Source organism: Sphingomonas sp. UNC305MFCol5.2 (assembly GCF_000712135.1).
In the GTDB taxonomy this organism is placed as follows: domain Bacteria; phylum Pseudomonadota; class Alphaproteobacteria; order Sphingomonadales; family Sphingomonadaceae; genus Sphingomonas.
This window is the reverse complement of sequence record NZ_JOOE01000003.1, coordinates 560,625-615,899: the sequence shown is the minus strand read 5'-3', so window position 1 is coordinate 615,899 and position 55,275 is coordinate 560,625. Positions and strand designations below refer to the sequence as shown.

Annotated in this window: 55 protein-coding genes, 1 tRNA gene and 3 pseudogenes (3 of these 59 only partly in view); 44 read left to right on the top strand and 15 right to left on the bottom strand. The window is 65.8% G+C overall.

Annotated elements, in window-relative coordinates:
* Both flgC and BR78_RS0114675 read right to left on the bottom strand, forming a co-directional pair.
* Positions 1-286, bottom strand: partial view of a flagellar basal body rod protein FlgC gene (gene flgC / locus BR78_RS0114680; RefSeq protein ID WP_029936841.1) — the 5' portion only. It extends 122 nt beyond the left edge of the window; only the first 286 of its 408 coding nucleotides appear in the window; the start codon lies at positions 284-286; its stop codon lies beyond the left edge, outside the window.
* 2 nt (positions 287-288) lie between these two features.
* Complete coding sequence (locus tag BR78_RS0114675) at positions 289-642, bottom strand: flagellar basal body rod protein FlgB (RefSeq protein WP_029936840.1); 354 nt, start codon at positions 640-642, stop codon at positions 289-291.
* A 305-nt stretch (positions 643-947) separates the two neighbouring features.
* On the opposite strand from BR78_RS0114675, the gene BR78_RS0114670 reads away from it, so the two are divergent.
* From BR78_RS0114670 to BR78_RS0114635, 8 genes are all read left to right on the top strand, one after another.
* Positions 948-1,601, top strand: a complete 654-nt coding sequence (locus BR78_RS0114670; protein ID WP_029936839.1) for a motility protein A — start codon at positions 948-950, stop codon at positions 1,599-1,601.
* Positions 1,598-2,092, top strand: coding sequence for an OmpA family protein (locus tag BR78_RS0114665; RefSeq protein ID WP_029936838.1), 495 nt, complete (start codon positions 1,598-1,600; stop codon positions 2,090-2,092). Before BR78_RS0114670 ends, BR78_RS0114665 begins: the two co-directional genes overlap by 4 nt.
* Before the next feature lie 50 nt (positions 2,093-2,142).
* Positions 2,143-2,664: a flagella basal body P-ring formation protein FlgA gene (locus BR78_RS0114660; protein ID WP_029936837.1), complete on the top strand. Its 522-nt coding sequence runs from the start codon at positions 2,143-2,145 to the stop codon at positions 2,662-2,664.
* Between the two features lie 70 nt (positions 2,665-2,734).
* Entirely contained in the window at positions 2,735-3,025 is a 291-nt protein-coding gene (gene flgM / locus BR78_RS0114655) for a flagellar biosynthesis anti-sigma factor FlgM (protein ID WP_029936836.1), read from the top strand.
* Complete coding sequence (locus BR78_RS0114650; protein WP_029936835.1) at positions 3,012-3,323, top strand: flagellar protein FlgN; 312 nt, start codon at positions 3,012-3,014, stop codon at positions 3,321-3,323. The genes flgM and BR78_RS0114650 overlap by 14 nt, the downstream gene beginning before the upstream one ends.
* Before the next feature lie 62 nt (positions 3,324-3,385).
* The gene (locus BR78_RS0114645; protein ID WP_029936834.1) at positions 3,386-4,282 is read left to right on the top strand and encodes a hypothetical protein; all 897 of its coding nucleotides are present in this window, start codon (positions 3,386-3,388) and stop codon (positions 4,280-4,282) included.
* A 35-nt stretch (positions 4,283-4,317) separates the two neighbouring features.
* Positions 4,318-6,366, top strand: coding sequence for a flagellar biosynthesis protein FlhA (gene flhA, locus BR78_RS0114640; RefSeq protein WP_029936833.1), 2,049 nt, complete (start codon positions 4,318-4,320; stop codon positions 6,364-6,366).
* Positions 6,367-6,395: 29 nt separating this feature from the next.
* Positions 6,396-7,130 carry a sigma-70 family RNA polymerase sigma factor gene (locus BR78_RS0114635; protein WP_029936832.1) on the top strand — a complete coding sequence of 245 codons (735 nt, stop codon included), beginning with the start codon at positions 6,396-6,398 and terminating at the stop codon, positions 7,128-7,130.
* A gap of 67 nt (positions 7,131-7,197) precedes the next feature.
* Here BR78_RS0114635 and BR78_RS0114630 read toward each other — a convergent pair whose 3' ends face one another.
* From BR78_RS0114630 to BR78_RS0114620, 3 genes are all read right to left on the bottom strand, one after another.
* On the bottom strand, positions 7,198-10,281 hold the full coding sequence (locus tag BR78_RS0114630) for a TonB-dependent receptor plug domain-containing protein (RefSeq protein WP_029936831.1): 3,084 nt from the start codon (positions 10,279-10,281) through the stop codon (positions 7,198-7,200).
* Between the two features lie 183 nt (positions 10,282-10,464).
* Positions 10,465-13,107, bottom strand: coding sequence for a glycoside hydrolase family 3 protein (locus tag BR78_RS0114625; RefSeq protein WP_029936830.1), 2,643 nt, complete (start codon positions 13,105-13,107; stop codon positions 10,465-10,467).
* Between the two features lie 188 nt (positions 13,108-13,295).
* The gene (locus tag BR78_RS0114620) at positions 13,296-14,114 is read right to left on the bottom strand and encodes a flagellin N-terminal helical domain-containing protein (protein ID WP_029724328.1); all 819 of its coding nucleotides are present in this window, start codon (positions 14,112-14,114) and stop codon (positions 13,296-13,298) included.
* 219 nt (positions 14,115-14,333) lie between these two features.
* On the opposite strand from BR78_RS0114620, the gene BR78_RS0114615 reads away from it, so the two are divergent.
* From BR78_RS0114615 to BR78_RS0114530, 18 genes are all read left to right on the top strand, one after another.
* Positions 14,334-15,578: a sigma-54 interaction domain-containing protein gene (locus BR78_RS0114615; protein WP_029724329.1), complete on the top strand. Its 1,245-nt coding sequence runs from the start codon at positions 14,334-14,336 to the stop codon at positions 15,576-15,578.
* A complete protein-coding gene (gene fliE / locus BR78_RS0114610) occupies positions 15,575-15,925 on the top strand; it encodes a flagellar hook-basal body complex protein FliE (protein WP_037566740.1) in 351 nt (116 codons plus the stop codon). The genes BR78_RS0114615 and fliE overlap by 4 nt, the downstream gene beginning before the upstream one ends.
* Positions 15,926-15,929: 4 nt before the next feature.
* Positions 15,930-17,582 carry a flagellar basal-body MS-ring/collar protein FliF gene (gene fliF / locus BR78_RS0114605; RefSeq protein ID WP_029936829.1) on the top strand — a complete coding sequence of 551 codons (1,653 nt, stop codon included), beginning with the start codon at positions 15,930-15,932 and terminating at the stop codon, positions 17,580-17,582.
* Positions 17,579-18,589, top strand: a complete 1,011-nt coding sequence (gene fliG, locus BR78_RS0114600) for a flagellar motor switch protein FliG (RefSeq protein WP_029936828.1) — start codon at positions 17,579-17,581, stop codon at positions 18,587-18,589. The genes fliF and fliG overlap by 4 nt, the downstream gene beginning before the upstream one ends.
* Positions 18,582-19,310 carry a FliH/SctL family protein gene (locus BR78_RS0114595; protein WP_029936827.1) on the top strand — a complete coding sequence of 243 codons (729 nt, stop codon included), beginning with the start codon at positions 18,582-18,584 and terminating at the stop codon, positions 19,308-19,310. The genes fliG and BR78_RS0114595 overlap by 8 nt, the downstream gene beginning before the upstream one ends.
* Entirely contained in the window at positions 19,304-20,632 is a 1,329-nt protein-coding gene (locus tag BR78_RS0114590; protein ID WP_029936826.1) for a FliI/YscN family ATPase, read from the top strand. Before BR78_RS0114595 ends, BR78_RS0114590 begins: the two co-directional genes overlap by 7 nt.
* A gap of 98 nt (positions 20,633-20,730) precedes the next feature.
* Entirely contained in the window at positions 20,731-21,159 is a 429-nt protein-coding gene (locus tag BR78_RS0114585; RefSeq protein ID WP_029936825.1) for a hypothetical protein, read from the top strand.
* A gap of 34 nt (positions 21,160-21,193) precedes the next feature.
* The gene (locus tag BR78_RS0114580) at positions 21,194-22,291 is read left to right on the top strand and encodes a flagellar hook-length control protein FliK (protein ID WP_029936824.1); all 1,098 of its coding nucleotides are present in this window, start codon (positions 21,194-21,196) and stop codon (positions 22,289-22,291) included.
* A gap of 17 nt (positions 22,292-22,308) precedes the next feature.
* A complete protein-coding gene (locus BR78_RS0114575) occupies positions 22,309-22,929 on the top strand; it encodes a flagellar basal body-associated FliL family protein (RefSeq protein ID WP_029936823.1) in 621 nt (206 codons plus the stop codon).
* A gap of 33 nt (positions 22,930-22,962) precedes the next feature.
* Positions 22,963-23,883 (top strand): FliM/FliN family flagellar motor switch protein, encoded by a 921-nt coding sequence (locus BR78_RS0114570; RefSeq protein ID WP_231478268.1) that lies wholly within the window; start codon positions 22,963-22,965, stop codon positions 23,881-23,883.
* Positions 23,880-24,179 carry a flagellar motor switch protein FliN gene (fliN, locus tag BR78_RS0114565; RefSeq protein ID WP_029724324.1) on the top strand — a complete coding sequence of 100 codons (300 nt, stop codon included), beginning with the start codon at positions 23,880-23,882 and terminating at the stop codon, positions 24,177-24,179. The genes BR78_RS0114570 and fliN overlap by 4 nt, the downstream gene beginning before the upstream one ends.
* Positions 24,176-24,430: a flagellar biosynthetic protein FliO gene (locus tag BR78_RS0114560; protein WP_029724323.1), complete on the top strand. Its 255-nt coding sequence runs from the start codon at positions 24,176-24,178 to the stop codon at positions 24,428-24,430. The genes fliN and BR78_RS0114560 overlap by 4 nt, the downstream gene beginning before the upstream one ends.
* On the top strand, positions 24,430-25,251 hold the full coding sequence (gene fliP, locus BR78_RS0114555) for a flagellar type III secretion system pore protein FliP (protein ID WP_037566737.1): 822 nt from the start codon (positions 24,430-24,432) through the stop codon (positions 25,249-25,251). Before BR78_RS0114560 ends, fliP begins: the two co-directional genes overlap by 1 nt.
* A gap of 2 nt (positions 25,252-25,253) precedes the next feature.
* Positions 25,254-25,523 (top strand): flagellar biosynthesis protein FliQ, encoded by a 270-nt coding sequence (gene fliQ / locus BR78_RS0114550; protein ID WP_029724321.1) that lies wholly within the window; start codon positions 25,254-25,256, stop codon positions 25,521-25,523.
* Between the two features lie 3 nt (positions 25,524-25,526).
* Positions 25,527-26,297, top strand: coding sequence for a flagellar biosynthetic protein FliR (gene fliR / locus BR78_RS0114545; RefSeq protein ID WP_029724320.1), 771 nt, complete (start codon positions 25,527-25,529; stop codon positions 26,295-26,297).
* Positions 26,297-27,433, top strand: a complete 1,137-nt coding sequence (gene flhB, locus BR78_RS0114540) for a flagellar type III secretion system protein FlhB (protein WP_029936820.1) — start codon at positions 26,297-26,299, stop codon at positions 27,431-27,433. Before fliR ends, flhB begins: the two co-directional genes overlap by 1 nt.
* A gap of 43 nt (positions 27,434-27,476) precedes the next feature.
* Positions 27,477-28,907, top strand: coding sequence for a flagellar filament capping protein FliD (fliD, locus tag BR78_RS0114535; RefSeq protein ID WP_029936819.1), 1,431 nt, complete (start codon positions 27,477-27,479; stop codon positions 28,905-28,907).
* Between the two features lie 4 nt (positions 28,908-28,911).
* On the top strand, positions 28,912-29,310 hold the full coding sequence (locus BR78_RS0114530) for a flagellar export chaperone FliS (RefSeq protein ID WP_029936818.1): 399 nt from the start codon (positions 28,912-28,914) through the stop codon (positions 29,308-29,310).
* Positions 29,311-29,463: 153 nt separating this feature from the next.
* On the opposite strand, the gene BR78_RS0114525 is transcribed toward BR78_RS0114530, so the two are convergent.
* The 9 genes from BR78_RS0114525 to BR78_RS0114485 form a co-directional block, all read right to left on the bottom strand.
* Positions 29,464-30,369 (bottom strand): OmpA family protein, encoded by a 906-nt coding sequence (locus BR78_RS0114525; protein ID WP_029936817.1) that lies wholly within the window; start codon positions 30,367-30,369, stop codon positions 29,464-29,466.
* Positions 30,370-30,576: 207 nt separating this feature from the next.
* Positions 30,577-31,248: a glutathione S-transferase family protein gene (locus tag BR78_RS0114520; RefSeq protein ID WP_029936816.1), complete on the bottom strand. Its 672-nt coding sequence runs from the start codon at positions 31,246-31,248 to the stop codon at positions 30,577-30,579.
* A 45-nt stretch (positions 31,249-31,293) separates the two neighbouring features.
* Complete coding sequence (locus tag BR78_RS0114515; RefSeq protein WP_156022333.1) at positions 31,294-31,716, bottom strand: hypothetical protein; 423 nt, start codon at positions 31,714-31,716, stop codon at positions 31,294-31,296.
* 80 nt (positions 31,717-31,796) lie between these two features.
* On the bottom strand, positions 31,797-32,141 hold the full coding sequence (locus BR78_RS0114510; protein WP_029936814.1) for a hypothetical protein: 345 nt from the start codon (positions 32,139-32,141) through the stop codon (positions 31,797-31,799).
* Positions 32,142-32,144: 3 nt separating this feature from the next.
* Complete coding sequence (gene gltB / locus BR78_RS0114505) at positions 32,145-36,653, bottom strand: glutamate synthase large subunit (RefSeq protein ID WP_029936813.1); 4,509 nt, start codon at positions 36,651-36,653, stop codon at positions 32,145-32,147.
* The gene (locus tag BR78_RS0114500; protein WP_051683346.1) at positions 36,650-37,291 is read right to left on the bottom strand and encodes a hypothetical protein; all 642 of its coding nucleotides are present in this window, start codon (positions 37,289-37,291) and stop codon (positions 36,650-36,652) included. Before BR78_RS0114500 ends, gltB begins: the two co-directional genes overlap by 4 nt.
* Complete coding sequence (locus tag BR78_RS0114495) at positions 37,288-38,721, bottom strand: NAD(P)-dependent oxidoreductase (protein ID WP_029936811.1); 1,434 nt, start codon at positions 38,719-38,721, stop codon at positions 37,288-37,290. The genes BR78_RS0114500 and BR78_RS0114495 overlap by 4 nt, the downstream gene beginning before the upstream one ends.
* A gap of 123 nt (positions 38,722-38,844) precedes the next feature.
* Positions 38,845-39,645, bottom strand: coding sequence for an undecaprenyl-diphosphate phosphatase (locus BR78_RS0114490; protein WP_029936810.1), 801 nt, complete (start codon positions 39,643-39,645; stop codon positions 38,845-38,847).
* 64 nt (positions 39,646-39,709) lie between these two features.
* Positions 39,710-40,648, bottom strand: coding sequence for a complex I NDUFA9 subunit family protein (locus tag BR78_RS0114485; RefSeq protein WP_029936809.1), 939 nt, complete (start codon positions 40,646-40,648; stop codon positions 39,710-39,712).
* A 140-nt stretch (positions 40,649-40,788) separates the two neighbouring features.
* On the opposite strand from BR78_RS0114485, the gene BR78_RS0114480 reads away from it, so the two are divergent.
* From BR78_RS0114480 to BR78_RS21025, 10 genes and pseudogenes are all read left to right on the top strand, one after another.
* Positions 40,789-40,875: transfer RNA gene (locus tag BR78_RS0114480), tRNA-Leu, on the top strand.
* Positions 40,876-41,058: 183 nt separating this feature from the next.
* Entirely contained in the window at positions 41,059-41,334 is a 276-nt protein-coding gene (locus BR78_RS21800; protein ID WP_331280247.1) for an Arm DNA-binding domain-containing protein, read from the top strand.
* Positions 41,231-41,443: pseudogene (locus BR78_RS22200) on the top strand (tyrosine-type recombinase/integrase); the annotation flags it as partial. The gene BR78_RS21800 and the pseudogene BR78_RS22200, both read left to right, overlap by 104 nt.
* Positions 41,444-41,781: 338 nt before the next feature.
* Positions 41,782-42,105, top strand: a pseudogene (locus tag BR78_RS22385) (HipA N-terminal domain-containing protein); the annotation flags it as partial.
* A 57-nt stretch (positions 42,106-42,162) separates the two neighbouring features.
* On the top strand, positions 42,163-42,993 hold the full coding sequence (locus BR78_RS0114475; RefSeq protein WP_156022331.1) for a HipA domain-containing protein: 831 nt from the start codon (positions 42,163-42,165) through the stop codon (positions 42,991-42,993).
* Positions 42,990-43,976: a helix-turn-helix domain-containing protein gene (locus BR78_RS0114470; protein WP_025587746.1), complete on the top strand. Its 987-nt coding sequence runs from the start codon at positions 42,990-42,992 to the stop codon at positions 43,974-43,976. The genes BR78_RS0114475 and BR78_RS0114470 overlap by 4 nt, the downstream gene beginning before the upstream one ends.
* Positions 43,977-44,380: 404 nt before the next feature.
* The gene (locus tag BR78_RS0114465; RefSeq protein WP_197021383.1) at positions 44,381-44,977 is read left to right on the top strand and encodes a GntR family transcriptional regulator; all 597 of its coding nucleotides are present in this window, start codon (positions 44,381-44,383) and stop codon (positions 44,975-44,977) included.
* 128 nt (positions 44,978-45,105) lie between these two features.
* Positions 45,106-45,933, top strand: a complete 828-nt coding sequence (surE, locus tag BR78_RS0114460; protein WP_025587531.1) for a 5'/3'-nucleotidase SurE — start codon at positions 45,106-45,108, stop codon at positions 45,931-45,933.
* Positions 45,934-45,987: 54 nt separating this feature from the next.
* A complete protein-coding gene (locus BR78_RS0114455) occupies positions 45,988-47,715 on the top strand; it encodes a B12-binding domain-containing radical SAM protein (RefSeq protein ID WP_025587533.1) in 1,728 nt (575 codons plus the stop codon).
* On the top strand, positions 47,705-48,268 hold the full coding sequence (locus BR78_RS21025; RefSeq protein WP_025587534.1) for an NUDIX domain-containing protein: 564 nt from the start codon (positions 47,705-47,707) through the stop codon (positions 48,266-48,268). The genes BR78_RS0114455 and BR78_RS21025 overlap by 11 nt, the downstream gene beginning before the upstream one ends.
* Before the next feature lie 32 nt (positions 48,269-48,300).
* Here BR78_RS21025 and BR78_RS21790 read toward each other — a convergent pair.
* Positions 48,301-48,471 (bottom strand): annotated as a pseudogene (locus BR78_RS21790) (helix-turn-helix transcriptional regulator); the annotation flags it as partial.
* 252 nt (positions 48,472-48,723) lie between these two features.
* On the opposite strand from BR78_RS21790, the gene BR78_RS0114440 reads away from it, so the two are divergent.
* Positions 48,724-49,146, top strand: coding sequence for a hypothetical protein (locus BR78_RS0114440; RefSeq protein ID WP_025587536.1), 423 nt, complete (start codon positions 48,724-48,726; stop codon positions 49,144-49,146).
* Between the two features lie 151 nt (positions 49,147-49,297).
* Positions 49,298-51,418: a TonB-dependent siderophore receptor gene (locus BR78_RS0114435; protein WP_025587538.1), complete on the top strand. Its 2,121-nt coding sequence runs from the start codon at positions 49,298-49,300 to the stop codon at positions 51,416-51,418.
* Positions 51,419-51,423: 5 nt separating this feature from the next.
* Positions 51,424-51,744 (top strand): DUF3649 domain-containing protein, encoded by a 321-nt coding sequence (locus BR78_RS0114430; protein WP_025587540.1) that lies wholly within the window; start codon positions 51,424-51,426, stop codon positions 51,742-51,744.
* A complete protein-coding gene (locus BR78_RS0114425) occupies positions 51,741-53,240 on the top strand; it encodes a PepSY-associated TM helix domain-containing protein (RefSeq protein ID WP_025587542.1) in 1,500 nt (499 codons plus the stop codon). Before BR78_RS0114430 ends, BR78_RS0114425 begins: the two co-directional genes overlap by 4 nt.
* Complete coding sequence (locus tag BR78_RS0114420) at positions 53,237-53,560, top strand: DUF3325 family protein (RefSeq protein WP_025587544.1); 324 nt, start codon at positions 53,237-53,239, stop codon at positions 53,558-53,560. Before BR78_RS0114425 ends, BR78_RS0114420 begins: the two co-directional genes overlap by 4 nt.
* A 100-nt stretch (positions 53,561-53,660) precedes the next feature.
* Positions 53,661-54,110: a helix-turn-helix domain-containing protein gene (locus BR78_RS0114415; protein WP_025587546.1), complete on the top strand. Its 450-nt coding sequence runs from the start codon at positions 53,661-53,663 to the stop codon at positions 54,108-54,110.
* Positions 54,111-54,152: 42 nt separating this feature from the next.
* Positions 54,153-55,275 carry the 5' portion of a sensor histidine kinase gene (locus BR78_RS0114410; protein WP_025587548.1) on the top strand. It continues 2 nt past the right edge of the window, so the window shows 1,123 of its 1,125 coding nt (coding positions 1-1,123); the start codon lies at positions 54,153-54,155; the stop codon is cut by the window's right edge — 1 of its three bases falls inside, at position 55,275.
* A protein-coding gene (locus BR78_RS0114405) for a LytR/AlgR family response regulator transcription factor (RefSeq protein WP_025587550.1) crosses the window boundary here: on the top strand, positions 55,274-55,275 show a 2-nt sliver of it. It continues 790 nt past the right edge of the window; only 2 of the gene's 792 nt are visible here; only part of the start codon is in view: it crosses the right edge, with 2 bases visible at positions 55,274-55,275; the stop codon falls past the right edge of the window. The genes BR78_RS0114410 and BR78_RS0114405 overlap by 4 nt, the downstream gene beginning before the upstream one ends.

Here is a 55,275-nt window from a genome sequence, read left to right as displayed (position 1 = left end):
CGCTCTCCCAGACATTGCCGTCCTTGTCGGCCAGCGGGTTTCCGGGGTCATAGCGCTTGGTCGGCTCGGATCCGGCAGTGACGACCTGCTCGACATCGACGGTGGACATGCCGCTCGCTTCGTCGAAGGCGGTGCGGAACACCGGCTTGATCGTGCGATATGCCGACTCGGCGCTCGACGCGACGGTGCCGGCATTGGCGAGGTTCGAGGCGGTGGTGTTCATCCGCACGAGCTGCGCGCTCATCGCGCGGCCCGAGACCTGGAAGATCGAGAGCGGGCTGCCCATGCTCATTCTCCCCTGAGCGCGCGCGTGATCGTCGAGATGCGGCCGTTCAGGAACGACAGGGTCGTCTGATAGGCGACGGCATTCTCGGCGAAGGCGGTCTGTTCGGTGGCGAGCTCGACGGTGTTGCCGTCCTGGCTCGGCTGCAGCGGGACACGATAGAGCGTCGCGGCGTCCATCGCGGCATCGCTCGATCCGCCCGGCGCTTCGATCGAGGCGAGTGCGGCCTGAAAGTCGATGTCCCTGGCCTTGTACCCGGGCGTGGATGCGTTGGCGATGTTCGACGCGAGCACGCCCATGCGCTGCGAGCGCACGGTCAGCGCCGCGCCGTGTACGCCGAAAAGGCTGTCACTCTGCATTGCACGTCTCCCGCACAAAAGTTCGGGCGTGTCGCTGCAATGGCCGTGCCAGTTTTCGCTGGGGAGCGCGATCACCCCAATTCCCCCCGTCATCCCGGCCTTGTGCCGGGATCCCGCTTCTTCTGCTCTACCAAGGGCAGCGGGACCCCGACTCAGGGCCGGGGTGACGAGGGAAGAATGTGAGTCCTCCCTCTAAAACGGCAAAGTCTTGCCGGTCCGACGGCAATCGCCTGCCGGGATGACGGTAAGAACTCGACCATCGGAGCCCGAGGTGGAATTGGCCCGGGCCTTGCACCTGCTTGTGCATGACGTTCGCAAACTTCGGCCCCTTTCTCGATCCGCTCGCGCTCGCCATCGTGCTTGGCGGGACGGTGGTCGCCGTCGTGCTGCGTACCCCGCTGGGCGATCTGGGCCATGGCGTCGCCGCGCTCCGCACGCTGGTGCGCCACCGTTTCGATGCCGAGCCGCTGATCGCGCAAGTCGCCGCCTTCGCCCGGATCGTGCGCCGCCACGGGGTGATCGCGCTCGATCGCTCGGTGATCGCCGATCCCGATACCGCCGCCGCCGTCGCCGCGATCGTCGACGGCGCCTCGGCCGATCAGGTGACCGAGCTGCTCGAACAGCGCGGCCTCGCGCGCTTCGAACGCCACCGCGCCGCCGCCGAGATGTGGAGCGGTGCGGCCGATATCGCCCCGGCAATGGGGATGATCGGTACGCTGATCGGGCTGGTGCAGATGTTCACGGCGATGCGCGATCCCGCCACGATCGGTGCGGCGATGGCAGTCGCCTTGCTCACCACCCTATACGGCGCAGTCATCGCCTGCCTGATCGCCACGCCGGTGGCGTCGCGGCTCAAGCGCCAGGCCCGGCACGAGGCGCAGGAGCGCGCCCGGCTCGTCGCCCCGCTCGCAGCCCTCGCCACGGTCGAGCCCCGCCATGCACGCGAGCTCGCGGCATGACGCTCGAAGACGATCTCCCCGCGCGGCCGATCTGGCTGACCACGCTCGCCGATCTCGCCTTGCTGCTGGTCGGCTTCTTCGTGCTCCTTCAGGCCAATCAGGTGGATCCGAACACGCTCGCCGCCGGCTTCCGCGCCGGCTTCGGCATCAAGGAGCAGACGCCGGCGATGCCGGTCGATCTCGCTGCCGTCACCGGCTTCGCGCCCGGCTCGGCGCGGCTTCCGAACGGCGCCGCGGCGCTCGCCTGGGCGCGCACGGCCGCATCGGACCCGCGCACGCGCCTGCGCATCATCGGCGAAGTCGATGGCAGCACCGAGGACGTCGACCCGGTCACCGGCAGCGGCCCGATCCTCGCCGCCGACCGCGCCCGCGCCGTCGCGGCGATGCTGGTTCGCGCACATGCGGTCGCGCCCGAACGCATCGCCATCGTCACTGCCCGCGGCCAGCGCCGCGCGGTGCTTTCCCTCGGTTATGACGGCGGCCGGCAATGATCTGCCGCCCGGCAACCCGGCCTTGCCGCCTTTCGTTCAAGGAGACTTCGATGCTGCTCTCCCTCGCTCTTGCCGTCGCCACGCCGGCGGCCGCACAGGATTTCCAGTCGACGCGCGTACTCGACACGATCGTCGCCCAGTTCACCGGCATGGGCGTAGGCGAGCAGGGCGGCGCGCGCGCGCCGGTCGATACCCGGCTCAAGCTGCAGGCCTGTGCAGCGCCTCAGCTCGAATGGCGCAGCGAGACGAAGGACGCCGTGGTGGTCCGCTGCATGGCGCCTGCCTGGAAGCTCTATGTACCGGTCAATGCCGTGCCCCAGCCCAAGGCCGCGCCGCTGGTCACCGCGGAGATGCCGGCTTCGCCGGTCAGGCTCGCGCCCGTGATCCGCCGCGGCGATCCGATCACTGTCGAGGCGGGTTCGACTGGCTTTTCGATCACGCGCGACGGCATCGCGATGGGCGATGCCGCGCCAGGCGCGCGGCTGATGGTCAAGGTCGACGAGAAGAAGCCGCCGATCCAGGCAGTGGCGCTCGAATCCGGCCGCGCGCGCCTGCCCGGACGGACCGAATGATTTTTTCCTAAAGCCGCCCCCAAAGCGGCCGTTCCTATCGCTGCAGGAACAGTTTCCCGAGGAAGCGGCAATGGTGGACTCTATCGGCAACAAGGCAGGCGCGGTCGCTGACCGTCGCATTGTGCCGGTCGCTCCCGCCGCTCCGGTGGCGGCGGCCAAGCCTGCGAACGAGGTGAAGACGGTCGAATCGACCGCCGCCGAACTGTCGAGCGCGATGGCGGCCAGGCCCCCGATCGATGCTGAGCGGGTAGCGAGAATCCGCAAGGCGATCGAGGACGGCAAATTCCCGATCTATCCGACGACGATCGCGGACCGTCTGCTCGCGCTCAAGCTCGAATGGAGCCCCAATGACGCGGCGTGACGCGCTCATCACCGTCATCGAATCGCTTCACGCCGAAATCGCGGCGCTGAAGGCCAACGACGTTTCGGCACTCGAAGCCGCGACGCGCGCCAAGCTCTCCGGCATCGACACCGTCGCCTTGTTCGACGGCGAGGCACCCTCGGGAGAGGTGAAGGAACTTGCCGCCGAGGCGCACCGCCTCAACGAGACCTGCCGGATCTACGTCAATCTGATGGCGGCAAATGTTCGCCGCCGCCTGCAACTTCTTTCCGGCGAGACGGCTCCAGCGTATCGGCCGGGCGGGTACGCCATCGCCTGAGAACGGGCTGGCACGGTCCTTGCTGATCCCTGCCCTACCAAGGGCAGTCGGATCAGGGATCGATGAGCATCGTATCGGTCAATACCAAAGCAGGCATCCAGACGGCGATCGCCGCCGCCAGCCGCAAGACCGGAATCGACTTCAACTATCTGCTGGGTCAGGCGCAGGTGGAAAGCGGCATGCGCGCCAATGCGCGCGCCGCCACCTCCAGCGCCACCGGTCTCTATCAATTCATCGAGCAGAGCTGGCTCGGCGTGATGAAGAATCACGGTGCGGAGCATGGCCTCGGCTGGGCCGCGGATTCGATCCGCCAGACGTCGAGCGGCCGTTACGTGGTGAGCGATCCTGCGGTCCGCCGCGCGATTCTCGAAATGCGCAGCGATCCCGGCACCGCGGCGCTGATGGCGGCCGAACACGCATCGGACAACAAGGCCGCGCTCGAGGACCGGCTCGGCCGGCCGGCGACCGGCACCGATCTCTACATGGCGCATTTCCTCGGCCAGGGCGGCGCCGCGAAGTTTCTCGGGGCGATGGAGAGCAGTCCCGATCGTACCGGCGCGGCGATGTTTCCCTCCGCCGCGCGCGCCAATCGCAACATCTTCTACGCCTCGAATGGCCAGCCCCGCACACTGAGCGAAATCTATGCCCGCTTCGCCGGCAAGCTCGACCGGGGCGCTGCCGCGGTCGGCGCGACCGGGCTCGCGTCGGATGCGTTCGAGGACTTTTCGAAGGGCATCGACGCTCTGGGCATGGGCGATGGCGAGGTGGTGCTCGGCAATGGCGCGGTCGACAGCGACCGGCACTGGATCGAGACGACCCTCGCGCAGCTCAAGACCTCGCGTTCCGGCGGCAACCCGCTCGCTTCTGATCCGTTCGCGCAGGTGACCGTCAATCCGTTCCGGCCGACGCCGGAGACGGCGAAGCTCGCTTATCTCATGCTCGCAAAACTGGGGGCCTGATCCTCGTGAACGGACTTGCCCTGCCCGCCGGCGTGATGCCGGCGCTCCGGAGCTTCTCGCTGCCGGGCGCGATCCTGCTGCTCGTCGCCTTGCTGGTCGTGCCGATCCCGGCCGTCCTGCTCGACGCCTTCTTCATCATGAACATCATGATCAGCCTCGCGGTGCTGATGGTCGCGCTCAATGCGCAGAAGCCGCTCGATTTCTCCGCTTTCCCCACCGTTCTGCTGTTCGCGACCTTGTTCCGCCTCGGCTTGAACGTCGCCTCGACCCGCGTGGTTCTGGTCAACGGGCATGAGGGCGGCGCGGCTGCAGGGCATGTCATCGAGGCATTCGGCACCTTCCTGATCGGCGGCGACTATGTCGTCGGCATCGTCGTGTTCGCGGTGCTGATGATCATCAACATGATCGTCGTCACCAAGGGCGCAGGCCGCGTCTCCGAAGTCAGCGCACGCTTCACGCTCGATGCCTTGCCCGGCAAGCAGATGGCGATCGACGCCGATCTCAACGCCGGGCTGATCACGCCCGACGAAGCGCGCGCGCGCCGCGTCGAGGTCTCGACCGAAGCCGATTTCTACGGCGCGATGGACGGTTCGTCCAAGTTCGTGAAGGGCGACGCGATCGCCGGATTGCTGATCCTCGCGATCAACATCGTCGGCGGCCTGATCCTCGGCGTCGTCAGTCACCAAATGGCGGTGGGGGACGCGGCGCAGAGCTATATCATGCTCGCGATCGGCGATGCGCTGGTCGCGCAGCTGCCCGCCTTGATGCTGTCGATCGCCGCCGCCGCGATCGTCACGCGCGTCAATTCGAAGCACGACCTCGCCGGCCAGATCGGCAGCCAATTCGGCAGCCACAAGACCTGGACTCCGGTCGCGGTGATCCTCGGGCTGCTCGGGGTGATGCCGGGCATGCCGCATTTCGTGATCCTGCCCGCCGCCGCTGCGGCCGGGCTTGCGGCGTGGAGGCTTCGGAAGATTGCCCAACGGTTGCCGCCGCCCCCGCCGGCGGCCGAGCCTGTCGATCTTTCGAAGATCGGTTGGGACGAAGTTACCGACAATATGCAGGTGATGCTCGACATCGGCTACGGACTCGTGCCGCTGGTCGACGAGCGCCGCGGCGGCCCGCTGATGGGCCGGATCACGGGCGTGCGCCGCCAGCTATCGAAGGAGCTCGGCTTCGTCGTGCCGCAGGTCCGCGTGCGCGACGACATCAACCTCGCGCCGTTCACCTATCGCATCATCCTCGGCGGCGTCGTCATCGGCGAGGACCATGTCTCGCCAGACGAAATGCTCGCACTCGACACCGGGCAGGCGGTCGGCAAGCTGCCGGGCAAGCCGGTCCGAGACCCGACCTTCGGGCTCGACGCGGTGTGGATCGCCGGCGGCGATGCCGATGCGGCGACCGGCGCGGGCTATCTCGTCGTCGATCCCGGCACGGTGATCGCAACGCATCTCAACCACGTGCTGATCCAGAATGCCGCCGATCTGCTCGGACCCGACGAAGTCCAGGCATTGCTCGATGGGCTCAAGGAACGCGCCGCGTCACTGGTCGCCTCGCTCTGTCCGCAGCCGGTGCCGCTCACCACGCTCACTACGGTGCTGCGCGGGCTGCTCCAGGAAAATGTGCCGCTCAAGGAATTCCGCCGGATCGCCGCGGCGATCGCAGTCGCCGCGCAGAGGACCTTGGATGCCGAGGAGATTCTCGAGCTGATCCGTCCCGATCTCGGCCCGCTGATCATCCAGCGGCTATGCGGGGTGCGCGAGCCGTTGCGCGTGATGACGCTCGAAGGCCAGCTCGAGGCGCTGCTGGGGCAAGCGGTCCGTTCCGATCCTTCGCGCCGCCACACGATCGAGCCCGATCTCGGCCGCCGCATCGCCGAGGCGCTCCAGCGCGCCGCCGGTCCGCTGATCGCCGAGGCCAAGCCTTTCGCACTCGTCGTCCAGCCGGCGATCCGCGTCGCGATCCGCAAGCTGGTCAAGACCATTCTTCCCGACACGCCGGTGATGAGCTTCTTCGAAGTGCCCGAGGACAAGGCCGTCGAAGTCGTCGCGGTGATCGGCGCGCCGGAGGCGCTGCCCGCATGAACGCATTCACACCGGGGAACCTGAAAGACATGGCTTCTCTCGCACCCACGCCGCTGACCTATGAACGCGCGCCCTCGCCGCAACGCGACGCCGAGGCGATGGTGCGCAAGCACCTGCCGCTCGTCCGCAAGATCGCGTGGCACGTGCACGGCTCGATGAGCTCGATCGTCGAAGTCGAGGATCTGATCCAGATCGGCATGGTCGCCTTGATCGAGGCGGTCAGCGGTTTCGAGGATCGCGGGCAGGTGACGTTCGAGCAATATCTGATGACGCGGCTGCGCGGCGCGATGATCGACGAGTTGCGCCGCCAGGCGACGCTCACCCGTGGCGCGATGCGGCGGCGGAAAGCCTATCAGGAAACGATATCCGCGCTCGCCACCGAACTCGGCCATGCGCCGAGCGACGCGCAGGTCGCGGAGAAGCTCGGTGTGAGCCCTGAGAAACTCCGCGCCGAATATGCCAGCGCGGAGGCGGTGCGCTTCGATTCGATCGACGATCTCTATTCGGACGAATCGCCCTGGTTCATGTCCGAAGAGCCCAACGCGTTCGACCAGCTTGCCGAGGGCGACCAGCGCGAGGCGCTGATCGCGGCGATCGGCGAGCTGCCGACACGCGAGGCGCAGGTGATCCAGCTTTATTATGTCGAGGAATTGAACCTCGAGGAGATCGGCCAGGTGCTCGGCGTCGGTGCCGCGCGCATCTGCCAGATCAAGGCCTCGGCGCATGCCCGTCTGAAGCGCGCGCTCCAGCGCCGGCTGGGCTGAGCGCATACCAAAACGGCGGCCTCCCGAAGGAGACCGCCGTCTTGACGCGCGAGGAAGCGCTCAGCTCCTAGAACTTGAACGAAGCGCCGGCCCGGAACTGGCGGCCGATCAGGCCGGCATAGTGCCAAGTCGTCAGGAAGTTCGGTGCGCTCGCATAGGCCGCCGGAGCGACCGGTGCGCGTGCGTCGAGCAGGTTCAGGACGTTGACCCAGAACGTGAACTTGTCGTTGACCCGGATGGTCTGGTTCAGGTCGACATTGATGAAGCTGTTGACGTAGCAGAACTTTTCGTAGCCCGGCGCCGAGGCCGGAACCTTGTAGAGATTCGCGGTGCAATCCGTCGACAGGTTGCCCTGATCGGTCGCGACTTCCTTGATCCGGCCGACATAATAAGCCGTCGCGGTGATCGTGTAGTTGCCGAAATCGAGCGTGTTCTGCCAGTTGCCGCGGATCCGCGGCGTGCCGTTGCCCGACGACAGGTCGTAAGGCCCGAACGAACCCGCGAACTTCTGGATGCCCGCCGCCGTGTCACGGTCATAGCGTAGAACGTACGTCGCCTCGACGCGGCTGGTGAACTTGATGTCGTCGCTGAACGGTGCCGAGACCGTGGCCGAGAAATCGAGACCCTCGGTCTTGTCCGAATTCACGTTCACGAACGGCGCGTTGACGATCAGCAGGCGAGGCAGCGCGTTGGGGAACAGCGGGTCGACGCCGTCGATCAGATTGCAGGTATAGCCCGGACCGACCGCAGCCACCGCCGCGCACCCTGCCGCCGACGCTGCCGCCGGCGTCGGATAGCTGTTGCCCGCGACCGAATAATAGGCGTTGATCGCGGCGCCAGCGAGCGGCCCGTTCGCCACGAGGTTGCTCTTCTTGACGTTATAATAGTCGACCGTCGCGCTGAACCACTTGGCCGGCTGGAAGATGACGCCCGCAGTGAAGCTGCGCGACTTTTCCGGCTCGAGATCGGGATTGCCCGCGAAACCGCGACCCACCGAATATTGGAAGTTGTACGGATTGCCGCCGTTGCTGCAGGCACCCGTCGGGGTCGACGAACCGCCATGCTGCGCGCAGAACGCGCCCGGCGGGGTGATGGTCACGAAGCCGGCATATTGGCTGCGCGGACCCGCCTCGGCGAAGGTCGGGGCGCGGAAGCCTTGCGAATAGGTGCCGCGTATCGCGAACTCCTTAACCGGCGTGAACTTGACGCCCACCTTCGGCGAGAAGCGGCCATAGCCCTCGGAATAATGGTCGTACCGGCCGGACAGGTTGAGGTCGAGCGACGACAGGATCGGTGCATCGATCTCGGCGAATGCGGCGTACACGGTATGCGCGCCGAAGGCCGACGAGGTGGTCAGCCCATAGGTGTCGAGCGCGGCGTTCTGGTTGTTGTTCTCCAGCTTCTCGCGGCGCACCTGACCGCCGACGGCGATCTGCAACGGCCCGCCGGGCAGCTGGGCCACCTGGCCGGTGATCGAGGCGTCGAGCGAATAGAGCTCCGAGTGCGACGGCGTGGTCTTGTCCGGCGCGAGGTAGTCGCGCACCGCCTGGCTGTTCTGCGTCGGATTGACGAAGTTGTACGCGCCCGTGTTGATCACGTTGCGCAATGCCGCGATGTTGATCAGCCCGTGCTGGGTGATCTCCAGATTGTCGCGTGCATAGACGCCCTCGACTCGCCAGTTCCAGCGATCGTCGCCGAAGCTGCCGTTGAGGCCCGCGGTCGCGCGATACACGTCGTTGGTGCGCTCGCTGCCGCCGGGGATGTCGCCGAACAGATAATAGATCCGGGCGGCGTTCGCGCTCGCAATCGCCGCGGTTGCGGCCGCATTGGTGGCGTAGGGGTTATTGGGGTTCAGGCGACGATCCGCCGCCGTCGCGCAATTCACGCCTGCTGAGCAGACGAAATACGGCAGCACCACGCCAGGATTGCTCGTCGCGACCAGCGGGCTGCCGCCGAACGGCTGGGTCTGGCGGATCGCCGACGGGAAGGCGCTGGTGATCGAGACGTAGCTGCGGCTGAAGCTGCCGGTGACATAGGCCTCGATATTGTCATTGACCCGCACGCTCAGGCGGCCATTCGCCGAATAGCGCTCCTGCAGCGGCTGGATCTGGCGATAGAGGTCGGTCAGGTCGTACGGGCAACCGACGCCGCGCGCCGCGCCCGTGGTGACCGAATAGGTCGGGCGTGCACAATTGGCGATGCCGAGCGCGGTATAGGTCGCGTAGGACTGGCCGGCGTCGTTGATCACCGCCGTTCCGCCGCTCAGCGGGTTGTTGAGGTCGGTCTGCGTGGTGCGGACGACATAGGCGGTCGGCGTGTTGACGGTGAGACCGCTGTCGGCGGTGTTGTTGTCGTTGCCGCCGATCCGGGTCAGATCCTGCGTGTTGTACGGGAAGCCGCGGCTATGGTTGGAGACGCGGCCGTCGCGCTGATACTCGCCGTTGATGTAGACGTTCCAGCCGTTCGCCTCATAATCGCCGATGCCGGCGGTGAGGTTGCCGCGGATGCGCGATGCGTCGCCGCGCTCGGCGACACCGCCCTCGATCGTTCCCGCAATGCCGTTGAACTGCTTCTTGAGGATGATGTTGACCACGCCGCCGATCGCGTCGGCGCCATAGGTCGACGAGGCGCCGTCCTTCAGGACTTCGACCCGGTCGACGAGGCTGAACGGGATCGAGTTCAGGTCGACATAGGCGTTGTGGCCGTCGTCGTTGATCGGGAAGTTGGTCGAACGCAGGCCGTCGACCAGCACCAGCGTCGACGAAACGCCGAGGCCGCGAAGCGACACGGCCGAGCCACCGGCCGAGAAGCCGGTCTGGAAGCCGGTGCCGATCGAGCCGGCGCTGTCGGCCGAGATCGAGCGGATCGCATCGGAGATCGTGGTGATGCCGGCGCGCTCGAGATTCTCGGACGTCAGCACCGTGACGGGGGACGGAGTCTCGGTATCGGTGCGCCGGAACAGCGATCCGGTGACGACGATGGTGTCTTCCTGGCCTTCCGCGGCCGGGACGGCAGGCTGCGTAACTTCAGCCTGCGGCGTGGTCTGCGCGTCCTGCGCGAAAGCGGGGCCGGCAAGCAGCCCGAGCGCCAGCGCGAACGGCGCAGCTCCGCGCCGCAGCGATGCCGCGGCCGATCGATTGTGGAACAGCATTGAAAAACTCCCTGAACGCCCGCCTGTTGACGGGTCGGCTAGGCACACACGGTGCGTCCCCCCGCGTGCCAATATTTCCACAACTGGCCTGTCGGAAACATTTTGTAAATGTGGGCACAACAAAAGTTTAGCGTGTTGTATCCCTACAACACCCGCACATCCGGCGATCCGGAGGATGTCTGCCTATTTCGGAAGCACGGCGCTTCCTGAAACCTCCAGCTGCGCCGCAACGCCTGCCACCGCCGGCAGGCCCGGGCGCGAACCCGGCTGCCCGCCGCCGATCCATAGCGAGACCTGTCCCGGCGACACCCGGCGCACGCCGTCTTCGCCGACCACGCTCAGCGCCCGCGCATCGAGCGTGAAGGTCACTCGACGGGTTTCGCCGCGCTTCAGATGCACCCGCTCGAAGCGTTGCAGCGCACGAACCGGCGCGCCGGCCACGCCCGGGTGCGAGACATAGAGCTGGACGACCTCGTCGCCGTCGCGCTGGCCCTGGTTGGTGACGTCGACCGACACTTCGGCGGCCCCGCCCGCCGTCACTGCCGATGTGCCCAGGCGGGGCGCCGCATAGCCGAAACGGGTGTAGCTGAGGCCGTGGCCGAACGGGTAAAGCGGCGCACCGGTGAAGTAGCGATAGGTCCGTCCCGCCATGCGATAATCGGGAAAGGCGGGAAGCTGGTCGGCCGATTTGTAGAAGGTCACCGGCAGGCGCCCGGCGGGGCTGTAATCGCCCGCGATCAGCCCGGCCACCGCATGCCCGCCCTCGCTACCGGGATACCATGCCTCGACGATCGCGGGGACATGCGCGTCAGCCCAGTTCACGCTGAGCGCGCTGCCGTTCATCAGCACCAACACCACCGGCTTGCCGGTCGCGTGGATGCGTTCGAGCAGCGCCTGTTGCGGTGCGGGCAGGTCGAGGCTGGTGCGGTCGCCGCCGGCGAAACCGGGGGCCTTCACCTTCATCTCCTCGCCTTCTATCCGTGCCGACAGGCCGCCGACGAACAGGACGAGGTCCGCCTGCTTCGCCGCCGCCACGGCATGGTCGCCGTCGCCGCTCGGCAAGCTCCAGACGAGTTGCTGGCTGCTGCGCTGGCCGCGCTGGAAGGCTTCGACCCGCAGCGGGTATTTGTGCCCCTTTTCGAGCGTGATCGTGCCCGACAGGATCGAAGGCGCATCGCCGACGCCCCATTCGTCGACCACGAGCTTGTCGCCCACCCAGATGCGATAGCCGTTCTCGCTCGCGAAGCGGAAGCCGAACTCGCCGCTCTCGGGCGCGACGAGCGTGCCGGTCCAGCGCGCGGACGTCGCGCGATCGCCGCGCCATTCGAAGCGGGCGTTGGGGTCCACGCGCGTCTCGATCGCCGCGCCTTCGAGCTCGACGCCCTTGAAGAATTCGGCCTTGAGTCCCGGCGTGCGGCAAGCGAGGTCGACGCACAGCGCGTTGTCGGGCACCGGCAGCTCCGCCGGGCCGATCAGCCCCGTGCCCTGGACGTGGAGAATCTTCGCCTTGGGATAGCGGGCCCGGATGCCGTCGAGCACCGTCACCGGCTTCGAGGGCGTGCCGTAATAATTGCCGACCAGCGCATCGAAGCTGTCGGCATTGGGGCCGATCACTGCGATCGTTTTCGGCGTGCCCTTGATCGGTAGCAGATCGCCTTCGTTCCTGAGCAATACCATCGACGCCTCGGCCATTTTCCGCGAGACCGCGTGATGCTCGGGCGTGTCGTAATCTTTGGCGGCGATGTCCGCGAAGGGAGGTTGCGGATCGAACAGGCCGAGGCGGATGCGTGCCTCGAACAGGCGCTGGAGCGACCGGTCGATCACGGTTTCGGGCAATTGCCCCGACTTCACCGCCGCGACGATGTTCTCGGGCTCGGTGGTCATGTGATTGCGATAGTCGCCGCAGATCAGGTCCATGCCCGCCTTGAACCCGATGGCGACTCCTTCGGCCGCGGTCCTGGTGTAATGCAGCGAGTCGGGCCGGTAGATGTTCGCCGCCGCGCCGCAATCCGACACGACATAGCCTTTGAATCCCCAGCTCTTGCGAAGGTAATCCTCCATCAGCCGGCTGTTCGCGCAGCCCGGCACGCCGTCGACGGCGTTGTACACGCACATGATCGATTCGACCTTGCCCTCGGTCACCGTCGCGCGGAACGCGGGGAGATAGGTGTCCTCCAGGTCGTGCGGCGTCGGGTGGACGTCCTCGCGATGACGGTTGCTCTCGGGGCCGCTGTGGACGGCGAAATGCTTCGACGTCGCAACCGTCTTCAGGAACTTCGGGTCGTTGCCCTGCAGTCCGGCGATATAGGCGGTGCCCAGCTGGCCGGTGAGATAGGGATCCTCGCCATAGGTTTCCTGGCCCCGGCCCCAGCGCGGATCGCGGAAGATGTTGATGTTGGGGGACCAGACGGTGAGCCCGCGATAGAATTCGCTGCCGCCGTCGGGCAGGCGGCGCTCGACGAACTTGGCGCGGAACTCGGTCGACACGGTGTCGCCGACCTGCCGGAGCAGCGGCGGGTCCCACGATGCCGCCATCCCGATCGCCTGCGGAAACACCGTGGCGATGCCCGCGCGCGCGACGCCGTGCAGTCCCTCGTTCCACCAATTATATTGCGGCACGCCGAGCCGCGGGATCGCCGGGGCGGTATGACCGAGCTGGTGTGCCTTCTCCTCCAGCGTCATCCGCGCGATCACGTCGCGGGCGCGCTGCTCGGGCGTGGCCGAGGGATCGCCGAGCAGCCCGGGCGCGGCGGTCTGCGCGCTTGCCAGCGGTGCCCATGCACTCGATGCCAGCAGGGCGAGCGCGATCGTAACCTTCCTCGTCACACAACCTCTCCATTCTGTTTGCGAAGAGGCTATCGCATTTCTGGTAGCGCTACCAGTCAGGACGATGGGCAAAGGAAAACCCCGGTGGTCACGCGGACCACCGGGGTTCCCCTTGCGCCCTCTTCCGGAAGGAAGAGGTGACCGGCCGCGGTGCCTGTCAGGGGGGTGACACCCCGACCGGCACGCGGTTAACGGAGCAGCGAAAGAACCGTCTGCTGGCTCTGGTTCGCTTGGGCCAGCATCGCGGTCGAGGCCTGGCTCAGGATCTGCGCCTTGGCGAGCGCAGTGGTCTCGGCGGAGAAGTCGGCGTCCTGGATGCGGCTGCGCGCATCGCTCAGATTGGCGACGTTCGAGGTCAGGTTGTTGACGACCGATTCGAGCTGGCTCTGGCCGGCGCCGAGGCTGGCACGCGCCGTGTTGACGGTGGTCAGCGCGGTGTCGAGAGTCGTCAGCGCGGCCGAAGCGGCGGTGTCGGTCGAGATGTCGAGCGCGACGGCGGCATCGAGGTCGATATCGCTGAAGGTCAGGTCCACCGTGTCGGCTGCGGTCGAGCCGGCCTGGATGGTGACGACCCCCGAAGTACCGGCGCTGCCGTCGAACAGCTTGACGCCGTTGAACTCGGTGTTGGTCAGGATGCTCGTGATCTGCGTGGCGAGTGCCGCGACTTCGGTCTGCAGATTGGTGCGGTCGGTGCTCGAATAGGTACCCGAAGCCGACTGGACCGACAGCTCGCGGATGCGCTGCAGCATATTGGTGACTTCTTCGAGCGCGCCTTCGGCGGTCTGCGCCATCGAGATGCCGTCATTGGCGTTGCGAATCGCCTGGTTCATGCCGCGGATCGATGCGGTCATGGTCGAGGCGATGGCGAGGCCGGCGGCGTCGTCCTTCGCGCTGTTGATGCGCTTGCCGGTCGACAGGCGCTCCATAGCGGTGCCGAGCAGCTTGTTGGCGCTGTTCGACGCGTTCGAGGCGCGAAGCGCCGCGGTGTTGGTTCCGATAACAGTCATGATCAATCTCCATGCTCGTCGGCTTCCCGCGTCCCCCCTGAACGGGAGCCCGGAGCCGCCAAGCCAAGGAACGGCAGGCCATTTCCCTGCTTAAGCAAAAAAATCGTCCATCACGCGCGCGCGTAGACGCGCCGGAACCGCAGAAGTGCGTCATTACGTAGTTTTACGGCGCGTTAACCAACTTGGCGGCACATAGACCGCAATCAGGGGGGATTACACATGCGCTCGATCGTTCCTTCGGCAGCGGTTCTCCGGCAGAAATATGCTTTGGTTTCGGCGCTTCGGGCGCAGGGCTTCGCGATCGGATCTTGCGAGGGAGGGAAGTCCGGCACGCAGGATCTCTTTCTGATCGCCGAGGGCGAGGTCCCGCCCGCACCGGCACGCACGCTGATCCTGGGCGAAGGCGACCGCACCGCGATCCCCTTCCGCGACGGCAACCCCGCTCGCCTTTCCTATGGCAGCGACGACGCCGCGATCGGTGCCGGTTTCGCCAGCGCGATGGCGCGCGGACCCTATGAGCCCGTCGCCGCCGATCCCGAGAGCCTCGCCTTGCTCGCGCTCGCCGAGCGTGTCGCCGCCTCCGACATCACCGTGCTGATCAACGGCCCCACCGGCACCGGCAAGGAAGTTCTCGCCAAGACGATCCACATGGGCTCCAGCCGCCGCGACGGCCCCTTCGTCGCGATCAATTGCGCGGCGCTGCCCGAGACGATGCTCGAGGCAATGCTGTTCGGCCACCACAAGGGCTCGTTCACCGGCGCGTCGTCGGGCGGACAGGGCTTTTTCCGCGCCGCCAATGGCGGCACTCTGCTGCTCGACGAAATCGCCGAGATGCCGCTCGGGCTCCAGGCCAAATTGCTCCGCGCGCTGCAGGAGCGCGAGGTCGTGCCGATCGGCGGCACGACCCCGGAGAAGATCGACGTCCGCGTCATCGCCTGCGCCAATCGCGACCTGCATGGCGAAGTCACCGCCGGCCGCTTCCGTGCCGACCTCTATTATCGTCTCGCCGTCTTCCCGCTCGCGACCAAGGCGCTCGCGGAGCGCACGGGCGACATCGCCGCGCTCACCGCAGCAATGGTCCTGCGCCACATGGGCACCCGTTCCACCTTGCCCTGGATTACGCCCGAGACGCTCGAAGTGCTCACCGACCATGATTGGCCAGGCAATGTCCGCGAGCTGGAGAACGTCATCCAGCGCGCAATGCTGCTCGCTCCTGGCGACGTCATCGAGGCCGGGCATCTGATCTTCGATCGCCGCCCCGAGTTGCGGCAGGAGCGTCCCGAGACGCTGAGCAACATCGTCCAGATGCACGAGTTCCAGGCGATCCGCGAGACGCTCGCCGAGTGCAACGGCAGCCGGATCGAGACCGCGAAGCGCCTCGGCATCTCCGAGCGCACCCTGCGCTACCGCCTCGCCAAGGCCCGCGAACAGGGTGAAGACATCGCGCAGGCGATCTCGGCATGAGCGGCGTCACCGCGCCGATGAGCGTCGACCGGGTCCTCGCGCTCCGCGCGCAGATCCTCGAGCGCAACGCCGCGCTCACCCGTGCCCAGCAGGCGCCCGCGCCGACCGCGCCCGCCGAGGGCAAGCCGGCTAGTTTCGCCGACACGTTCCAGGACGCATTCAAGTCGGTCAATCAGGCGCAGGCCCAGGCCGGTGCGCTCTCCGAAGCGTACGAACGCGGCGAGACGATCGACATCGCCAAGGTGATGCTCGCCCGTCAGCAGGCCTCGGTCGGCTTCGAGGCGACCCTGCAGGTCCGCAACAAGTTATTGTCCGCATACAAGGACATCATGAGCATGCCGGTCTGATCCGATGAGCAACGCACTCGCCCCCACCGACGCCGCCGGCATCCCGGCTCGCGGCCCGCTCCAGCAGCTCACTGGCCTGCTCGGCCAGCCTGCGGTCAGGCGCAGCCTGCCGTTCGTCTTCCTCGTCGGGCTCGTCTTCGCCGGCTTCCTCGCCTGGTCGATGGTCGCGACCTCGCCTCAGCGCATCCTGTTCGCCAACGTGTCCGATGCCGACAAGGCGGCGATCTCGTCTGCGCTGGAAGGCGCCGGCATCGCCAACAGCATCGACGGATCGGGATCGATCACCGTGGCCGAGGACGATTATCACAAGGCGCGGATGCTCCTCGCCGGCCAGGGTCTGCCCAAGGCGGCGCCCGGCGGCTACGCGCTCCTCGACAATCTGCCGATGGGCGTCAGCCGCGCCGTCGAAGGCGAGCGCATGCGCCAGGCGCGCGAGACCGAGCTCGCCCGCTCGATCCAGGAGATCGACGCGATCGCCGAGGCGCGCGTCCATCTCGCCACGCCCGAGGCTTCGGCCTTCGTCCGCGACCGCGCCGCGCCTTCGGCCAGCGTCATCGTCAAGCTCCAGCCGGGCCGCGCGCTCGGCGAGCCGCAGATCCGCGCGATCATCAATCTCGTCGCCTCGTCGGTACCGGGCATGCAGCCCGATGCCGTGACGATCGTCGACCAGATGGGCGCATTGCTCTCCAAATCGGGGGGCAAGGACGCCACCGCCGGCGACAACCGCATCGATTTCCAGCGTCGCGTCGAAGACAAATATCGCGAGCAGCTGGCGCAATTGCTGACCCCGATGGTCGGCGCGGGCAATTTCACTGCCGAAGTCCAGGCCGATGTCGATCTCGACGAGAGCCAGGCCACGCGCGAAAGCTATGACAAGCAGGGCCAGGTGATGCGCGCCGAGCAAGGCGCGTGGACCGGCACCTCGAAGGACGGCGCCACGTCCCCCGGCGGCATTCCCGGCGCGCTCTCGAACACTCCGCCGCCGGTCAGCAATTTGGTCGCGCCCAATGCGGCCGGCGCCACCGCCACCGCGGCGCCCGCCACGCCCGCCGCGCAGCCGCAGAGCAAGCAGACCGACAGCTTCACGCGCACCTATGAGACCGGCAAGGAAATCTCGGTCACCCGCGCCACACCCGGCAATGTCCGCCGCCTCTCGGTCGCGGTGCTGCTACGCGAGGAGCCGGGCAAGCCGCGCGGCATCGCCGAGATCAACCAGATCAACGAGCTGGTCCGCGCCACCGTCGGCTACAATGCCCAGCGCCAGGACCAGGTCACCGTGGTCAGCCGCAAGTTCAGCGTCGCCGCCGATGCCGGCAAGGCGGGCCCCGCCTGGTACGAGGCCGAATGGGTGCCGATGGCCGCGCGCAACGCGACGGCATTGGTGATCGCCTTGCTCGTCCTCTTCCTCGGGGTGCGCCCGCTCGCCCGGGCATTGCTCAAGAAGCGCGACGATGCCGGCCAGCGCCCCGCGCTGCCGATCGGCGGCCACAATCCCGAAGACGCGTTCGCGCAGGTCCCCAGCGTGTCGATCGACATGCTCGAGGATCGCGGCAACAGCTATGACGATCGCGTCGGGCTGGTCCGCGGCTTCACGCGCGAAAATCCCGCGCGCGCCGCACTCGCGGTCCGCGACATGATCAAGGCGGACGCCCGATGAACGTGCTGCGCAGCTTCAACGGCGTCGAGCGTGCCGCGGTGCTGATGATGCTGGTCGGCGAGGAGGAGGCCGCGGCCATCCTCCAGAAGCTCGATCCCGACGAGGTCCGCGATCTCGGCCGGGCGATGTTCACCGTCGCCGATGTCAGCGAGGCCGAAGTCGAGCAGGTTCTCGACGATTTCGTGTTCAAGGCGCGTGGCCGCTCCAGCGTCGTCTTCGATCCCCGGCCGCAGGTCGAGGGGATGATGACGCGCGCGCTCGGCGCCGATCGTGCCGAGGGCGTGCTCGCGCGGATCGTGCCCGCCGAAGCGACCGCCCGGCTCGAACAGCTGCAATGGTTCGAGCCCGAGGAGATCGCGTCGATGATCGCCGAGGAGCATCCGCAGATCGCGGCGGTCCTGCTCGCGCAGCTCGATCCCGAAGTAGCCGCGCAGGTCTTCGAGCATCTGCCCCAGGACGCGCAGCCGCAGATCCTGCGCCGCGTCGCCAAGCTCGGCCCCGTCCCGCCAGAGGCGATCGAGACGCTCAAGGCGATGCTCGCCCGTCGCGCCGGCGGCACGCGCAAATCGGTCGGGCTGCAGCTCGGCGGCACGCGCGAAGCGGCCAAGATCCTGTCCGGCGCGCGGAAGGTCACCGAGCAGCGCGTCATGCCCAAGCTCGCCAAGATCGACCGCGAAGTCGCCAGGGCGATCGAGGAGGCGATGTTCGTCTTCGACAATCTGCTCGAGCTCGACGACAAGAATCTGTCGACTCTCATCCGCAGCGTCGATTCCGACGTGCTGGTCAAATCCATGAAGGGCGTCGAGGAAGGCGTCCGCAATCGCTTCCTCGGCTGCATGTCGAGCCGGGCCGCCGACGGTATCCGCGACGAGATCGAAGCGCGCGGGCCGATGAAGCTCGCCGATGTGCTCGATGCGCAGAAGGTGATGATCGCCATCGCCCGCGGCCTCGTGAAGGACGGTACGCTCCAGATGCCGGGCAAGGGCGGCGACGACGATTATGTCTGATTTCGCCCCCGGCTTCGCAGGCCGCATCCAGGTCGCGGCGCAAATGCTACACCGCGCGTTCGGCGAAGGGGCCCCCTTTGCCGCCGCCGATGTCGGCAGCATCGGCCGGCGCACGTTCGACGAACCCGCGCCGATCTCGCCGCGCCACTTCTCGCCCGCCGATCCGGGCATGAACCCCACCGAGGGCTGGGACCCCTTCACTGCCGAGATGCCCCCCGCGCCCGCCGTTTTCCTCGATCCGATCGCCGCCGCGCACGAGGCGGGGTTCGCCGAGGGCCGCGCCGCCGCGCTCGCCGAGGTCGAGGAGGCCCGCGCCCGCGAGACTGCATTGCTCGATCAGGTTTCCGCCGCGCTCGCCGCCGGCGCGCATTTCGATCGCGAGCGCATGGCCGGTCACCTCCGCCAGACCGTGCTCCATCTCGTCCAGCGCATGATCGGCGATGCGGGCATCGCGCCCGACATCCTCGCCGCGCGGATCACCGCGGCAGTCGACTTGCTCGCCGATGGCGCCGAATCGGCGCTGCTGCGATTGCACCCCGACGATGCGCCGCTGGTCCAGGGCAGGCTTCCGGCGACGATCTTCCCGGTCGGCGATCCGCATGTCGCGCGCGGCAGTTTCGTCGTCGAGAGCGCGTCGACGATCGTCGAGGACGGCCCCGAAATCTGGCTCGAGCAGCTCGCCCAGGCGATCGATCGCGTCCCGATCCCGCCCGCATGCTGAACAAGTTCACCGACGATTATCTCGACGGACTGGGGTGTCGCGATTTCGCGCCCCGGCCCAAGGTCTCCGGCCGGCTGTCTTCCTATGACGGATTGCTGATGGAGGCGGTCGGCCTCGCATTGCCCGTCGGCACGGTGTGCGCGGTCGGTGACGGCGCCAGCCGGATCGAGGCCGAAGTGATCGGCTTTCGTGGCGGCAAGACCCTGATGATGAATCTAGGCGGCCCCGCCGCCTTGCTTCCCAACGCGCCGGTGCGCCCGATCGGCCCTCCGGGCGAGGCCGAGGTCGGTGCGGCACTGCTCGGCCGCGTCGTCGATGGCGCGGGCAAGCCGATCGACGGGCTCGGACCCGTTCGCGGGGCAGGCAAATGGCCGCTGGCGGGCAAGCTCCAGTCGCCGCTCGATCGCGGCCGCGTGCTCGAGCCGCTCGATGTCGGCGTCCGCGCGATCAACGGGCTGCTCACCATCGGCCAGGGCCAGCGCGTCGGCATCATGGCGGGGTCCGGCGTCGGCAAGTCGGTGCTGCTCGGCATGATCGTCCGCGCGGCGCAAGCCGATGTCGTCGTCGTCGGGCTGATCGGCGAACGCTCGCGCGAAGTCGCCGATTTCCTCGAGACCAAGGTGTTCGGCGCCGCCCGTACGCGCTCGGTGGTGGTGGCGGTCCCCGCCAATCACTCGCCGGTGCTCCGCATCCGCGGCGCATTGCGCGCCACCGCCATAGCCGAGTCCTTCCGCGCCGAGGGCAAGAAGGTCCTGCTGATCATGGATTCGCTGACACGCGTGGCGCATGCCGGCCGCGAGATCGGCCTCGCGCTCGGCGAACCCGCCAGCGCGCGCGGCTATCCGCCCTCGGCAATCGCGATGCTGCCCAGCCTGATCGAACGCGCCGGCACCTGCGTGTCCTCGGGCGGGTCGATCACGGCGATCTACACCGTGCTCGCCGACGGCGACGACGGCAACGATCCGGTCGTCGACAGCGCACGCTCGATCCTCGACGGCCATATCGTGCTCAGCCGCGCGCTGGGCGAACGCGGTGTCTATCCGGCGATCGATCTCGGTCCCTCGGTCAGCCGCGTGATGACCGACATCGCGGACAAAGATCATATCCATGCCGCACGCGTGCTGCGCCGGCATCTCGCCACCTATGAGGAAAATCGCGATCTCGTGCTGATGGGCGCCTATCGCCCCGGCGCGGATCCCGAGATCGACGCCGCGATCGCCTGTCACCCGGCGGTGATGGAATATATCCGCCAGGGTGCGGACGAAATCGTGACCCTGCCCGACGCCGTCACCGAGCTGACCGGCGTGTTCGGCGATGCGTGATCTGACGACGGTGCCAGCCCGCTCCCCCACCCGGCCACCCAACGGCAGTATCATATGGGTGGCCGGGTGGGGGAGCGGGCCGGTGCGGGACTGCAAAAATGCCTAGGACGGCCAAGACGCTCGAACGGCTTTTGCGGGTCCGCACGCTCCAGCTCGATCAGGTCCGCGCGGCCGAAGTGAACGCGCGCGCCAAGGTCGACCAGGAAGAGACTCTACGCGAGCGTATCGCTGCGCTCGCCGCCAATGTCGCGCCCGTCGCGGCGCCGGCGCCCACCTTCGCTACGTCGCTGATCGCCGCCGCGCATTATCGCGACCGGCTCCACCAGTCGGCGCACGCCGCCGAACGCCGCGTCGTCGTTGCCCGGCAAGGGCTCGAAAACGCGCGTGCCGCGACCCGCGAGGCGCATCGCGACCAGAGTGCGATCGAGAAATTGATCGAGCGTGAGGATACCAGGGCCGTGCTCAAGGCGCTCCGCGAACTGGAGACTCTGCCGGCCAGCCCGAGAAAACGGCACGATATTTGCTGAAGGCACCGGTGATTAGTTTCACCGGGGGTTTTCGTTGATCCAGCTTTCGTCGCTTCCCGCCGCGATCCCGCACGGGCCCGTGCGCGCGGCTCCGCCCGCACCGGGTGCGGCCGGCAGCTTCGCGCTGCCCCGAGCGAAGACGGCTGCCGCTGAAGCGGGGGAGATCCTCGCGCCCAGCCGGCAAATCCTTGCCGCCCCCGGCAAGGCACTGCCGGAAATCGACATCGCTGACATGGATGGCGAGGAAGAGACGCCGGACGCCGAGGACATCGCCTTCGCCTGGTTCGCCCTCCCCATCGCCACTCCGCCGGCCCCGGCTCCGCCGCTCGGCACGGCTCCGCGCCCGGCCATTGTCGGCGTGGACGGAACGGAAGGAGAGCCGCTCCCGGCGCCTGCGCTCCCGATTGCGGGCGACGGTATCGGTACCGACACCGTCAAGCCCGAATTCGACGCCGCACAGGCGCCAGGTCTCCAGCCCGAACGCGCCCCGCCCGAAGCCGAGCCTGCACCGATCGAGCTCCGTGTCGCCGTGCCGGTCGCACAACCCGTGACCGTCGAAGCACCGGCAACCCCGCCTGCCCAGCTTGCCGCCGCGCTCTTCGCCGCCGCACCTGTGGTCGCGGCTCCGGCCGAGACGCGTCGCACGCTGATGCAGGACTTGCTGCCCGCCGGGGCGCCGACGGCATTCACGGACATCGTCCGCCCGCACGCCGTCGCGGCGCCCGCCGACGTCCAGCAAAACATGCTCGACATGCGCCGCCAGGAATGGATGGGGCAGATGGTCGATCATGTCGAGGCGATGCGCGATGCCTCGCCGGCGCGCGAAACGCGGCTGAGCTTGTCGCCCGAAGCGCTCGGCAAGGTCGATGTCTCGATCCGCCACGACGGCGATCGCGTCCATGTCCATTTCGCCACTGAGACACTGGTCGCGCGCCAGCTCCTCGCCGACGCCCAGCCGCGCCTCTCCGAACTGGCCGAGGCCCGCGGCGTCAAGCTCGGCCAGACCAGCGTCGACGGCGGCGGGGCGGGGCAGGGTTCGGCGCGCCAGCCCCAGCAAAACCCGACGCCGCAGCCGCTTGAGCCCCGCGCGGCGGAAGCGGTCGACGATCCAACCAACGAACGCATCGCCTGAGATCAACGGAGACCGTCATGGCCGATACAATCGAAGCAACGCCGGCGCCCAAAAAGAAGAAGGGCGGCAAGCTGCTCATTCTCGTGGGCGTCCCGATTGCCCTGCTCGCCACCGGCGGCGGCGCTGCCGTCTATGGCATGCAGTCGGGCTGGTTCAGCGTGAAGCCCGCCGATACGCATGACGACGAGCCCAGGCTCGTCCCCAAGAGCGAGGAGAAGCGTGCCGGTGCCGGCGGTGCCGAAAGCGGCCATGGCGAGAGCGGCGAGGGCGCGTCTGCCGGCCACGGCAAGCCGACCCCCAAGGGCGAGGGCGGGGACAAATACGCCTCGACCTATTATCCGCTCGAAAAGGAGTTCACGTCGAACCTCCAGGACAGCGTCCATTTCGTTCAGGTGGGCATCGCCGTCTCGACGCCCTATGACGAGCGCGTCGTCGAGAACATCAAGACCCATGAGATCGCGATCCGCTCGCAGGTCCTCATGGCGCTGGGGGAGACCACCGAGGAGGAGGTCTTCACTGCCGAGGGCAAGCGGCAGATCCAGGATCGCCTGAGCAAGGCTATCAACGCCGTGCTGAAGGAAAAGGAAGGTTTCGGCGGCGTAAGTAACGTCTACTTTACCAATTTCATCGTTCAGTGAACGGGCATGGTTAACGCCCCTTCAGACATCGGCATGGCCGAACGGCGGGAACGGCCCCGGGCCAGCGCGGAGCACGCGCCGGCGCTGGGCACGGCGAATCTCAATCCGTTCGGCGATCTCGTCACGCTGCAGCACCTCTGCGCGCGGCTGGCAAAGGCGTTGAAGCCCGTGTTCGACGGGATCTGCCGCGCCGATCTGCGGACCTGGGCCGAGCCGCTCGCCGTGCAGCGCTGGGCGGACTATCGCACCGAGCGCGGTCACGGCCTCACGGCGTGGCAACCGCTGGCGATGGGCAATTCGCGCGCGCACGTACACTTGGCGATCGATGCGAAGCAATTGTTCGAGATGCTCGACGCATTCTTCGGCGGCGATGGCGAGGCGCCCAATCCGCTGCCCGCTGAGTTCACCCCTGCCGGGGAGACGCTGGCGTTGCGCCTCGCCGCCGCGATCGCCATTCCGCTCGAAGCCGCCTGGGAGCCGCTGACTCGCGTCGCCTTCCGCGCGGTGGAAGGCGGCAACCTCGCCGCGCTTCCCGAATTCGCCGGCGACGATCCCATGATCGTCACGCGCTTCGGCATTGCGCTCGGCGATCGCAAGCCCGCCTTTGTCGACGTGCTTTATCCGGTGGCGGCGCTCAAGCCGCACGGCGCCGCGCTCGCGGTCAAGGTGCATGGCGTGCCCACCGAAGTCGAGCCCGAATGGCGCAGCGGCCTCACCCGCGCGGTCATGGGAGTCAAATTCCCGATCCGCTCGGTGCTTGCCGAGCCCATGGTCTCGCTCGGCCGCCTGCTCGAACTGCAGGCCGGCGACGTGATCCCGATCGATTTCGGCGCCGAGGTTCCGGTGATGGTGGCGTCGCGCCGCCTGGGCACCGGCCTCGTCGGCACCGCCAACGGCCGCGCCGCGGTCCGGCTCACCCAACTCGAACCGCTCAGCGAAGAGGATTTCCGATGAACGACATGGCCGGGGGATTCCCCGTCGATACTTCGGTGGCCGCCAATTTCCGGCTCCTCCAGGACGTCGACGTCAAGCTGACCGTCGAGATCGGTTCGACATCCCTATCCCTGCGCGACCTCCTCGCGTTGGGCGAGGAGAGCGTGATCGAGCTCGATCGCGACGCCAACGAATTGCTCGACATCTTCGTCAACGGGACGCTGATCGGCCGCGGCGAAGTCGTCACCGTCGGCGAGAAGTTCGGCGTGCGGATGACCGAATTGGTCAGCCCGGAGAAGCGGACCGCGCGCGCATGATGTGGTCGTATATCCTCAAGCTGGTGATCCTGCTGCCGCTCGTTTGCGGCCTGCTGATCGGCTGCCTCTATGCGTGGCGCAAGCTCGAGGCGCGGCTGCCGAAGAATCAGGGCACGCGGATGGTCCAGGTCAAGGAAACCATGATGCTCGCACCCGGCCTCCGCCTCGCGGTGGTCGAGTTCGAGGGGCAAAAACTGCTCGTCTCGGTCAGCCGCAGCGGCGTCACTTTGGTCGACAAGGCGGCAAGCTGATGCTGGCACGGCTTTCGGCTCCCCGCTCGGTGGGCGGGCGCGCGGCGCTGTTCGTCGGGCTGCTCGCCTTCTTCATTCTCTTCACTGCGCCGGCATTCGCCCAGGGCGTACCGGCGCCGGCGCCTGTTCCCACGCCCGGCGTCGGTGATGCGGTAGACCGCGCATTGGGCGATCTCGGCGGCGGCGATGCGCCGCTCAGCCTGTCGCTCCAGGTCCTCATCATCATGGGCCTGCTCACGGTGCTGCCGGGCATATTGCTGATGATGACCAGTTTCACTCGGATCATCATCGTGCTGTCTGTGCTGCGTCAGGCGCTGGGCCTCCAGCAGACTCCGCCCAATCAGGTGCTGATCGGCCTCTCGCTGTTCCTCAGCTTCTTCGTGATGGCGCCGGTTATCAATCAGGCCAACACGACTGCGATCCAGCCTTATGCCCGCGGCGAGATCAGCGCGACGCAGATGATCGCCGGTACCGGCGATGCGCTCCATGGCTTCATGATCAGGCAGACCCGCAACCGCGACGTGAAGATGTTCGCAGATATGGCGAAGAGTGGCCCCTATGCCAATCCGTCGGACGTGCCCTTCTCGGTGCTGCTCCCGGCTTTCGTCACCAGCGAGTTGAAGACTGCGTTCCAGATCGGCTTCCTGATCTTCCTCCCTTTCATCGTCATCGATCTCGTCGTCGCCACCGTGCTGATGAGCCTCGGCATGATGATGATGTCGCCGACGATCATCTCGCTGCCGTTCAAGCTGCTGCTGTTCGTGCTGGTCGACGGCTGGGCGCTGACGATGGGCAGCCTCGCCGCGAGCTTCGGGACCTAGAAATGGACGCCGATTACTTTCTCACCGTCGCGCGCGAGGCGATGTGGATCCTCGCGCTCGCCTCGGCGCCGATCCTGGTGCCGGCTCTGCTGTCGGGACTGATCCTCGGCATGGTCCAGGCGGCGACTTCGATCCAGGAACAGACGCTCACCTTCGTTCCCAAGCTGATCGTCGTGGCGGTGAGCCTCGTGATCTTCGGCGGCATGATCATGGGGCTGCTCGGGGACTTCACCACGAGCATCTTCGAGCGCATCCCGGATCTGGTGAAATAAGCGATGATGGGCTTCGGCCTCTCGATCGAGCCGCAACTCTGGGCCCTGCTGTTCGCGATGGTGCGGATCGGCGCGGCGTTCGTCGCGGCGCCGGTGTTCAGCGCCATCGCGATACCGCTCCCGGCACGCATCGCGCTTACCGGCGCGATCGGGGTGCTGGTCATCAACACCACCCATATCACTCCCCCGGCCGAGATCTTCTCGCTCACCACGATGCTCGCCGTCGCCGCAGAGGCCTTGATCGGTCTCGCTCTCGGCTTCGTCCTCCAGATCGCCTTTTCGGCGCCGCTGATCGCCAGCGAAGTCATCGGCATGTCGATGGGACTGGGCTTCGCCAATGCGGTCGACCCGACCAGCGGGCATTCGACTCCGGCGCTCGGCCAGTTCCTGTCGCTGCTGCTCACCCTCCTGTTCCTCGCGGTGGACGGCCACCTCGTCCTCGTCGATCTCGTCGTGCGCAGCTATGAGGCGATGCCTCCCGGCGCGTGGATTGCGCCCGAACGGCTGCTGAGCATCGCCCTGTTCGGTGGCTATGCCTTCCTCGCGGGACTGCTGCTTGCGCTTCCCGTCGGGTTCCTGCTGCTCTGCCTCAACGTCGTCGTCGGCATGCTCAGCCGCGCCGCGCCCGCGCTCAATCTGTTCGCGGTCGGCCTGCCCGCCAGCCTCGCGATGGGCGTGGTCGCGATCTTGCTCGCGCTTCCGGCGATGGGCGATTACCTCCTCGTCATCATCCGCGAAGCGCTCGACGCCGCGCCCCGGCTGGTGCTCGGCTGATGTCGGAGAGCTTCGGCGAGAAGACGGAAGCCCCGACAGCCAGGCGCAAACGCAAGGCGACGGAGGAAGGCCAGCTTCTCAAATCGAAGGATTTCGGCACTGCGATCGTGATTCTGGTCGGCTGCACATGGATGGCGTTGCTCGGCCCGTCGCTGATCGGCGCGTGCAAGGAAGTGATGCGCGCCTGCCTCTCGTTCGGGCGCGGCGACGTCGAGAATTTCGAGCCGTTGCGGCCGCTGATGTCGGCGGGATGGAAGCTCGCGCCCTCGCTGGCCGGGCTGTTCGTGCTCACCGTTGCCGCGGCGATCCTGAGCCAGGCGGGGCTCGGCTCGATCGGCTGGAACAACAAGCTCTTCGCGCCCAAGGGCTCGCGGATCAACCCGGCGTCGGGCCTCAAGCGCATGTTCGGCCCTACCGGCTGGATCGAGCTCGGCAAGTCGCTGCTCAAGGTCACGCTGCTCGGCGCCATGGGGGCGTGGATGCTGCGATCGATCACCCATCAGTCGCTGGGGCTCGTCTCCGCGGATCTGCACGGTGCGATCGGATCGCTCGGCGGCCAGTTCCTCACCTTGATGTTCGTCATGGCCGCCGGCTTGCTGATCATCGCCGGCGTGGACGTGCCGATCCAGATGATCCGCCACTTCCGCCAGCTCCGCATGACCAAGCAGGAGGTCAGGGAAGAGCATAAGGAAACCGAGGGCTCGCCCGAGTTGAAGGCCGCGCAACGCCAGCGTCAGCGCGAGATCCTCAAGGGCGGCTATCGCAAGACCGTCGCCACCGCGCATGTCGTGCTCACCAACCCGACGCATTTCGCCGTCGCGCTGCGCTATGCTTCCGGCAAGGACCAGGTGCCGGTCGTCGTCGCCAAAGGCCGCGGCCAGACCGCGCTCGCGATCCGCGAGCTCGCCGGTGAATTCCAGGTGCCGGTGCTCGAATATCCGCAGCTCGCCCGCGCCGTCTATTACACCAGCCGCGAAGGGCAGGAGGTCCGCGACGACCTGTATCTCGCCATCGCCACGGTCCTCGCCTTCGTATTCGGCGTCAACCAGCGGGCAGGCGGCGGCCAGCCGCCGGTGACCGTGCCGGCCGGGGCATTGTTCGACGAGAACGGCCAGAAAATCGAACGTCCGGCCTAAAGCGCGCGCCTGCGCGGTCGCTTAACAAGACAGGGGAAAAGCGATGGCCATCGAATCGATTGCGAAGACTCTGGGAACCGGATCGGGCATCGACATCACGTCGCTGGTCGGCCAGCTCGTCGACGCCTCCTTTGCCAACAAGAACGCCGCGTTGACGGCAAAAGGCGAGAAGCTGACCGCGCAGATCTCGAAGGTCAGCGAGGTCAGGAGCGGCATCAGCGATTTCGCGAATGCGCTGTCGCAGCTCACTTCGGGCGGTACGCTCGCCACCCAGCCGACCAGCGCGAATACCGGCATCGTCAGGACGACGCGGCTTCCCGGCGCCACGCTGGCGGGTTTGAACGCCAGTCTCGAGGTCCGTCAGCTCGCCCAGGGTCAGGTCGCCAGCACCGCCGCCTTCGCCGATGGGGCGTCGAGCGTGATCGGTACCGGCACGCTGACCCTCACTTTCGGCACCGCCACCGTGGCCGACGGCGCTATGACCGATTTCACTGCGGGAACGAGCAGCCCGATCACGATCACGATCGATGCCGCGCACGACACGCTTCAGGGCGTGGCCGATGCCATCAACGCCGTCAAACCCGGGGTGACCGCCTCGGTGATCACCGACGGCAACGGCGCGCGGCTGGTGGTCAAGAGCGCCACCGGTGCCTCGCAGGCGTTCGAGCTCTCGGGCAGCGGCGATCTGGCCAGCCTCGATATCGGGCGGAACGCAAGCGGCTCGACGATCAACGCAACCGCCCAGAATGCGCTTGTCTCGCTCGACGGCGTCGACGTCACGTATCCGACCAACAACATCTCGAATCTGATCCCGGGCGTGCGTCTCGATCTCGTCGCGGCGTCGGTGGGCACAAAGGTAGCGATCGGCGCGACGCGGCCCACCACCGAGCTGGGGGAAGCGGTCGCCAATTTCGTCGAGACCTACAACCAGATATACAAGATGGTGAAGGCGGCGGTGGACCCGATTTCGGGCGAGCTGCGTGGCGATCCGGCGGCGAAGGAGTTGCTGCGCCAGCTCAAGGGCCTGTCGCTCACCGTCCTGCTGCCCGACGCCACCGACGAAATCCCGGGCAAGCTCGCGGACATCGGCGTCGCGACGCAGCGCGACGGCACGCTGCGCGTCGATGCGACGCGGCTCTCCAAGGTGTTGAGCAGCTGGCCCGATCAGCTCGAGGCGATGTTCGCCGGCGGTGCGGGCCTCACCACGGCGCTCTCCAAGATCGCCGAAACCGCTATCGGCAAGGCTTCGGACCCGCGCTTCGGCCGGCCAACGGGTCTCGCCGCCAGCCTGGCGCTTTACGACGACGCGCAAGAGGATGTCGCCGACGACAAAGCGGACGCGCTCGCCGCCGCGGAGACCATGCGCGCGCGGATGACCCAGCAGTTCGCGGCGATGGATTCGAAGGTCGCGGCGTACAAGTCGACGCAGAGCTTCCTCGAGCAGCAGATCAAGGCGTGGAATTCGGACAATTGACGCGATGACCCGCTACGCAACCGCCCTTGCCGACCCCGCCGCGACCTATCGCCAGATCGACCTGACCGGCCGCACGACGGGGGCGAACCCGCACCGTCTCGTCGGCCTGCTCTATGAAGAAGGCGTCGCGGCGCTGCGCGCCGCCGCCTGCGCGGCCGAGGGCCGTCAGGGCCAGATCAAGAGCGAGCGTGTATCGCGCGCGACCGCCATATTGTTCGCGCTCGAGGCCGGGCTCGATTTCGACAAGGGCGGCGACGTTTCGCGCGCGCTCGCGACCTTCTATCACGGGCTTCGCCAGCAGGTGCTGCAGGCCAGTATCGGCACCGATCCCGCGCCGTTCCGCGAAGCCGCGGCGAGCCTCGAGGAGATCGGCGGCGCCTGGGCGAGCGTCGGCGCTTCCTGAGCGGGGTGCGTAGCGTGGAACGGCGGGGACCGGACGGGAGGAGAAGGGGCATCGGGCCGGGAGCGGACTGCTACTCCCGGCCCGATGCGGAGATCCCCTGCAACGTTCCGCTTGCGAACATGCCGGGGGAGGCAAAGCCCGCCCCGGCCTGGTTCACATATTGTTGTCGGCGACGTCGACGCTCTTGCTGACCAGGATATTAACCGCGACGCGGCGGTTCTGCGCCTTGCCTTCGGCAGTGTCGTTGCTCGCCAGCGGGTCCGCCGTGGCCATGCCGGTCGGCGTGAGCATGCGATAGGGCTTCCAGCCGCACTTCTGCTGGAGATAGTTGATCACGCGGTTGGCCCGTTTCTCGCTGAGTTCCTGATTGACGTCGTCGCTTCCGGTCGAATCGGTGTAGCCTACCACCAGGAGCAGGGCGTTTTCGGTTCCCTCGGCCGTGGTCGCCGTCGTGCAGAGCTCGGCCTTGTCCTGTGCGGACAGTTCCGCCTTGCCGGTATCGAAGTGCACGTTGGTGGTGCCCTTGATATTATATTTGTCGATATCGCCCAGGCGGCCGCGCAGCGCCTCCGTTGCCGCGGTCTGTTCCTCGAAGCGCTGATCGGTCGCGTTGCGGATCATCGACGCGGTCTTGAGGTCGTTTTTCCGAAGACTGATCTGGCTCGCCACCAGGTCACTGCCCGATTGCATGGTTTTGACGGTAACCGGCAGCCCGTTGAGCAGCGAATCCGCGCCGAGCTTGCTGGTGCTGCTGAACAGGCCGCCTCCGGCCTTGATCTTGGTGGAATCGTTGACGGCGATGACCACGCTGGAGCCGTCGGCGGTCTTGACCTTCATTTTGTCGTCGTTGCGCGCGACGATGACGCCCTTCACCTCGGGCCCTTCGGTCATCGCAGGCGCGGATTCACCATATACGACGATATTGGAACCGGCCGGGCTCTGCTGTTGCTGCGACGGCTCCTGCTGCGGCTGCTGCTGGGCAATCGCGCTGCTGGACGCAGACGCGGCCAGCAAGGCCACCAGGAAGCGAACTCCTGATCTCTTGGAAATGACACGCATTGAGCAACCTCCTTCAAATTGCCCCCCACCGGCCCTGCGTGTTCAGGTTAAGCTGTCCGACAGATGAACAGGCTCAGGCGAGCCGTCAGTTGAGCGGGTGGCTGGAGCGCTCGCTGCGACGAACCGACCTGGGCTGCGTGGAGGGAAGGGTCGCTTCCGTCAGAAGCAGACCTTCCAAATCGAATGCCCGGCAATGGGAGAGGCGGCCTAGACGTCGAGCTTCTCGTAATCCGCGGGCGGCGGGATGCCCTCCATCCGCTCCGCCAGCAGCGGCCGGAAGCTCGGGCGGCTCTTCATGCCGACATACCAGCGCTTGGCCTGGTCGTGGCTCTTCCAGTCGATCCCGCCCAGATAATCGGCAATCGAGATCTGCGCGGCTGCCGCGAGATCGGCGAGGCTCATCGTCGGCCCGGCGAGCCAGGTGCGGTGGTCGAGCAAATAATCGATATAGTCGAGGTGGGCGACCGCCGCCTTCATCGCCTCGCGCAGCGCCCTGGCGTCGGGGGCGGTTTTATGGACCACGCGCTTGATCATCCGCTCGTGGAGCAGGGGCGCGGTGATGTCGCCGTAGAAATGGTCGTCGAACCAGATCACCAGCCGGCGGATCTCCGCGCGATCGGTGGCCGTGCCGCTGATCATCGCGTTCTTGCTGACCGTCTCCTCGAAGAACTCGCAGATCACGGTCGAATCGATCAGCGTTACGCCGCGTTCGGTATCCACCATCACCGGCACCTGGCCCGTCGGATTCAGGTCGAGGAACTCGTCGCGCCGCAGCCAGGGGGATTCGCGCACCGGCTCATAGCCGACGCCCTTCTCGCCCAGCAGCAGGCGAACTTTCCGGGAAAACGGACAAAGCGGGAATTGCAGGAGTTGCCACATGCAACTCGTATCTAGCGAGGACGCGCGGCGCGTCCAGCGGATGCGTCAATTATCGTCGCTATAGGCCTGGGCCATGCTCGCGAGCGGCGCCAGCGCAGCGCGGAGCCGGTCGGCGGTGCGCGCCAGTTCGCCGCTCATCGCCAGCGCGTCACCGGACACTGCACCCACGGTGCCGACCGCGCGGCGCGTCCGGTCGTGGAGCTTGGCTTCGAAATGTGGGTCCCTGCGGCGTTCGACGTCGCGCAGCGTATCCGACGGCCGGATATCCTCGTCCGGATCGGCATAGCGCGCCAGCGGCCCGACCCTGGTGTCGAGCACGATACCCGCCAGCGCGCTCATCGCCATCGCGACGCCTTCCTGCACCATCGGATCGTTGAGCCGGCGCACGGCTTCGGCGTCGGCACGCGATTGCGCGGCGGCGGGCATGGCAACGGCGCATAATAGGGCAGTGGCTGTGACCAGACGCATGACATTCTCCCGAGTCGTCAGGAACGTCTTATACATCCGCGTCAACGGCTTAGCCTAGCCTGAACGTAAGCGAGCGCCCGCTATTCCGGGCACGGCTCTCCGACGATGCTCCATAGGATGGCGCCGCCATGGTTGTGCACGCCGGACAACTGGATTCGGTCGCCCGGCTTGACTCTGGGCAAGCACGAGAGCGGCCGCGTAAGCGTTACGGGCATGCCGTCGTCCAGCTGGAGCGACAGGAGCGCGTAAGGCTGACGCAAGTTACTCTTGCTCCCGAGCCCGGGGGCGAGCGAGACGACGGTCGCTTTTGCCGTGATGACCGAGCGATCCGCGGGAAGCCTGAGCCACGCGAACCATGTGAAGCCCAGCAGCATAGCGACGATGACGAACGCCGCGCCAAGCTCCTGCACAGTGCGTCGGTTCATGTCTCACTCGGCCGCAACGGCCTCGCCCTCGTCGTCGAGCGGGTGCGAAAGCCGCGTGAGCATTTCCTTCGGCACGATTTGCCAGAAATGCCCTATCGCGCGATGCCAGTCCTCGAGGATGCCCTGCGACCATTTGCTGTCGGTCGCCTCGGCGTGCGCCTCGACGAGTCCGCGCAGGCGGGCTTCCCAATGCTCCGAGGCGAGCCGCTGCCAGACGATGCTCTCGGGATTAGCGCGCGCGGCGAAGCTGCCGTCCTCGTCATAGACGAAGGCCATGCCGCCCGTCATGCCGGCGCCGAAGTTCATCCCGACCTTGCCGAGCACGACTGCGGTGCCGCCGGTCATGTACTCGCAGCCATTGGCGCCACAGCCCTCGACCACCACTTCGGCGCCCGAATTGCGGACCGCGAAGCGCTCGCCCGCCTGGCCGGCGGCGAAGAGGCGTCCCGAGGTCGCGCCGTAGAGCACGGTGTTGCCGATGATCGTGTTGTCCTGGCTGGCGAGCGGCGAGCTCACCATCGGGCGGACGACGATCGTTCCGCCCGAAAGCCCCTTGCCGACATAGTCGTTGGCGTCGCCGAACACTTCGAGCGTGATGCCCTTGCACAGGAACGCGCCGAGCGATTGCCCAGCCGAGCCGCGCAGCCGCACCTGGACGTGGTTGTCGGCGAGCGTCGACATGCCGAATTTCCGCGTGACCTCGGAGGAGAGCCGCGTGCCCACCGCGCGGTGCGTGTTGCGCACCGAATAGGTCAGCTGCATCTTCTCGCCGCGGGAGAACACCGCCGCCGCGTCGCGGATCATCTGCGCATCGAGGCTGTCGGGGACCTCGTTGCGGAAGGTCGACAGGCTGAAACGCCGGTTGGCGTCGTCGGCATCGACCTTGGCGAGGATCGGATTGAGGTCGAGATCGTCGAGATGCTCGGCGCCGCGGCTGACCTGGCGGAGCAATTCGGTGCGGCCGATGATTTCGTCGAGGCTGGAGAAGCCGAGCTTCGCAAGGATCTCGCGCACTTCCTCGGCGATGAAGGTCATCAGGTTGATGACCTTTTCCGGCGTGCCGACGAATTTCGCGCGCAGGCGCTCGTCCTGCGTGCAGACGCCGACCGGGCAGGTGTTCGAATGGCACTGGCGCACCATGATGCAGCCCATCGCCACCAGGCTCAGCGTGCCGATGCCGAATTCCTCGGCGCCGAGGATCGCGGCGATGACGATGTCGCGCCCGGTCTTGAGCCCGCCATCGGTGCGCAGCGTCACCCGGCCGCGCAGGCCGTTGAGGGTGAGCGTCTGGTTGACCTCGGTCAGCCCCATTTCCCATGGCGTACCGGCATATTTGACCGAAGTCTGCGGGCTCGCGCCGGTACCGCCGACATGGCCGGCGACAAGGATCACGTCCGCGTGCGCCTTGGCGACGCCCGCCGCGACCGTGCCGATCCCCGCCGAGCTGACCAGCTTGACGCACACCCGCGCGCGCGGGTTGATCATCTTGAGGTCGTAGATGAGCTGGGCGAGGTCCTCGATCGAATATATGTCGTGGTGCGGCGGCGGGCTGATCAAGGTCACCCCCGGAGTTGCGTGGCGCAACTTCGCGATGAACTCGGTGACCTTGAAGCCGGGCAACTGGCCGCCCTCGCCGGGCTTGGCCCCCTGCGCGACCTTGATCTCGATCTCGTCACAGGCGCCCAGATATTCGGCGGTCACGCCGAAACGTCCGCTCGCGATCTGCTTGATGACGGAGTTGGCATTGTCGCCATTTTCGTAGGGCTTGTAGCGCAGCTTGTCCTCGCCGCCCTCGCCCGACACCGCCTTGGCGCCGATGCGATTCATCGCGATGGCGAGCGTCTCGTGCGCTTCGGGAGAGAGCGCGCCGAGCGACATGCCCGGCGTCACGAAGCGCTTGCGGATCTCGGTGATCGCCTCGACCTGCTCGATCGCGATGCCTTCGTTCGGGAAGTTGAATTCGAGCAAGTCGCGCAGATAGACCGGCGGCATGTCGCGCACGCCGCGCGCGAATTGCAGGTAGGACGAATAGCTGTCGGTCGAAACCGCGGTCTGCAACAGATGCATCAGCTGCGCCGAATAGGCATGCGTTTCGCCGCCGTGGCGCTGGCGATAGAAGCCGCCGATCGGCAACGCGGCGATCGCGCGATCGAATGCCGCCTCATGGCGCATCATCGCGTTCAGATGGAGCGAGGCATAGCCTTCGCCCGAGATCTTGGCCGGCATGCCTGGGAACAGATCGTTGACCAGCGCGCGGCTGAGGCCGACCGCTTCGAAATTATAGCCGCCGCGGTACGACGAGATCACCGCGATGCCCATTTTCGACAGGATCTTGAGCAACCCTTCGTCGATGGCCTTGCGGTGGCGCTCGAGGCATTCGGCGAGGCTCAGATCTCCGAACAGCCCACGTGCCTGCCGGTCGGCGATCGAGGCCTCGGCGAGATAGGCGTTCACCGTCGTGGCGCCGACGCCGATCAGCACTGCATAATAATGCGTGTCGAGGCATTCGGCGGAGCGCACGTTGACCGAGGCGTAAGAGCGTAGTCCGCGCCGGACGAGATGGGTGTGGACTGCGGCGGCCGCGAGCACGCCGGCGATCGCGACCTTGTCGGCGCCGAGATGCTCATCGGTGAGGAACAATTCGGTGCAGCCGGCGCGAACCGCCTGTTCCGCTTCGTAGCGGATGCGCGTGATCGCGGCGCGAAGCGCGTCGGGCCCGCCCTTCGCTTCGAAAGTGCAGTCGATCTCGGCCGCCTGCGCTCCGAAATGCGCGCGGAGGCGGTACCAGTCGGCATTGGTCAGCACCGGACTCTCAAGAACCAGCACGCGTCCGGGCGCACCCTCGGGATCGAGGATGTTCGCCAGATTCCCGAAGCGCGTCCGCAGCGTCATCACCTGGCGCTCGCGCAGCGAATCGATCGGCGGGTTGGTGACCTGGCTGAAATTCTGGCGGAAGAACTGGCTGATCAGCCGCGGCTTGTCCGAGATCACCGCGAGCGGCGTATCGTCGCCCATCGAGCCGATCGCTTCCTTGGCGGTCTCGACCATCGGCGCGAGGATCAGCTCCATGTCTTCGAGCGTCTGTCCCGCCGCGACCTGGCGGCGCGTCAGTTCGGCGCGATCATAATGGCCGGGTTCGTCGGCGGGCGCGGGCAAGTCGTCGATGGTGATGAACTCGCCGATCATCGCGGCATAGTTCGCTTCGCCCGCGATGCGATCCTTGATCGCGGCGTCGTCGAACAACACGCCCTTGTCCAGATCGACTGCGATCATCTGCCCCGGGCCCATCCGTCCCTTGGCGATGACGGAGGATTCAGAGATCTGGACCATGCCCGTCTCGGAGCCGACGATGAGAAGCCCATCGGACGTCTGGGTGTAGCGCAAGGGACGCAGCGCATTGCGGTCCACCCCCGCCACCGCCCAGCGGCCGTCGGTCATCGCCAGCGCGGCGGGGCCGTCCCACGGCTCCATCACGCTCGCCAGATATTTGTACATCGCCAGATGGCTCTCCGGCGTGTTCTCGTCCCACGCCTCGGGCACCAGCATCAACTTGGCCGTGGGGGCGTCGCGGCCCGAGCGGCAGATCGCCTCGAACACCGCGTCCAGCGCGGCGGTGTCCGACGCGCCGGCCGGGATCACCGGCTTGATGTCCTCGCTCTGCTCGCCGAACGCGATGCTCGCCATCTTGATCTCATGGCTGAGCATCCAGTTCTTGTTGCCGCGGATCGTGTTGATCTCGCCATTGTGCGCGAGGCAGCGGAAGGGCTGCGCCAGCCACCATTGCGGGAAGGTGTTGGTCGAATAACGCTGGTGGAAGATCGCCACGCGGCTGGTGAAGCGCTCGTCCTTCAAATCCGGATAGAATTCGCCGAGGCTCTCCGCGAGGAACAGCCCCTTGTAGATGATCGATCGCGTCGACAGCGAGCAGATGTAGAATCCGCTGATCTGTGCGGCGATGACGCGCTTCTCGATCCGCCGGCGGACCAGATAGAGGTTCTTCTCGAATTCGGCGGCGTCGATCGCATCGGGCATCGGTCCCGCGATCATGATCTGCTCGATCTCCGGTCGCGTCGCCTGCGCCTTCATGCCGATGACCGACACGTCGACGGGCACCTGGCGCCAGCCATAAATGGTGTAGCCCGCCTCGATGATCTCCGATTCGACGATCGTTCGGCAGCTCTCCTGCGCGCCCAGATCGGTGCGCGGCAGGAAGATCATGCCGACCGCGAGCCGGTTCGGCATCACGCGGTGGCCGCCCGCGGCGATCGCATCGTCGAAGAAGCGCACGGGCAGGTCGACATGCAGGCCGGCACCATCACCGGTCTTGCCGTCGGCATCGACTGCGCCGCGGTGCCACACGGCCTTGAGCGCATCGATCGCCGACTGGACGACGCGGCGCGACGGCTGACCGTCGGTCGCGGCGACCATGCCCACGCCGCAGGCATCGCCTTCGAACTCGGGACGGTACATGCCCTCGCGGGCGAGGCGGGTGCGTTCGGCTTCGTTGGTCATTGCTTGGTCTCGGGCTTGGGCGGCGGCGGCAAATGCGCGGTCTCTTCCTCGACGCGTTTCATGATGGCGGGCATCACGCGCATCATCTCGGGCGCGGCTGCCGACATTTCCTGCATCATCTCGGGATCCATGAAGGTCAGCAAATAGTCTTGCGCGAAAGCGGAGCCCGTCGGCGTCGCGAAGAACGTGTCCATCTCGCCGAGTTGCTGAAGCGTGAAGCGGCGTGCGAAGGATTTGCCCAGCGCAACACGGACGCGCGGTTCGAGCTTGTCCATCACCTTGCCCATTTCGTCGCCGATCACGCGGGTCATGATCGTCATGCGCTCGCGAAAGGCTGGGTCGCGCTCGGCCGCGATCTGGTCGATCGTCTTGCCGCTATTGTCCTTCTGGCCGAGATCGGCGGGGGTCAGCCCGCTCATCTGACCGATCATCGCCTCCATCATCTGCGGAAAGGCATCGCGCATCATGCGCAGATACACGCCTTGCGGTACCAGCTTCGCGACGACTTTTCCGGCCATTGCGAGCCGGGCAGGATCAGTCGGCGCCGTCTGGGCAGCGGCCGGTGGGACGGTCTGCGCCGCCGCAACACCAGGTGCCGCCAGCGCCAGAGCGACTGCCAATCCCTCGATCCGCATCATGCGGCGACCCTCGCCTTGGCGCGCATCCACGCATGCATGTGCGCAGCTACGTCGCGGCCGTCGCGGATCGCCCAAACGACGAGGCTCGCGCCGCGCACGATGTCGCCCGCGGCGAACACGCCGTCGAGGCTGGTCATCATGGTCTTGCCATCGGTGCGCAGCGTGCCCCAGCGCGTTACGCCCAGCCCTTCCGAACCGAACAGTCGGGGCAAATCCTCGGCCTCGAAGCCGAGTGCCTTGATCACGAGGTCGGCCTTGAGCTGGAACGCGCCACCGGGATCGACTTCGGGCGCGCGCCGGCCTGAGGCGTCGGGTGCGCCGAGCCGCATCTTCGACGCGCGCACGCCGGTCACCTTGTCGGTGCCGTCGAACGCCTCGGGCCCGGAAAGCCAGACGAACTCGACGCCTTCTTCTTCGGCATTGGCGACTTCGCGCTGAGAGCCGGGCATGTTGGCGCGGTCGCGGCGATAGAGACACTTCACCGATGCCGCGCCCTGGCGGATCGCCGTGCGGACGCAGTCCATCGCGGTATCGCCGCCGCCGATCACGACGACATGCTTGCCGTCGGCATCGAGGCTGCCGTCGTCGAACGCCGGAACGGCATCGCCGAAGCCCTTGCGATTCGACGCGGTCAGATAATCGAGTGCTTCGACCACGCCCGCGGCGCCGACGCCCGGCGCCTTGATCCCGCGCGCCTTGTAGACGCCGGTGGCGATCAGGATCGTGTCGTGTTTCGCGCGCAGTTCCTCCAGCGTCGCGTCGCGGCCGATCTCGAAACTGGTGTGAAAGACGATTCCCGCCTCTTCGAGTCGGGCGACTCGCCGCATGACGATATGCTTCTCGAGCTTGAAGCCCGGGATGCCATAGGTCAGCAGCCCCCCGGCGCGATCGTGCCGGTCATAGACGTGCACGTCATAGCCCATCTCACGCAGATATTCGGCGGCACTGAGTCCCGCCGGTCCCGCGCCGATGACACCAACGGATTGGCCGCGCGCCGGGCCGACGCGGACGGGCTCGACCCAGCCTTCGTCCCATGCCTTGTCGGTGATGAACTTCTCGACCGACCCGATCGTCACTGCGCCGTGGCCCGAGAATTCGATGACGCAATTGCCTTCGCACAGCCGGTCCTGCGGGCAGATACGGCCGCAGATCTCGGGCATGGTCGAGGTCGAATTGGAGAGCGCATATGCCTCGCGCAGCCGCCCTTCCGCGGTCAGCCGCAGCCAATCGGGAATGTGATTGTGCAACGGGCAATGCACCGAGCAATAGGGGACGCCACATTGCGAGCAGCGCCCGGCCTGCGCCTCGGCCTCGGGCACGGCGTAGCGGTCCGCGATCTCGCGGAAATCTTCCGCGCGGAGTTCAGCCTCGCGCTTGGCCGGATATTCCTGCCCCCGCGCCACGAATTTGAGCATCGCATCGTCTGCCATGCCGCGCCCCTATCGCAAGGCGCCACAAAACAAAAGGCAGTATTACTGCCATATTTATCGATTCATCGACACGAAAGCTCAATTCGCAACATTATTACGCAGAAATAATGGGCCGTATCGGCCCTATCGCATCCCGAGCCAGACCAGCGCCGCTGCTCCGGCAACGATGCGATACCAGGCAAAGGGCGCGAATCCGTGCTTCGTGACGATCGCGAGGAACGCTTTCACGACTGCCAGTGCCACGACGAAGGAGACGACGAAGCCGACCGCGATCAGCCCGAGACTGTCCGCCGTGATGGCGTCGCGGTGCTTGTAGAGCTGCAACACCGTGGCACCGGTGAGCGTCGGGAGCGCGAGGAAGAAGCTGAAATCGGCGGCGGTCCGACGATCGATGCCGAGCGCCATCGCCCCCATGATCGTCGCGCCCGAACGGCTGACGCCGGGGATCATGGCGAGGCATTGCACGAGGCCGATCTTGATCGACTGCATGGTCGATACTCCCGCGATGCCAAGCACATTCTCGGTATGCACGAGGCGTTCGATCACAAGGATCGCGATACCCCCGGCGATCAGTGCCCAGGCGACGACCACGGCATTTTCGAGCAGCGCCTCGATCTGGTCGCCGAATGCGAGCCCTAGCACCACCGCAGGGAAGAACGCGATGAGCAGGTTGCGGACGAACGCCACCGAAGCGGCCTCCCAGCGCAGCAATCCCTTGGTCACCGCGAGGAACGTCCGCCAATAGAGCACGACGATCGCGAGGATCGCGCCGGGCTGGATGGCGATGTTGAACACCGCCCATTGCGCCGCGTCATAGCCCATCAGCTCGCTCGCGAGAATCAGATGGCCGGTCGAGGAGACGGGCAGGAATTCAGTGACGCCTTCGACGATGCCGAGCAGGATCGCGACGAGAAGTTCGGTCATAGGAGAGGGGCCTCTCGATCACGCGCCGGCCGGCACCACGCCGGCGGCTTTATCGGACAAGATTTCAGGCGGCTTCGCCCAGCTGGCCGAATCGGCCATGGCGGCGGAAACGGACCAGCCACCCCGGCGCGACCGAGGCCAGAGGCGTCGGGGTCAGGCCGAATTTCTCGAAGCCTTCCGCGCCCGTGGTCACGACGTTGTCGCGCTGAAGCATGCGCCATTGGTCCCGAGTGATCGGCGCACCCGGCAACACGCCGACCGAGGCGACGAGGCCGCCCAATGCATCGGGCAATTCGACGAAATGCGCTTCGCGTCCGATCGCACCTGCAATCCAGCGATGGAGCTCGGCCATGGTCACTATATCGGGTCCGCCCAGCTCATAGACATGGCCGCCATGTGCAGCGGGATGGGCCAGGGCCTTCACCACCGCTTGCGCGACATCGGCGACATAAGCGGGCTGGAACTTCACGGTGGGCCGCAAGACCGGAACGATCGGCGCGTTTGCAATCAGTCCGGCGAAGCGGTTCACGAACGCATCCTCGCGCCCGAACAGGATCGAGGGCCGCAGAATCGTCGCGGCAGGAAACGCATCGAGCACCGAGCGCTCGCCTTCGGCCTTGGTACGGCCGTAAGCCGAGGGCGAATCCATGGCGGCGCCCAGCGCAGAAATATGAACCAGTGCCTCGACGCCGCCGCGTTGCGCGGCCGCGGCGACGTCGCGTGCGCCGTCGACATGCACCGCGCGCATCCTGGCGCCGAACGTGCCCGCCAGATTGACGACGAAATCGGATCCTTCGATCGCGCGGGCAATCGAATCGGGTGCCGTGACGTCGACCGTGGCGAACTGGGTCTGGCCCAGCCCGCCCAGCGGTTTGAGAAACCATGCATCGCGCGGCCGCTTCTGCGCGATCCGGACCCGTACGCCGGCGCGGTAAAGTTCCTGCGCAACGTAGCGGCCCAGAAATCCGCCGCCGCCGATCAGCGTTACCAGCCTGTCCTTCATGCCTGCCTCTCGAGCCTCGTAGCGAGCTGCCCCCATGCCGCGTGACCACGAAAACGGCAACCCGCGCAAACCGTTGAATTCGCCATGCGCCGCGGTTGACAGCCCCTCGACCCTCCCCTAGAGCGCGCCGCCTACCCCGTGCCCAGATGGCGGAATTGGTAGACGCACCAGCTTCAGGTGCTGGCGGTCGCAAGGCCGTGGAGGTTCGAGTCCTCTTCTGGGCACCAGATACCTGTCTCGGGGTATCCCAAACCATCGAAAAAACGGCAGAAATCTGCCATTTTTTCCTCGGTTCTGTCTAAGACGATCCGAGCAGGTTCCAGTCGATACCAGGGCCATATGGGCCATGATCGGGGCAAAAAATGGCCCCGATTAAATGATGGCCCCATGGGCCATTTCGACTGGGAATCATGGACGCCATCCGAACGGAACCGATTGAATCGGGAGTTAGGCTGATGGCTTTGAAAGACCTGCAGATCCGCGCCCTCAAGGCGACCGACCGCATTTACAGAAAATCTGACGAAGGTGGCCTCTACATTGAGGTGCATCCCAGCGGCTCGAAGCTGTGGCGCGTGAAGTACATCCACCGCGTCGACGCTTTTGAACGAAAGCGGGAAGTGGAGCCCCGACGCGATCGAGCGTTCGCTTGCCCATGCGGACAAAGATGCCGTCCGCGGCACCTATAATCGTGGCGCTTATTGGGACGAGCGAGTTGCCATGCACCAATGGTGGAGTGACTATCTCGACCAATTGCGTGACGGTGTGCCGGAGGCGGTGCGTCCCGGGAGGCCTTAGTGCTTTATGCGCCAAATTGCATAAGTGGGCTTTATGCGATTTCGCGCATATCGGCATCCGCTGCGCGCGTTGATGAACTCGGAACTTTAGGGTGCTGGCAGGGGGAAGCCGCAGGCTCGCTTGAAAATGGCGGTTGGCCTCTGCGCGTGAGATCCAGGATGTCTAACTTTATGCGAACGGGGCGAGCGGGCCTACCATTTGTCGGCATACATTGGCAAATTTGCCAATTATGCCGACTTTATCGATATAGCTGGGCATAGTAGGGCATGTCGACGTAGATCGCTTGTGGTGTTGGCAATGTGCGTAATGTCGACATTTATTGACATTTTTGCCTACATCTGCCATTTCCGTCGCGAACAACGACAAGGAAGCGCAACATCCCCGACCGCACGGCCATCGTAACCTATAAGGGTGTTCCCGCTGGCGCGCTAAGTGAGCTCGGGGCGGACACTCGGTTTGTTTACAACGAAGGCTGGACGGAAACGATCGCCTGCGCACTACCTGTCACCCAGCGCGATCATTATTATCGTAATGGCCTCATTCCCTTCTTTGAGCATCTAGGCCCGGAAGGGTGGCTGCGGGGACGCCAAGCCCGAGCAGGCGGCACCGCGGCGCAGGACGATTTCGGGCTGCTGCTGAACTACGGCGCAGATTGCATCGGCGCTGTGGGCATCCTCGAGCCGGATGGAGGGCGGCTCGTAGCACCAGCCGAACCGAATGTGATCGAGGAAGCGGCAGCACTACCGGGGCGGACGCTTTCCGGTGTGCAGAAAAAGCTGCTCGCCTTTTGCGGCGACAAGGGCTTCGAGCCTTGCATCAGGACCAGCGATCCCGCGACGCATATCGCGAAATTCAATCGCGACGATCTGCCGACCCTCGTCCAGAACGAGAATCTCTCGCTGGAGCTTGGACGCGAAATCCTGGGCGAAGCGGAAATCACCAAGGCGAAACCTGCGGTCCTGGCAGGGATCGAAGGTCTGGCGCTCCTCGTCGAGCGCTTCGATCGGGCGGGCGACGAGAAGCTCCGGCTGGAAGACTTCGCGCAGATACTTGGCAAACCGCGTGGCCGTGAATTCGATGGCAAGTACCACTCGTCCTATGAGGAAGCCGCCACCGTCATCACCCGATTCTCGGCACGGGCACGCATCGACCTCGCCCGCTATTTCCGGCTGGTCGTCTTCAATCTGGTCCTCGGCAATGCCGACGCCCATCTGAAGAATTTCTCGCTCTTGGAAACACCTGAGGGTTTGCGCCTGAGCCCCGCCTATGACCTGATCAATACGCTCGTCTACCCAGACTATGAGCGAAACGCCGCGCTCGAGATCGGCGGCGCGAAGCGCGCCTTCGATACGCTCGATCGCGCGCTGGTCGAGGCGCTCGGGACGGCGATCGGATTGCCTGTGCCCGAGATCAAGCGCTCGCTCGATACGCTCGCCAAGGCCTTTGCAGGTGCCAAGACGCTCGAATTTTCTGCGCGGGTCCAGCCCGACGATTTTCGTATCGGATATCGGGAGATCATCCGGGAAAATGCCGGAAGGATATTCGCATGACCGAGTGGCCGATAGACTGGCGTGCCGTAGTCGATGAGGCGAAGCGGCGCCGCACGCGGGAAGGGCTGACCCAAGCGGGATTAGCAGCGCTTGCCGGCGTCAGCCGACAAACCGTTGTCTCGTTCGAACAGGGCGAGATCAATCTTCGGTTCGAACGCGTGATCGCCATTCTCGATGCGCTTGGCCTATTCGTGCAGCCAGGGCGCGCCGACAGTTTGCAGTCGTTCATCCACGATGCGCGAAACCGGTTCCGGGAACTGGTCGAGCGCCTCGACGACGATCACCCCTCCCGGCAACCGCTCGGGCACAGCGAGCAAGCCTATTCGATCGAGAGCGTCGAGCAGCTTCCGACACTGGCCCGCTTGAAGGACATTCTGTCCCGTGCGCCCAAGACGTCGGGGTGGTCACCGTTCTGGGTGCCGACCAAGGAGTCGATCAAGCCTACCTTCCATGACGGGTTGCTGGAATGCTGGCTCGGCCGGCCAGACGCAGATCGTCACTTCAACGATTCCGCGCATAGCGACTTCTGGCAAATCGCGCGCGATGGGACGGCATATCTCCAGCGCGGCTATCAGGAAGATGGGCGGGATCTCGAAGCCGGCACGTTCTTCGATCTCAGCCTTCCAATCCGGCGGACCGCCGAGGTGCTGTATCATGCGGCCTGGCTCGCTCAGCAGGTGGGCGCGAGCGGCACCGCCAAAATCCGTTTCTTCGCGCGCTATACCGGCCTTGCCGGCCGAGAGCTTCTCGCTTGGGCGAAACCTGGGCTGGCGCTCACGCTTGAGGAGGGTTTGCGCGCAAGATCGGACCAGGTCGATCTCAACATCGTCACAAGCGTCGACGGAATCGATCGGGACCTAGAGCGTGTCGTGATGCAAACCCTGTTGCCGCTCTACGAACGGTTCGACGGCTTCGAGCCGCCCGAGGCACTGATCAAGGGGCAGATCTCCGACTTCCGCCAGACCGTAGAAGATTTGCGATAGCGAGGTGCGCCACCAGTGACCACGCCGTAAGGGCGAAAATACTGGAGAGCTTGGGTATCGACCGAACGCTGGGCAACCGGCGCCCTTTCCTCTTCGAGGAAGCGCTGCTTCCTTCGCTCCCACCAGCTTTTGGAATCTGATTCAAAAGGCAGGCATGATCAGAGTTGGTGGCGGGTGGCCACCGCCCAGCTTTCGTCTGGCCGTCGCTCGCTCCGCGCGATCCCGTTGAGGTCTGGAAGAACAATCGGCCGTGCCGCAACCGTTCTTGCATCTCATGCCAACTGATAGCTTGGCCGCCGTCGTAATCTGGACTTGGTCGTCGCGTTAATGATCATCTGCAAGCGCTTGTAATGACGCCAGCAGGAGTTCGTACCACAATGACATCAGGCCCGACTTCAGGAAGAGTGTACGATGCGTTGCGAGAGCGTTTGACACACCGCGCCATCAAGCCTGGTGACCGGATCGATCCTGCCCAGTTTGCGGCAGAATTTGGCAGCAGCGTGACTCCGGTTCGAGACGCTCTGCACATCCTGATCGGCCAAGGTCTGGTCGCTTTCGGCGTCAGCGAGGGCTTTCATGTGCCGCACATAGATGAGCCCGGCCTCAACGACCTCTATGATTGGAATGTCGACCTGCTCCTCGCGTCTTTACGCCGCCGCGCGGGAGAGGCTCGAGACGAACAACCGCTCCCCTCCTATCCCGGCGACTCGTCATCCCTCACGGCGGCTTTATTCTCGCGAATTGCCCAGCGTTCAGGAAGTCGTGAGCATGCACTTGCGATGCGCTGGGCGAACGCGCGCTTCGCGCCCGTTCGTCTTGCGGAGCAAGAGGTGCTGTCGCAAGTCGGCGAAGAGGTCACCGCATTGCGTGCCGCCTTGGAGAGCAAGGACAGCGCCGTCATTCGCAGGATAATCGGCAGATATCACACGCGGCGCAAACGCGCCGCGGGGCACATCGTAAGAGCCCTGTATCGGTCGCCCGGCGAGATACCCATCATATAGCGGCCAAATATCCGGCGAATAAGCTTTGTGTATCCCCGAAAACCCATAGCCTTACCCGCTGAAGGTGCGATGTGCCGGCACGCTGCTGGTGAGCACCTCATGGTCTACGGCCGTGTGGAGAGTTCCCAGTGCGTATCCTGCTGACCAACGACGATGGCTTTGAGGCTCCGGGCCTCCGGCTGCTCGAGCGGGTCGCGGCTACGCTCTCGGATGACGTCTGGACCGTCGCGCCCGACCAAGAGCAATCCGGCGCAAGTCGCGCACTCACGCTCTCGATGCCGGTTCGCGTTCGGGAACGTGGGGAACACAGATTCTCCGTGGCTGGGACGCCGACCGATTGCGTGCGGATCGCCGTTCTTGACCTGATGGCTGAGGGGCGACCAGATCTGATTCTGTCAGGGATCAATCGCGGCCAGAATGTCGGCGAAGACCTTGGGCTCTCGGGAACGGTTGCCGCCGCAGTGCAGGGGGCTGCCTTGGGCGTCCGCTCGATGGCGCTTAGCCAGGCGATCGGCAGTTTCGAATACGGCTATCAGGAGGACTGGTCTTCCAGCACCAATCTCGCTGCAGATTTGATCACCCAGCTTTTGAGCGAGCCGCTTCCGGCCAGCAGCGTAATGAACATCAACTTTCCCGCGTGCCGCAGCAAGGACGTGGCCGGTATCGCGATTACGCGGCAGGGCTTTCATGAGCAATCCTGCGCCAAGGTCGAACGGCGGACGGCCCCCCGCGGCGGCGTCTATTTCTGGATGTGCTTTCACGAGGCCATGCCGCTTCCAGAGACCGCAGGGACGGACGTTGCGGCGCTGCACGACGCTTACGTCTCTGTCACGCCCCTTCTCACTGATTTGACCGACCATGGCGTCGCTGAACGCCTCGGCAGCTACGCGCTCGGTCCGCCGAGCAAGGCCAAGCCCCGGCGTAGCGCGCCCGAAACCAGAGCACGTACCCCTTAGCCGCTGAGACCTCCTCAGCGGACGGGATCGTGCGTGTCCGAAGAGGAGAGCCCGATGCTTTTCACATCGCACGACCAAGCCGATCCGGAGTATCTGTATCACGACGCAAATCGTCCGACGGGCGTTCTGTTCATCTCCACTTTCTCTGCGAAACATGGAGGCGCGATCAGCGAGTCCCTCGGTCCGGAAGCCATCGCCGGACATCTGATCGGCACCTATGGGAGGTCGGTTCAAGTCGACCACGTCGATCTTCAGCTCGACCCGAGCGTTTTCGAGGTGGCGAGTCTCGTCCTCAGGACGAGGCCCAGCATCGTAGGCATCTCAGTGAAAATCGGCGCTCTCGATCAGTTGCGCGATCTCATGCGGGCGTTGCAGCCATTGCGCTACGCAGATGGAACGGGGCCCGCGCTGGTTCTTGGAGGCGTGGTGCCGACGTTCGCGACCCGAGCTTTGCTCGATGAATTCCCGGACACCGTCCTGGTGGTGCGTGAAGGCGAGAATGCGATGTCGGGTCTGGTGGACTTTGTTCGCGGAGAGCGCACGCTGTCGAGCGTTCCTGGCGTTGCGTTCCGAAAGGACGACGGAGGCGTCGTCAATACGCCGGGCCGGCGCCTGGATCTGGCCAGGCGGTTCCTGCCTGCCCGTATTACCTCCGAGCGCGTGCACAAGGCGCTCGGAGGTATGGTCTGGGCGGAGGGATCCCGGGGTTGCGACTTCAATTGCACCTTCTGTTCGATCCGTGATTTGCACGGCGGTGGGTTCGACGGCGGAATTCCACCGGAGAGCGTCGTCGCGGATCTCGTCGAACTCGAACGACGCGGCATCCATGCTGTGAGCTTCACGGACGACGACTTCGGTGGCGATCCGGAACGCACGGCCGTGATCGCGCGGTTGATCAAGGAGGCACGGCTGAACGTCCGCTTCTCCATCTCCACGCGGGCGGATCATATCTGGCGCGAGCGGGCGAGCATCAAGGGCGAGCGCCTCAATGAGGGCGAGTTGCTGGAGCGTAATCGGCGGTTGCGACAGATCATGGTGGAGCTGCGCGATGCCGGTCTCGAACGGGTTTTCATCGGGATGGAGTCCGGATCGCCGAGCCAGCTCCGGCGCTATGGAAAGCAGGTGAGCGTGGAGGGCAACTACAAGGCGCTGGAAATCCTGCATGAGCTGGAGATCGATGTCGTCGCGGGCTACATCCCGATCGATCCTGCGATGAGTATTGTCGAGCTGCAGGAGAATATTTCGTTCCTTCGGCGGACCGGGATGTACCGGAAAATCACCAATCCGCTTAGCGTGCTTCGGGTTCAGGCCGGGTCGCCATATCTCAAGCTAGCGCAGCAAAAGGGCCTGCTTCAGGAAAGCACGGACGATCTCGTGTTTTTCAAAGCCACCTTCGAGGACGCGCGCGTTCAGCGTGTCGCCGAGGTCGCCGATCGCTGGGTCGAAGACATGTACGTACTTATGTTCGGATTGAAGGGGGAGGTCGCCTCCCAGACTCTTTTGCTCGGGCCAGGCGGGGCGCCCAGCCCCGCGTCGCGCAGAGTCGAAGATTGCCTGTTCCGCTTCCGGGAGCTGGAGATGGACTTCGTCGAATCGGTAACGAAGAGACTTGCCGAAGATGCATCTGCCGGTTTGAGCGACATCACCGACGAACTGGTCGCTCGGCGTTCGAAGCTGGTGGACGAAGTAGCCAAGCTGGTAGGTAGCGGGGTGATTGGCAAGAATCCCCGACTGCAGGAAGCGGTGATGGGCATGAGCAGGGAAATGGTGGATGCCGCATGAGCTTTTGAGCAGCGAATCGGTCTATGAGGGCCGTTTCGTGAATGTCCGCGTTGATACGGTAGCCGTCCCCGGCGGCCATGTTGAGCGTGAGGTCGTCGAGGAAAGCAGTGACGGCGTGTTGGTCGTCCCGCTCACCGACGACGGAAAGATCGTACTGGTCGAGCAGAGCCGCCACCTTTTTGGCACCACCTATGAAGTGCCGTCCGGCGCGATCAACCCGGGCGAAACCCCCATTGAGGCGGCAGCGCGCGAGCTCTTCGAGGAGGCTTGCCTGACGGCAACCTCGTTCGAACTGATGAGCTCGCACGTCAACAGCGTCCATATGACGGGCCGCAACTACTACTTCCTCGCCACTGGCCTGGTGCCTGCTGCCGGGGCGATCTGCGATGCGGACGAAGAGTTTATCGGCCGGGCGGAGCTGCGCTTCGATGAGGTGGAGCGCCTGATCGAGGAAGACCGTATCCCGGATCTCCGGAACCGCGGCTGTATCTGGCTTGCGCAGCTGCGGGTTCTGCAGAAAGCGGCTCACGAACGGTTAGCCCCGATCGGCTGAGGGCCGGTGTCACGTCAGGGCTCGGCGCCGGCTCATTCGCCGCTCTCGGCCGAATAGAACATTGGATTGCGCAGCCACGCGCTGACGGCGGATTCGCGCCAGACGGCGCAGCGCGTGCTGATCTGCACATTCCTCGGAAAGGTGCCGTTCTGCATCTTGCGGTACATGGTCGAGCGGCTGAGGCCGGTGCGTTCGAGGACGGTCTATAGGAGATTATGGGATTCCTCCCGCTCCGCCACAACGCCTTGATTCTGCTGCCATTTTAAGAGGCCTCCCAATCCGGTAACCCTCTGATGCGCGAAATCTCCTGGCAGTCCGTCGGGGAGGTTGTCGGTCCTCACTCGGTCGGGTGAGGTGGTCACTGAAGAACGAAGCGAGCTTGCCAAGTAGGATCAGACCTGAGCTTTTCGGGCCCGATCTCGCGCGCAAGTGCCATATCGGATAAGGCGCGCCGCATGCTCTTCCTCGTTCTGGCGGTCGTCACGCCTCAAATTGTCGAATCGGTGGATTTCCCGGCGCTCGATGCGGCGATCGAGCGCTGCGAGCGGGGGTCCGTCCTTCCGGTCTTTGCGGCAGAAGCGAAAAGGCGGAGCGCGGCGGTGACCGCTTTCTACGAGGAACAGGTGCAGATCGCGACCGAACGGATTGCCACGGCGAGCAAGCGGCGTGCATTGCGAGAGGGAGGCGCGGCGCCGACGACAGGGCAGAGCGCGCCCGCCGCCTCCGATCAGGAACTCGCACTCAGGCAATTGGCGCTGGACGACCGGCAGCGCGCACTCGACGATCAGCGCCGGCTCGAAACCATGCGCCAGGAGGCAGTCGATCTGAAGCGCCAATATTTCCTGAGCAAATGCGCAGGTAGCAAGAAGGCCGACTGAACCGGCCACCGGGCGTCGCGCCCCTTACTCGCAGAACAGCGAACGGCTTGCCGTCCAACCTCGTGGATCCCATCCGTAAATGCTAATGCGTTTGACTCGCAATATCTGTTTGCCTAGGTGGCTGTCGTCGCATACCTAGGGGGAAACCAGAATGACGTCGCTTTTCCGCCATGCGCTCCTCTCGGGCGTGTTGCTCGTCATGCCTGCCAGCCCCGCATTCGCGGCCGCAGATCCGGTTGCGGATGAAAATGCGCAGTCTCGGGACAAGGCGGAGATCGTCGTTACCGGATCGGTGGCGACGCAGTCGAGTTCCGCGACCGGGCTCACGCTATCGCCTCGCGAGACGCCGCAATCGGTGACGATCGTCGATCGTCAGCGGATCGATGATTTCGCGCTCAACAATGTCAATGATCTGCTCGAGCAAGTCGTCGGCATCAATGTCGAGAAGGTCGAGACCGACCGGACCTATTTCAATTCGCGCGGCTTCGACATCACCAACTTCCAGGTCGATGGCATCGGCCTGCCACTGATCTGGGGCATCCAGTTCGGTGACCTCGACACCGCCTTGTTCGACAGTGTCGAGGCGATCCGCGGCGCCAATGCGATCATGAGCGGGGTGGGCAATCCGTCCGCGACCATCAACTATGTCCGCAAGCGCCCCACCGACACGCTCACGGCCAGCGCTTCGGCGCAGTTCGGCTCGTGGAATCAGAAAAGATTCGAGGCCGATGCTTCGGGGCCGATCACCGACACCGTCTCCGCGCGGACGATCTTCGCGCATGAGGACCGCGATTCGTATCTCGACTACAACCATGTCGACCGGAACGTGTTCGGTGCGCTGGTCAGCTGGAAGGTCACGCCCGATCTCACTGCCACGGTCGGCTATTCGCGACAGGAGAACAGGGCCGACGGCGTGCTATGGGGGGCGCTGCCGCTGACCTATACGGACGGCACGCGGATCGACTATCCGGTTTCGGCCTCGACCTCGGCCGACTGGACCTTCTGGAACGTCACCGATCAAAGTGTCTTCGCCGAGCTCAACTACCAGATCGGCGGCGGCTGGTCGGCCAAGGGCGTGCTGACCTACAAGCGCTTCGAAGAGCTTTCGAAGCTGCTCTACGCCTATAATTACCCCGACAAGGCGACCGGGCTCGGCGTGAGCGGCATGTCGGGCATCTATCCCTCCACCTACGATCAGTATCTCGCCGATTTCTACGCATCGGGTCCGGTCCGGCTGTTCGGCCGCGAGCACCAACTCGCCTTCGGCGTTTCGACCGCGCGCTCGGACGCGCTCGAATGGGAGAATTTCTCCGGCGATCTGATCGATTATCCGGCGGTGCCGGACTGGGGGAAGCTGCAGGTAGCCGAGCCGACCTATCCCGGCGAATATCTCGCCGCCGATTACAGCGATCGGCTGACCCGCGCTTACGGCGCCGCGCACCTCAATTTCACGGACGACCTCAAGGCCGTGGTCGGCGCCAGCGCGATGTGGATCAAATCGACCGGCATCTCCTACGGCACCGATCAGTCGCGCAAGGAAAGCGGCGTCAGCCCCTATGTCGGCGCGGTCTATGACGTGACCCCGCATTTCTCGCTCTATGCGAGCTATACCGGCATCTTCAATCCGCAGAGCGAGATCGACATCAACCACGCCAAGCTCGATCCGGCCAAGGGCACCAGCATCGAAGGCGGCATCAAGAGCAACTGGTTCGGCGGCCGGCTTTACGCCACCGCGTCGCTGTTCCGCGCGAAGCAGACCGGGCTCGCCTCGTTCCTCGGCGTGCTGCCCAATGGCGACAGCTATTATGAGGGCGTGGACACGACTTCGAAGGGTTTCGAGCTCGAAATCGCCGGACGCGTCACGCCGAACTGGACGCTGAGCGGCGGCTATACCGGCCTCAAAATCGAGGATCAGGCCGGCAACAAGGCGCGGACCTGGCTGCCGACCCGATCGCTCAAGCTCGCGACCACCTACACCGTGCCGCAATTCAACGACCTGAAGCTCGGCGCGCAGCTGCGCTGGCAGAACGAGATCAGCTATGCCGACGCCGGGGTGCAGAATGCAGGCGTCGTCACCGGCGACGTGATCGTATCGCAGGACAGCTATGCGGTGGTCGATCTGATGGCGAGCATCCGGCTGCTCGATCGGGTGCGGGCCAAGGTCAATGTCCGCAATGTCGGCAATGAGAAGTATCTCGCGAGCCTGATGTGGGGTCAGGCATTCCATGCCGCGCCGCGCAGCGCGAACTTCTCCCTCAGCTTCGCTTACTGAGCGCAATGAACGGGGCGCGGGCAGGATCCGGGACGGCACCGGATCGGCGGAACTGGCGGTACCGGGCCAATGTCGCGGCCCGCGCGCTCGCCGGTACCGTGGGGGCTTATGCGGTCGCGGCGTTGTTTGCCGCCGCGGCCGCCCGCATATTGCCGATGGGTCGGCTTGACGCGATCGTGCCGGCCACCTTGCTGGCGTTTCTCGTCATTCCCGCGGTGATGATCTGGGCCTTCCTCGCCCGTGGGCCGTGGCGCGCCTGGGCGGGCGTGACCGCCCTGGCCGCGCTGTTCGCCGCCATCGCCTGGCTTGCGGGTCCACCGGCATGAGCGCGGTTCGCGAGGGCGCCCGTCAGGTCATGGCGTGGCTTCACGGCTGGACTGGCCTGCTGCTCGGGCATGTCCTCTTCCTCATGTGCCTCGCCGGCACGCTGAGCGTTTTCAAGCCCGAGATCGGCCGCTGGATGCGCCCCGAGGCCACCGCCATCGCGGCCCCGGCCGACGCAATCGCCGCGGCGACCGACTGGCTGAGCAAGAACGCGAAGGATGCCGCCGGCTGGTATCTGACTGCGCCGGACGGCCGGATGAACACCGTCGAGGCCGCCTATGACAGCGGCGGCGTCTATCTCTACCGCGCGCTCGATCCAATTACCGGAGCGCCGGTGGCGCGCGAGACGATGGGCGGCGAGTTCTTCTATCGCCTGCATTTCGAGCTACAGCTTCCTTATCCTTGGGGGCGGCTGCTCGCCTCGCTGGCGGCACTGATGATGCTGGTGGCGCTGATCACCGGCATCATCGCGCATCGCCGCATCTTCCGCGACTTCTTCACCTTCCGCCCCGCCAAGGGCCAGCGCTCGTGGCTGGACGGTCACAACGCGCTCGGAGTGATGTCGCTGCCCTTCCACCTGATGATCACCTTTACCGGGCTGGTGACGCTGGCGTCGCTCAACATGCCATGGGCGATGACTGCCAATTACGGCGACGACCTCGCGACGATGTACCAGGCGTTCACTCCAGGTACGGTGAACCGGCCTTTGGCGGAGAAGAAGGCGCCTCTCGCCCCGATCGCGCCGATGCTGCGCGAAGCCGGGCGCCGCTTCGGCGGAGCTGCGATCGGGCGAGTCTATGTCGTCAATCCGGGCGACGCGGCGGCGGTAGTGACGGTGTTCCGCAGCGATGCCGGCCAGATCGCCTCCACGCCCGGCGAGATCAGCTTCGACGGCGCGACCGGGGAAGTGCTGTCCGACTGGACCGAGACGCGCCCGGCGCTCAAGACCTACAACGTGGTCTATGGCCTCCACATGGCCCGCTTTGCGCCCGGGCTGCTGCGCTGGCTCTATTTCCTCGGCGGCGCGATGCTGACTCTGACCATCGCGAGCGGGCTGGTTCTGTGGGTGGTCAAGCGGCGTGAACGGGCACCGCTCTCGCTGGGCAACCGCATCCTCGAGCGATTGAACGCCGGCGTGATCGGCGGCGTATTGCTGGGCGGTGTCGCCTATCTCTGGGCAAATCGCCTGTTGCCGCTCGGCGTGGAAGCGCGCGCCGATACCGAAATATCGATCGCTTTGTGGAGCGCGGGGATTGCAGTCATTGCAGGTGCCGCGCTGCGCCCGGCGCTCGCCTGGCCGGCGTTGCTGGGATCGCTGGCGGCGGGTTGCGTAGGTGCAGCCGTGCTCGGCCTCGGTATCTCGGGTTTCGCACAATGGGGCATGGACCTGGTGCTCCTTGCGACCGCGGCTGCGCTGTCACTGATCGTGATCCGGCAGATCCGTACGTTGCGCGCGCCCGTGGCACCGCGCCGATCGCGCGCAAGCGCGGCGGCATGATCTTCGCCGGCCTGCTGTATCTCGGCCTGTTCGCATTGGCGGCGAGCATGAGCCGCCATGCCCAGTTGCTGCCGGCACAATGGCGGGCCGCGGCGTACGGCGATCGGCTGCGGGTTGCAGGGTGGCCCCTCGTCCTTGCATCGCTGGTCGTGGCGCTCGGGTCGGCGGACTGGCCGATGCGTTTGCTCGCATGGGTCGGGCTGGCGCCGGTAGCGGGCGGGATCGTGCTGCTCGGTCTGACCTTCGGTGTCCGTTGGGCGCAGGTGGCAGCGTTGCTTGCCGCCCTTCTTGTTCTCGCGGGGCTCGCCTCGAGCGGCTGACAATCCGGCGCGAACGTCGCAATTTCGTTGAGCTATTCTGCCGGATCGTTGGGCAGCGGCGCGCTCGAACGCACGGAAGAATCGACGCTAGCGTCGCAACATGATCGAGCACGGCCTTGCCTCGTTTCTCGTGGAGGAAAATCCGGCGATGCTGTGGCGCGGCGCGTTGGCGCTGACCACCGAGCCGCCGGAGATCTTTCGCCACGGCGTGCCGCTCCGGCTTTCGCCCGCGGAAACCGCGCTGATGGCGCTCCTGATCCGGCGCGGGCGGGCCGCGCATCGCGACATCGCCGAGGCGCTTGCCGATGCGGGAGCGAGCATCGCTTCGCTCGACGTGATCACCTATCGCGTCCGTCGCAAATTCGCGGGCATCGGCGCGTGCGATCCTATCGAGGCACGCCGCCGCTGGGGACTGGTATTACGGGTCGAGCCCGACGTCCGCGGATCGACTGCGTTATGGATCGGAACGCCGCGCGATGCCTCGGCCTGTTGGACGGCGGCACGCAGCACCGTCCTGCCTGGACGCCGAACGTCGATTTTGAGCGGCTGAGCGTCAGTCGACAGGCCCGCAGGCTTTTGCGATCAAGGCGCGGTGGATGCTTTCGATCCGGCCGCGCGACGCGAATTCTTCCTTGTCGATGAAGTGGGCCCCGATTCGCGACCGCAGGCGCGCGCCGAGATTCGGGCCAAGCTGGCGCTCACGCTCAGCATGTGGGGCGCGAGTGTCGCGCTGTTCACGCTGGGAACGATCCTACAGCGCAGTCACATGGCCTTCGAGGCGGCTTTGCTCCGGATCGCCATGTCGGCATGCGGCATCGCCATCTGCTATGGCCTCCATCGCCTGTTGCGCAGGCTCTCGCATCGTTCGTTCCGGACGCGTGCGATCGCGGTGTCGGCGGTCGCGCCTTTCCTGGCGGAGGCCTATGCCTGGGCCAATTATTTCGCCTTTGCCGCGCTGTACGGCCGGACGGCGCGGCTGGTCGTCGTCGACTGGAACGATGCGATGTACGTGCTGTCGATGTGGACCTGGTTCTTCATCGCGTGGACCGGGCTCTATCTCGCGATCGAATATAATTTCGATGCGCGGCACGAGGCGCAGCGCTCGGCCGAACTGCGCGGCATGGCGCATGTCGCCAAGCTCAGGGCGCTGTCGAACCAGATCAACCCGCATTTCCTGTTCAACAGCCTCAACTCGATCTCGGCGCTGATCCTCGATGGTCGCGGTGCCGAGGCCGAACGGATGCTCGCGCGGCTCTCGACCTTCTTCCGATCGACGCTGGCGATCGATCCGCTGGTCGATGTTCCGCTCGAACAGGAATTCGAGCTGCACCGGCGCTATCTCGCGATCGAGCAGATGCGGTATCCCGATCTCGCGGTCGAAATCCTGTTGCCCGAGGAATTGCGGCGAGCGGCGGTGCCCGCATTGATCATCCAGCCGCTGGTCGAGAATGCCGTCAAGCATGGCATCGCGAAGTCACGCCCGCCGACGCGGCTTTCGATCACCGCGGAATGCATCGGCGAGAGCCTGTCGATCCTCGTGGTCGATTCGGGCAACCCCGAGATCGAACGCAGGGCCACCGGCCCCGAAGGGATCGGCACTGCCAATGTCCGCCAGCGGCTCGCCGAATATTTCGGCGATGCGCAGAGCCTGACGCTGACGCCGGGGCGCGGCTGGTTCGAGGCGCGGGTGACGATGCCGCTGGCCTTTGCGCGAT

Coding starts and splice junctions, on each gene's coding strand:
- BR78_RS0114590 (WP_029936826.1), top strand. CDS start 19,304: ATGCTGAACAAGTTCACCGACGATTATCTCGACGGACTGGGGTGTCGC.
- BR78_RS0114470 (WP_025587746.1), top strand. CDS start 42,990: ATGACCGAGTGGCCGATAGACTGGCGTGCCGTAGTCGATGAGGCGAAG.
- BR78_RS0114635 (WP_029936832.1), top strand. CDS start 6,396: ATGGCTTCTCTCGCACCCACGCCGCTGACCTATGAACGCGCGCCCTCG.
- BR78_RS0114620 (WP_029724328.1), bottom strand. CDS start 14,114: ATGACTGTTATCGGAACCAACACCGCGGCGCTTCGCGCCTCGAACGCG.
- BR78_RS0114415 (WP_025587546.1), top strand. CDS start 53,661: ATGATCGAGCACGGCCTTGCCTCGTTTCTCGTGGAGGAAAATCCGGCG.
- BR78_RS0114420 (WP_025587544.1), top strand. CDS start 53,237: ATGATCTTCGCCGGCCTGCTGTATCTCGGCCTGTTCGCATTGGCGGCG.
- flgM (WP_029936836.1), top strand. CDS start 2,735: ATGGTGGACTCTATCGGCAACAAGGCAGGCGCGGTCGCTGACCGTCGC.
- BR78_RS0114500 (WP_051683346.1), bottom strand. CDS start 37,291: ATGATGCGGATCGAGGGATTGGCAGTCGCTCTGGCGCTGGCGGCACCT.
- BR78_RS0114425 (WP_025587542.1), top strand. CDS start 51,741: ATGAGCGCGGTTCGCGAGGGCGCCCGTCAGGTCATGGCGTGGCTTCAC.
- BR78_RS0114665 (WP_029936838.1), top strand. CDS start 1,598: ATGACGCTCGAAGACGATCTCCCCGCGCGGCCGATCTGGCTGACCACG.
- BR78_RS0114675 (WP_029936840.1), bottom strand. CDS start 642: ATGCAGAGTGACAGCCTTTTCGGCGTACACGGCGCGGCGCTGACCGTG.
- BR78_RS0114575 (WP_029936823.1), top strand. CDS start 22,309: ATGGCCGATACAATCGAAGCAACGCCGGCGCCCAAAAAGAAGAAGGGC.
- BR78_RS0114595 (WP_029936827.1), top strand. CDS start 18,582: ATGTCTGATTTCGCCCCCGGCTTCGCAGGCCGCATCCAGGTCGCGGCG.
- fliD (WP_029936819.1), top strand. CDS start 27,477: ATGGCCATCGAATCGATTGCGAAGACTCTGGGAACCGGATCGGGCATC.
- BR78_RS0114660 (WP_029936837.1), top strand. CDS start 2,143: ATGCTGCTCTCCCTCGCTCTTGCCGTCGCCACGCCGGCGGCCGCACAG.
- BR78_RS0114490 (WP_029936810.1), bottom strand. CDS start 39,645: ATGACCGAACTTCTCGTCGCGATCCTGCTCGGCATCGTCGAAGGCGTC.
- BR78_RS0114615 (WP_029724329.1), top strand. CDS start 14,334: ATGCGCTCGATCGTTCCTTCGGCAGCGGTTCTCCGGCAGAAATATGCT.
- BR78_RS0114520 (WP_029936816.1), bottom strand. CDS start 31,248: ATGTGGCAACTCCTGCAATTCCCGCTTTGTCCGTTTTCCCGGAAAGTT.
- fliP (WP_037566737.1), top strand. CDS start 24,430: ATGCTGGCACGGCTTTCGGCTCCCCGCTCGGTGGGCGGGCGCGCGGCG.
- BR78_RS0114485 (WP_029936809.1), bottom strand. CDS start 40,648: ATGAAGGACAGGCTGGTAACGCTGATCGGCGGCGGCGGATTTCTGGGC.
- BR78_RS0114525 (WP_029936817.1), bottom strand. CDS start 30,369: ATGCGTGTCATTTCCAAGAGATCAGGAGTTCGCTTCCTGGTGGCCTTG.
- BR78_RS0114440 (WP_025587536.1), top strand. CDS start 48,724: ATGCTCTTCCTCGTTCTGGCGGTCGTCACGCCTCAAATTGTCGAATCG.
- fliQ (WP_029724321.1), top strand. CDS start 25,254: ATGGACGCCGATTACTTTCTCACCGTCGCGCGCGAGGCGATGTGGATC.
- BR78_RS0114435 (WP_025587538.1), top strand. CDS start 49,298: ATGACGTCGCTTTTCCGCCATGCGCTCCTCTCGGGCGTGTTGCTCGTC.
- flhA (WP_029936833.1), top strand. CDS start 4,318: ATGCCGGCGCTCCGGAGCTTCTCGCTGCCGGGCGCGATCCTGCTGCTC.
- fliN (WP_029724324.1), top strand. CDS start 23,880: ATGAACGACATGGCCGGGGGATTCCCCGTCGATACTTCGGTGGCCGCC.
- BR78_RS0114495 (WP_029936811.1), bottom strand. CDS start 38,721: ATGGCAGACGATGCGATGCTCAAATTCGTGGCGCGGGGGCAGGAATAT.
- BR78_RS0114645 (WP_029936834.1), top strand. CDS start 3,386: ATGAGCATCGTATCGGTCAATACCAAAGCAGGCATCCAGACGGCGATC.
- BR78_RS0114650 (WP_029936835.1), top strand. CDS start 3,012: ATGACGCGGCGTGACGCGCTCATCACCGTCATCGAATCGCTTCACGCC.
- fliG (WP_029936828.1), top strand. CDS start 17,579: ATGAACGTGCTGCGCAGCTTCAACGGCGTCGAGCGTGCCGCGGTGCTG.
- BR78_RS21800 (WP_331280247.1), top strand. CDS start 41,059: ATGGACGCCATCCGAACGGAACCGATTGAATCGGGAGTTAGGCTGATG.
- BR78_RS0114455 (WP_025587533.1), top strand. CDS start 45,988: ATGCTTTTCACATCGCACGACCAAGCCGATCCGGAGTATCTGTATCAC.
- fliE (WP_037566740.1), top strand. CDS start 15,575: ATGAGCGGCGTCACCGCGCCGATGAGCGTCGACCGGGTCCTCGCGCTC.
- fliR (WP_029724320.1), top strand. CDS start 25,527: ATGATGGGCTTCGGCCTCTCGATCGAGCCGCAACTCTGGGCCCTGCTG.
- BR78_RS21025 (WP_025587534.1), top strand. CDS start 47,705: ATGCCGCATGAGCTTTTGAGCAGCGAATCGGTCTATGAGGGCCGTTTC.
- BR78_RS0114530 (WP_029936818.1), top strand. CDS start 28,912: ATGACCCGCTACGCAACCGCCCTTGCCGACCCCGCCGCGACCTATCGC.
- fliF (WP_029936829.1), top strand. CDS start 15,930: ATGAGCAACGCACTCGCCCCCACCGACGCCGCCGGCATCCCGGCTCGC.
- BR78_RS0114515 (WP_156022333.1), bottom strand. CDS start 31,716: ATGCGTCTGGTCACAGCCACTGCCCTATTATGCGCCGTTGCCATGCCC.
- BR78_RS0114585 (WP_029936825.1), top strand. CDS start 20,731: ATGCCTAGGACGGCCAAGACGCTCGAACGGCTTTTGCGGGTCCGCACG.
- BR78_RS0114510 (WP_029936814.1), bottom strand. CDS start 32,141: ATGAACCGACGCACTGTGCAGGAGCTTGGCGCGGCGTTCGTCATCGTC.
- flhB (WP_029936820.1), top strand. CDS start 26,297: ATGTCGGAGAGCTTCGGCGAGAAGACGGAAGCCCCGACAGCCAGGCGC.
- gltB (WP_029936813.1), bottom strand. CDS start 36,653: ATGACCAACGAAGCCGAACGCACCCGCCTCGCCCGCGAGGGCATGTAC.
- BR78_RS0114670 (WP_029936839.1), top strand. CDS start 948: ATGACGTTCGCAAACTTCGGCCCCTTTCTCGATCCGCTCGCGCTCGCC.
- BR78_RS0114560 (WP_029724323.1), top strand. CDS start 24,176: ATGATGTGGTCGTATATCCTCAAGCTGGTGATCCTGCTGCCGCTCGTT.
- BR78_RS0114630 (WP_029936831.1), bottom strand. CDS start 10,281: ATGCTGTTCCACAATCGATCGGCCGCGGCATCGCTGCGGCGCGGAGCT.
- BR78_RS0114570 (WP_231478268.1), top strand. CDS start 22,963: ATGGCCGAACGGCGGGAACGGCCCCGGGCCAGCGCGGAGCACGCGCCG.
- BR78_RS0114430 (WP_025587540.1), top strand. CDS start 51,424: ATGAACGGGGCGCGGGCAGGATCCGGGACGGCACCGGATCGGCGGAAC.